The sequence below is a fragment of the Marinobacterium sp. xm-d-579 genome (assembly GCF_013282935.1).
GTDB lineage: Bacteria > Pseudomonadota > Gammaproteobacteria > Pseudomonadales > Balneatricaceae > Marinobacterium_E.
Genome location: NZ_WBYP01000004.1, coordinates 229,829 through 286,863, shown reverse-complemented (window position 1 = coordinate 286,863; position 57,035 = coordinate 229,829). Strand labels below are relative to the sequence as shown.

At 48.0% G+C, this 57,035-nt stretch carries 56 protein-coding genes and 9 tRNA genes (2 of these 65 running past the window's edge); 48 read left to right on the top strand and 17 right to left on the bottom strand.

Annotation, left to right across the window (positions count from 1 at the left end; translation table 11 throughout):
- From lpxB to rpoS, 14 genes are all read left to right on the top strand, one after another.
- Positions 1-390, top strand: partial view of a lipid-A-disaccharide synthase gene (gene lpxB / locus XMD579_RS10515; protein WP_173495316.1) — the end only. 780 nt of this gene lie to the left of the window's left edge; only the last 390 of its 1,170 coding nucleotides appear in the window; its start codon lies off the left edge, out of view; the stop codon is at positions 388-390.
- The gene (gene rnhB / locus XMD579_RS10510) at positions 390-992 is read left to right on the top strand and encodes a ribonuclease HII (protein ID WP_173483414.1); all 603 of its coding nucleotides are present in this window, start codon (positions 390-392) and stop codon (positions 990-992) included. Before lpxB ends, rnhB begins: the two co-directional genes overlap by 1 nt.
- A gap of 1 nt (position 993) precedes the next feature.
- Entirely contained in the window at positions 994-4,485 is a 3,492-nt protein-coding gene (gene dnaE, locus XMD579_RS10505) for a DNA polymerase III subunit alpha (RefSeq protein WP_173506334.1), read from the top strand.
- A gap of 93 nt (positions 4,486-4,578) precedes the next feature.
- Positions 4,579-5,538, top strand: coding sequence for an acetyl-CoA carboxylase carboxyl transferase subunit alpha (gene accA / locus XMD579_RS10500; RefSeq protein ID WP_173488743.1), 960 nt, complete (start codon positions 4,579-4,581; stop codon positions 5,536-5,538).
- Positions 5,538-6,815: a tRNA lysidine(34) synthetase TilS gene (tilS, locus tag XMD579_RS10495; RefSeq protein WP_173488742.1), complete on the top strand. Its 1,278-nt coding sequence runs from the start codon at positions 5,538-5,540 to the stop codon at positions 6,813-6,815. Before accA ends, tilS begins: the two co-directional genes overlap by 1 nt.
- 89 nt (positions 6,816-6,904) lie before the next feature.
- Entirely contained in the window at positions 6,905-8,533 is a 1,629-nt protein-coding gene (locus XMD579_RS10490; protein ID WP_173484534.1) for a CTP synthase, read from the top strand.
- A gap of 15 nt (positions 8,534-8,548) precedes the next feature.
- Positions 8,549-9,844, top strand: a complete 1,296-nt coding sequence (eno, locus tag XMD579_RS10485; protein WP_173481439.1) for a phosphopyruvate hydratase — start codon at positions 8,549-8,551, stop codon at positions 9,842-9,844.
- 38 nt (positions 9,845-9,882) lie between these two features.
- Positions 9,883-10,197: a cell division protein FtsB gene (gene ftsB / locus XMD579_RS10480; protein WP_371815203.1), complete on the top strand. Its 315-nt coding sequence runs from the start codon at positions 9,883-9,885 to the stop codon at positions 10,195-10,197.
- Positions 10,190-11,215, top strand: coding sequence for a tRNA pseudouridine(13) synthase TruD (gene truD / locus XMD579_RS11545; RefSeq protein ID WP_173483411.1), 1,026 nt, complete (start codon positions 10,190-10,192; stop codon positions 11,213-11,215). The genes ftsB and truD overlap by 8 nt, the downstream gene beginning before the upstream one ends.
- Positions 11,216-11,261: 46 nt before the next feature.
- On the top strand, positions 11,262-12,014 hold the full coding sequence (surE, locus tag XMD579_RS10470; protein ID WP_173506332.1) for a 5'/3'-nucleotidase SurE: 753 nt from the start codon (positions 11,262-11,264) through the stop codon (positions 12,012-12,014).
- Between the two features lie 35 nt (positions 12,015-12,049).
- Positions 12,050-12,685 carry a protein-L-isoaspartate(D-aspartate) O-methyltransferase gene (locus XMD579_RS10465; RefSeq protein ID WP_173481480.1) on the top strand — a complete coding sequence of 212 codons (636 nt, stop codon included), beginning with the start codon at positions 12,050-12,052 and terminating at the stop codon, positions 12,683-12,685.
- A 6-nt stretch (positions 12,686-12,691) separates the two neighbouring features.
- Entirely contained in the window at positions 12,692-13,636 is a 945-nt protein-coding gene (locus XMD579_RS10460) for a DUF368 domain-containing protein (protein ID WP_217362077.1), read from the top strand.
- A gap of 4 nt (positions 13,637-13,640) precedes the next feature.
- Positions 13,641-14,366, top strand: a complete 726-nt coding sequence (locus XMD579_RS10455) for a peptidoglycan DD-metalloendopeptidase family protein (RefSeq protein WP_217362076.1) — start codon at positions 13,641-13,643, stop codon at positions 14,364-14,366.
- 52 nt (positions 14,367-14,418) lie between these two features.
- Positions 14,419-15,411, top strand: coding sequence for an RNA polymerase sigma factor RpoS (rpoS, locus tag XMD579_RS10450; RefSeq protein WP_173483410.1), 993 nt, complete (start codon positions 14,419-14,421; stop codon positions 15,409-15,411).
- On the opposite strand, the gene fdxA is transcribed toward rpoS, so the two are convergent.
- Entirely contained in the window at positions 15,412-15,735 is a 324-nt protein-coding gene (gene fdxA, locus XMD579_RS10445) for a ferredoxin FdxA (RefSeq protein ID WP_173481434.1), read from the bottom strand.
- A 44-nt stretch (positions 15,736-15,779) separates the two neighbouring features.
- A complete protein-coding gene (gene mutS, locus XMD579_RS10440; protein WP_173506331.1) occupies positions 15,780-18,386 on the bottom strand; it encodes a DNA mismatch repair protein MutS in 2,607 nt (868 codons plus the stop codon).
- A 110-nt stretch (positions 18,387-18,496) separates the two neighbouring features.
- On the opposite strand from mutS, the gene XMD579_RS10435 reads away from it, so the two are divergent.
- The 14 genes from XMD579_RS10435 to XMD579_RS10370 all read left to right on the top strand — a co-directional run bounded on the left by XMD579_RS10435 (position 18,497) and on the right by XMD579_RS10370 (position 30,100).
- A complete protein-coding gene (locus tag XMD579_RS10435; RefSeq protein WP_173506330.1) occupies positions 18,497-18,967 on the top strand; it encodes a CinA family protein in 471 nt (156 codons plus the stop codon).
- Between the two features lie 98 nt (positions 18,968-19,065).
- Entirely contained in the window at positions 19,066-20,112 is a 1,047-nt protein-coding gene (gene recA / locus XMD579_RS10430) for a recombinase RecA (RefSeq protein WP_173483400.1), read from the top strand.
- Positions 20,113-20,150: 38 nt separating this feature from the next.
- Positions 20,151-20,639 (top strand): regulatory protein RecX, encoded by a 489-nt coding sequence (locus XMD579_RS10425; protein WP_173495280.1) that lies wholly within the window; start codon positions 20,151-20,153, stop codon positions 20,637-20,639.
- A gap of 165 nt (positions 20,640-20,804) precedes the next feature.
- Entirely contained in the window at positions 20,805-23,399 is a 2,595-nt protein-coding gene (gene alaS, locus XMD579_RS10420) for an alanine--tRNA ligase (RefSeq protein WP_173494921.1), read from the top strand.
- Positions 23,400-23,429: 30 nt separating this feature from the next.
- Positions 23,430-24,665 (top strand): aspartate kinase, encoded by a 1,236-nt coding sequence (locus XMD579_RS10415; RefSeq protein WP_173481413.1) that lies wholly within the window; start codon positions 23,430-23,432, stop codon positions 24,663-24,665.
- Positions 24,666-24,740: 75 nt separating this feature from the next.
- Positions 24,741-24,932, top strand: a complete 192-nt coding sequence (gene csrA / locus XMD579_RS10410; RefSeq protein ID WP_173481412.1) for a carbon storage regulator CsrA — start codon at positions 24,741-24,743, stop codon at positions 24,930-24,932.
- A gap of 61 nt (positions 24,933-24,993) precedes the next feature.
- Positions 24,994-25,083, top strand: a tRNA-Ser gene (locus XMD579_RS10405).
- A gap of 10 nt (positions 25,084-25,093) precedes the next feature.
- Positions 25,094-25,170: transfer RNA gene (locus XMD579_RS10400), tRNA-Arg, on the top strand.
- 51 nt (positions 25,171-25,221) lie between these two features.
- A tRNA-Arg gene (locus XMD579_RS10395) sits at positions 25,222-25,298 on the top strand.
- 23 nt (positions 25,299-25,321) lie between these two features.
- Positions 25,322-25,398: transfer RNA gene (locus XMD579_RS10390), tRNA-Arg, on the top strand.
- Positions 25,399-25,955: 557 nt separating this feature from the next.
- On the top strand, positions 25,956-26,189 hold the full coding sequence (locus tag XMD579_RS10385; RefSeq protein WP_173481411.1) for an OadG family protein: 234 nt from the start codon (positions 25,956-25,958) through the stop codon (positions 26,187-26,189).
- A gap of 39 nt (positions 26,190-26,228) precedes the next feature.
- Complete coding sequence (oadA, locus tag XMD579_RS10380) at positions 26,229-28,013, top strand: sodium-extruding oxaloacetate decarboxylase subunit alpha (RefSeq protein WP_173494818.1); 1,785 nt, start codon at positions 26,229-26,231, stop codon at positions 28,011-28,013.
- A 17-nt stretch (positions 28,014-28,030) separates the two neighbouring features.
- Positions 28,031-29,332: a sodium ion-translocating decarboxylase subunit beta gene (locus XMD579_RS10375; protein ID WP_173484597.1), complete on the top strand. Its 1,302-nt coding sequence runs from the start codon at positions 28,031-28,033 to the stop codon at positions 29,330-29,332.
- Between the two features lie 189 nt (positions 29,333-29,521).
- Positions 29,522-30,100 carry a response regulator gene (locus tag XMD579_RS10370; RefSeq protein ID WP_173484598.1) on the top strand — a complete coding sequence of 193 codons (579 nt, stop codon included), beginning with the start codon at positions 29,522-29,524 and terminating at the stop codon, positions 30,098-30,100.
- Between the two features lie 72 nt (positions 30,101-30,172).
- Here the strand turns inward: XMD579_RS10370 and XMD579_RS10365 are convergent, their stop codons facing one another.
- Positions 30,173-31,123 carry a diguanylate cyclase domain-containing protein gene (locus tag XMD579_RS10365; RefSeq protein ID WP_173494819.1) on the bottom strand — a complete coding sequence of 317 codons (951 nt, stop codon included), beginning with the start codon at positions 31,121-31,123 and terminating at the stop codon, positions 30,173-30,175.
- A 123-nt stretch (positions 31,124-31,246) separates the two neighbouring features.
- A tRNA-Arg gene (locus XMD579_RS10360) sits at positions 31,247-31,323 on the bottom strand.
- 192 nt (positions 31,324-31,515) lie between these two features.
- Here XMD579_RS10360 and acs point away from each other — a divergent pair.
- Both acs and XMD579_RS10350 read left to right on the top strand, forming a co-directional pair.
- The gene (gene acs / locus XMD579_RS10355) at positions 31,516-33,468 is read left to right on the top strand and encodes an acetate--CoA ligase (protein WP_173484600.1); all 1,953 of its coding nucleotides are present in this window, start codon (positions 31,516-31,518) and stop codon (positions 33,466-33,468) included.
- A 137-nt stretch (positions 33,469-33,605) separates the two neighbouring features.
- Positions 33,606-34,271, top strand: coding sequence for a response regulator transcription factor (locus XMD579_RS10350; protein WP_173481405.1), 666 nt, complete (start codon positions 33,606-33,608; stop codon positions 34,269-34,271).
- Between the two features lie 67 nt (positions 34,272-34,338).
- Here the strand turns inward: XMD579_RS10350 and XMD579_RS10345 are convergent, their stop codons facing one another.
- From XMD579_RS10345 to XMD579_RS10330, 4 genes are all read right to left on the bottom strand, one after another.
- Entirely contained in the window at positions 34,339-34,761 is a 423-nt protein-coding gene (locus tag XMD579_RS10345) for a DsrE family protein (RefSeq protein ID WP_173481404.1), read from the bottom strand.
- 67 nt (positions 34,762-34,828) lie between these two features.
- Positions 34,829-35,437: an OmpA family protein gene (locus XMD579_RS10340; protein WP_173484601.1), complete on the bottom strand. Its 609-nt coding sequence runs from the start codon at positions 35,435-35,437 to the stop codon at positions 34,829-34,831.
- A 108-nt stretch (positions 35,438-35,545) separates the two neighbouring features.
- Entirely contained in the window at positions 35,546-35,845 is a 300-nt protein-coding gene (locus XMD579_RS10335) for a YciI family protein (protein ID WP_173506329.1), read from the bottom strand.
- An 8-nt stretch (positions 35,846-35,853) separates the two neighbouring features.
- Positions 35,854-36,405, bottom strand: coding sequence for a septation protein A (locus XMD579_RS10330; RefSeq protein WP_173481401.1), 552 nt, complete (start codon positions 36,403-36,405; stop codon positions 35,854-35,856).
- A gap of 54 nt (positions 36,406-36,459) precedes the next feature.
- Here XMD579_RS10330 and XMD579_RS10325 point away from each other — a divergent pair, with 54 nt between their 5' ends.
- Both XMD579_RS10325 and XMD579_RS10320 read left to right on the top strand, forming a co-directional pair.
- Positions 36,460-37,308 (top strand): PHP domain-containing protein, encoded by an 849-nt coding sequence (locus XMD579_RS10325; RefSeq protein WP_173506328.1) that lies wholly within the window; start codon positions 36,460-36,462, stop codon positions 37,306-37,308.
- A 15-nt stretch (positions 37,309-37,323) separates the two neighbouring features.
- Positions 37,324-37,941, top strand: a complete 618-nt coding sequence (locus XMD579_RS10320) for an L-threonylcarbamoyladenylate synthase (RefSeq protein ID WP_173494822.1) — start codon at positions 37,324-37,326, stop codon at positions 37,939-37,941.
- On the opposite strand, the gene XMD579_RS10315 is transcribed toward XMD579_RS10320, so the two are convergent.
- Positions 37,938-38,966, bottom strand: coding sequence for a Gfo/Idh/MocA family oxidoreductase (locus XMD579_RS10315; RefSeq protein ID WP_173494823.1), 1,029 nt, complete (start codon positions 38,964-38,966; stop codon positions 37,938-37,940). The two genes, XMD579_RS10320 and XMD579_RS10315, sit on opposite strands and share 4 nt — an antisense overlap.
- A 105-nt stretch (positions 38,967-39,071) precedes the next feature.
- On the opposite strand from XMD579_RS10315, the gene rmuC reads away from it, so the two are divergent.
- Entirely contained in the window at positions 39,072-40,511 is a 1,440-nt protein-coding gene (rmuC, locus tag XMD579_RS10310; RefSeq protein ID WP_173494824.1) for a DNA recombination protein RmuC, read from the top strand.
- Here the strand turns inward: rmuC and XMD579_RS10305 are convergent.
- Positions 40,493-41,371 carry a LysR family transcriptional regulator gene (locus tag XMD579_RS10305; protein WP_173481396.1) on the bottom strand — a complete coding sequence of 293 codons (879 nt, stop codon included), beginning with the start codon at positions 41,369-41,371 and terminating at the stop codon, positions 40,493-40,495. The genes rmuC and XMD579_RS10305 overlap by 19 nt on opposite strands.
- Positions 41,372-41,484: 113 nt before the next feature.
- Between XMD579_RS10305 and XMD579_RS10300 the strand changes: the two genes are divergently transcribed.
- The 6 genes from XMD579_RS10300 to XMD579_RS10275 all read left to right on the top strand — a co-directional run bounded on the left by XMD579_RS10300 (position 41,485) and on the right by XMD579_RS10275 (position 43,427).
- The gene (locus XMD579_RS10300; protein ID WP_173481395.1) at positions 41,485-42,072 is read left to right on the top strand and encodes an FMN-dependent NADH-azoreductase; all 588 of its coding nucleotides are present in this window, start codon (positions 41,485-41,487) and stop codon (positions 42,070-42,072) included.
- 33 nt (positions 42,073-42,105) lie between these two features.
- Positions 42,106-42,948 (top strand): pirin family protein, encoded by an 843-nt coding sequence (locus XMD579_RS10295; RefSeq protein ID WP_173481394.1) that lies wholly within the window; start codon positions 42,106-42,108, stop codon positions 42,946-42,948.
- A 151-nt stretch (positions 42,949-43,099) separates the two neighbouring features.
- Positions 43,100-43,175 (top strand) — tRNA-Glu (locus XMD579_RS10290).
- 3 nt (positions 43,176-43,178) lie between these two features.
- Positions 43,179-43,254 (top strand) — tRNA-Gly (locus XMD579_RS10285).
- A gap of 16 nt (positions 43,255-43,270) precedes the next feature.
- Positions 43,271-43,346 (top strand) — tRNA-Glu (locus tag XMD579_RS10280).
- A gap of 5 nt (positions 43,347-43,351) precedes the next feature.
- Positions 43,352-43,427 (top strand) — tRNA-Gly (locus XMD579_RS10275).
- Between the two features lie 11 nt (positions 43,428-43,438).
- Here the strand turns inward: XMD579_RS10275 and XMD579_RS10270 are convergent.
- Entirely contained in the window at positions 43,439-43,852 is a 414-nt protein-coding gene (locus tag XMD579_RS10270) for a PA2817 family protein (RefSeq protein ID WP_173481393.1), read from the bottom strand.
- 82 nt (positions 43,853-43,934) lie between these two features.
- Between XMD579_RS10270 and XMD579_RS10265 the strand changes: the two genes are divergently transcribed.
- Genes XMD579_RS10265 through XMD579_RS10240 form a run of 6 tightly spaced genes read left to right on the top strand, consistent with a single transcriptional unit; the run spans position 43,935 to position 49,677 of the window.
- A complete protein-coding gene (locus XMD579_RS10265) occupies positions 43,935-44,858 on the top strand; it encodes an ABC transporter ATP-binding protein (RefSeq protein ID WP_173481392.1) in 924 nt (307 codons plus the stop codon).
- A complete protein-coding gene (locus XMD579_RS10260) occupies positions 44,858-45,631 on the top strand; it encodes an ABC transporter permease (RefSeq protein ID WP_173483389.1) in 774 nt (257 codons plus the stop codon). Before XMD579_RS10265 ends, XMD579_RS10260 begins: the two co-directional genes overlap by 1 nt.
- A complete protein-coding gene (gene queF / locus XMD579_RS10255) occupies positions 45,631-46,455 on the top strand; it encodes an NADPH-dependent 7-cyano-7-deazaguanine reductase QueF (RefSeq protein WP_173481390.1) in 825 nt (274 codons plus the stop codon). Before XMD579_RS10260 ends, queF begins: the two co-directional genes overlap by 1 nt.
- 11 nt (positions 46,456-46,466) lie before the next feature.
- Positions 46,467-47,027 (top strand): nitroreductase family protein, encoded by a 561-nt coding sequence (locus tag XMD579_RS10250; RefSeq protein ID WP_173481389.1) that lies wholly within the window; start codon positions 46,467-46,469, stop codon positions 47,025-47,027.
- Positions 47,020-47,460 (top strand): YiiD C-terminal domain-containing protein, encoded by a 441-nt coding sequence (locus XMD579_RS10245; protein WP_173481388.1) that lies wholly within the window; start codon positions 47,020-47,022, stop codon positions 47,458-47,460. Before XMD579_RS10250 ends, XMD579_RS10245 begins: the two co-directional genes overlap by 8 nt.
- A 9-nt stretch (positions 47,461-47,469) precedes the next feature.
- On the top strand, positions 47,470-49,677 hold the full coding sequence (locus tag XMD579_RS10240; RefSeq protein ID WP_173481387.1) for a heavy metal translocating P-type ATPase: 2,208 nt from the start codon (positions 47,470-47,472) through the stop codon (positions 49,675-49,677).
- Here the strand turns inward: XMD579_RS10240 and XMD579_RS10235 are convergent.
- Positions 49,674-50,228: a peptidylprolyl isomerase gene (locus XMD579_RS10235; protein WP_173481386.1), complete on the bottom strand. Its 555-nt coding sequence runs from the start codon at positions 50,226-50,228 to the stop codon at positions 49,674-49,676. The two genes, XMD579_RS10240 and XMD579_RS10235, sit on opposite strands and share 4 nt — an antisense overlap.
- Positions 50,229-50,328: 100 nt before the next feature.
- Here XMD579_RS10235 and XMD579_RS10230 point away from each other — a divergent pair, with 100 nt between their 5' ends.
- From XMD579_RS10230 to XMD579_RS10220, 3 genes are read left to right on the top strand one after another with little or no spacing between them, the layout of a single operon-like run.
- Positions 50,329-51,042 carry a DUF6134 family protein gene (locus tag XMD579_RS10230; protein WP_173506327.1) on the top strand — a complete coding sequence of 238 codons (714 nt, stop codon included), beginning with the start codon at positions 50,329-50,331 and terminating at the stop codon, positions 51,040-51,042.
- Between the two features lies 1 nt (position 51,043).
- Positions 51,044-51,778: an SDR family NAD(P)-dependent oxidoreductase gene (locus XMD579_RS10225; protein WP_173481384.1), complete on the top strand. Its 735-nt coding sequence runs from the start codon at positions 51,044-51,046 to the stop codon at positions 51,776-51,778.
- Positions 51,775-52,200: a nuclear transport factor 2 family protein gene (locus tag XMD579_RS10220; RefSeq protein WP_173481383.1), complete on the top strand. Its 426-nt coding sequence runs from the start codon at positions 51,775-51,777 to the stop codon at positions 52,198-52,200. The genes XMD579_RS10225 and XMD579_RS10220 overlap by 4 nt, the downstream gene beginning before the upstream one ends.
- Here XMD579_RS10220 and XMD579_RS10215 read toward each other — a convergent pair.
- The 5 genes in view from XMD579_RS10215 to XMD579_RS10195 are tightly spaced (at most 29 nt apart) and all read right to left on the bottom strand, a layout consistent with a single transcriptional unit that may run on beyond the window.
- Positions 52,172-52,690, bottom strand: a complete 519-nt coding sequence (locus XMD579_RS10215; RefSeq protein WP_173481476.1) for a DUF3833 domain-containing protein — start codon at positions 52,688-52,690, stop codon at positions 52,172-52,174. The genes XMD579_RS10220 and XMD579_RS10215 overlap by 29 nt on opposite strands.
- Positions 52,691-52,719: 29 nt before the next feature.
- The gene (locus tag XMD579_RS10210; RefSeq protein WP_173506326.1) at positions 52,720-54,036 is read right to left on the bottom strand and encodes an MFS transporter; all 1,317 of its coding nucleotides are present in this window, start codon (positions 54,034-54,036) and stop codon (positions 52,720-52,722) included.
- Positions 54,008-55,243, bottom strand: coding sequence for a cyclopropane-fatty-acyl-phospholipid synthase family protein (locus XMD579_RS10205; protein ID WP_173481381.1), 1,236 nt, complete (start codon positions 55,241-55,243; stop codon positions 54,008-54,010). The genes XMD579_RS10210 and XMD579_RS10205 overlap by 29 nt, the downstream gene beginning before the upstream one ends.
- A complete protein-coding gene (locus XMD579_RS10200) occupies positions 55,230-56,024 on the bottom strand; it encodes a DUF1365 domain-containing protein (RefSeq protein ID WP_173481380.1) in 795 nt (264 codons plus the stop codon). Before XMD579_RS10200 ends, XMD579_RS10205 begins: the two co-directional genes overlap by 14 nt.
- Positions 56,024-57,035 carry the 3' portion of an NAD(P)/FAD-dependent oxidoreductase gene (locus tag XMD579_RS10195; protein WP_173484610.1) on the bottom strand. 347 nt of this gene lie beyond the right edge of the window, so only the last 1,012 of its 1,359 coding nucleotides appear in the window; its start codon lies off the right edge, out of view; the stop codon is at positions 56,024-56,026. Before XMD579_RS10195 ends, XMD579_RS10200 begins: the two co-directional genes overlap by 1 nt.

Genomic DNA, 57,035 nt, shown 5'->3' with positions numbered 1-57,035 from the left:
GTTCAAGGCTCCTCGCAGGAGTGTTTGATGGCGGCAGACTCAGTTTTGATTTCGTCCGGTACGGCAACACTGGAAGCGATGCTCTGTTCAACGCCTATGGTGGTGGCCTACAAAATGGCCCCGCTGAGTTATGCGATTATTTCTCGAATGCTAAAAACTCCCTATGTATCCCTGCCTAACCTATTGGCAGGCAGAGCATTGGTTCCCGAGATTTTTCAGTCTGATGTGAGGGTCGAGGTATTAGAGCCTCTGGTTTTACAAAGTCTGACGGATAGCCATTACATTCAATCGCTGCAGCAGGAATTTTCTGATCTGTCTGGGCTAATTCGCCAAGATGCCGATGAGCAAGCGGCAGAAGCTGTATCCACACTATTGGAGTTTAGAAGCTGATGCAGCCTCAAGAATTTAACTTTGCTGAGCACTCTCTCTTTGCCGGTGTGGACGAAGTAGGGCGAGGACCGCTTGTTGGCGATGTGGTTGCAGCAGCAGTGATTCTCGATCCTAACAATCCTATTGAGGGGTTGATGGATTCGAAAAAGCTGTCTGAAAAGCGTCGTGAAGCTTTGTCCATTGAAATTAAAGAGCGAGCGTTGTGCTGGTCAATCGCGGTTGCAACGCCGCAAGAGATTGATGAATTGAATATTTTGCACGCGACAATGCTGGCGATGAAGCGAGCGGTGTTGGGTTTATCCCAAGTGCCTGATCATGTCTATGTGGACGGTAATCGATGCCCCGAGATTCCTTACTCTGTTGAAGCGGTAGTGAAAGGTGACTCAAAAGTCGCAGAGATCAGTGCGGCTTCTATCATTGCTAAGGTACATCGTGATCATCAAATGCTAGAATTGGACGCACAATTTCCGCAGTATCAATTTGCCAAACATAAAGGCTACCCGACGCCGGCTCATCTTCAACTGATACAAGAGCACGGGGTATTACCGGAATATCGTCGTTCATTTGCGCCAGTAAGGCGCCTAATAGAGGGGAATCAGTAGAATGACTGACGCATCGTTCGTCCATCTTCGTGCGCACTCTGAGTTCTCACTCTATGATGGTCTGGTTCGTGTTAAAGAGCTAGTTAAGCATGCTGCACAGGCGCAGATGCCCGCTGTTGCGTTAACCGATCAGACCAACTTCTATGCGTTGGTTAAGTTCTTCAAAGCGGCCACTGCGGCGGGGATTAAACCAATCTGCGGGGTCGATTTTTGGGTGGTAGATGATGCCGATCCGGAGTCGCCACCGACCCAGTTGACGCTGCTCGTTAAAAACGGCTTGGGTTATCGTAATCTCACCGAACTGGTCTCTAGAGCCTATGCCGAAGGTCAGTCACTCGACCCTGAGCGTGCGCTTATCTATAAAAGCTGGATTGCTGAAAAATCTGAGGGTGTGATCGCGCTCTCGGGCGGTCGCCGTGGGGAGATAGGTCAGGCGATCCTATCTGGTCAGGCGGATTTAGAGGCTCGTATGCAATATTGGATGGATCTTTTTCCAGATGCCTTCTATCTGGAATTGGTTAGAACAGGGCGCTCTGATGAAGAGACGGTCATCCATAAAAGTATCGAGCTTGCCCAGTCGCTGGGTTGTCCTGTCGTTGCAACCAATGAAGTGATGTTTGTCCGCGAGGATGACTTTGATGCTCATGAAGCGCGAGTCTGTATTAACCAGGGGCGCACTTTGGATGATCCTACGCGCCCAAGAGATTACTCTGATCAGCAATATTTCAAATCCTCTGAGGAGATGATTGAGCTCTTCTCTGATATTCCCTCAGCGATCGAAAACAGCGTTGAAATCGCCAAACGATGCAACATCGAGATTGAACTCGGAACTTACTACCTGCCAAGATTCCCAATACCTGAAGGGGTGTTGATGGATGACTACTTCAGGAGAGTGTCTGAAGTCGGTTTAGAAGAGCGCCTCGATTTTCTCTTTGATCGAAACTCAGAAGAGTTTTCTGAGATTCGTAAGGCCTATGATGAGCGGTTGAAGTTTGAGCTGGATATCATCATCCAGATGGGTTTCCCAGGTTACTTCCTGATCGTCATGGACTTCATCAAATGGGCTAAAGAGAATGGTATTCCTGTAGGGCCAGGGCGTGGTTCCGGTGCCGGCTCATTGGTCGCTTATGTCCTTAAAATTACCGACCTTGACCCACTTGAGTACGATCTTCTGTTCGAACGTTTCCTTAACCCGGAGCGTGTTTCGATGCCGGACTTTGATATCGATTTCTGTATGGATAATCGAGATCAGGTCATTGACTACGTCGCTCAAACCTATGGGCGAGATGCCGTTTCGCAAATCATTACCTTCGGTACCATGGCGGCTAAAGCGGTGGTTCGAGATGTGGCGCGTGTTCAAGGTAAACCCTTCGGTCTGGCTGATCGCCTCTCTAAATTGATCCCATTTGAAGTGGGAATGACACTCAATAAAGCTTGGGGGCAGGAAGAGGCGCTTCGCGAGTTCGTTGAAGGCAGTGAAGAGGCTCAAGAGATTATGGAGATGGCCTACAAACTCGAGGGGGTTACTCGAAATGTAGGTAAGCACGCCGGTGGTGTGGTGATCTCTCCAACCAAACTGACCGATTTCTCGGCAACTTACTGTGATGCTGAAGGTCAGGGCTTGGTGACCCAGTTTGATAAGAATGATGTTGAAGAAGCGGGTCTCGTTAAGTTCGACTTCTTGGGTCTTAGAACCCTGACTATCATTGACTGGGCACTTGAGACCATCAATAAACAGAAAGAGATTGAAGGCGAAGAGCCGCTGCGAATTGAAGCGATCGATTTAGAGGATCCTGAGGTCTACGCTCTACTCAAGCGTGCTGAGACAACGGCGGTTTTCCAGCTTGAATCCAGTGGTATGAAAGATTTGATTCGTCGTCTCTTGCCGTCACGTTTCGAAGATATCGTCGCACTGGTGGCGCTGTTCCGTCCAGGTCCTTTGCAATCGGGCATGGTTGATGACTTTATCAACCGTAAGCATGGCCGCGCTGAGATGGCTTGGCCTCACCCTGATTACCAGCTGGATTCTCTTCAACCGGTTTTGGAGCCGACTTACGGCATCATTCTCTACCAAGAGCAGGTCATGCAGATCGCTCAGGTGATGGCGGGTTATACGCTGGGCGGAGCGGATATGCTGCGTCGAGCGATGGGTAAGAAAAAACCAGAGGAGATGGCGAAGCAGCGACATCTTTTCATTGAGGGCTCAAACGCTCAGGGCATTGATGAAAAACTGGCAGGTAATATCTTTGACCTGGTTGAAAAATTCGCGGGTTACGGATTTAACAAATCCCACTCGGCTGCCTATGCATTGGTCTCTTACCAAACAGCTTGGCTAAAAACCTACTATCCAGCGCCATTCATGGCGGCTGTTATGTCCTCTGATATGCAGAACACCGACAAGGTGGTGATCTTCATTGAAGAGTGTCGTCAGATGAAGCTCAAAGTATTGCTTCCCGACGTTAATTTGAGTGAGTTCAAATTTACGGTGGGTCCAAATCAGGAGGTTGTCTACGGGCTTGGAGCGGTTAAAGGCGTAGGTGAGGGTCCTGTTGAAGCGATCATGGAGGCTCGGAAATCGGGAGCGTTTAAAGATCTGTTCGATTTCTGTAAACGAGTAGGGTCTAAAAAACTCAACAAGCGAGTGCTTGAATCCTTAGTACGCTCTGGTGCTGTTGATGCCTTAGGTCCCAATCGAGCGGTGTTGTGGGCCGCTATACCTGCAGCTTTGCAGTCGGCCGATCAAGATGCGCGCAATCAAGATGCGGGAATGTTCGACCTGTTTGGTGAGTCTGAAGAGGTTGTCGATGCCGATCCTTTCGAGCAGTTCATGAATGCTCGCGAGTGGAGCGACAAAGAGCGTCTGAATGGCGAGAAGGATACCCTCGGTCTTTACGTGACGGGTCACCCTATTGATGAGTATGAGTCTGAATTAAAACACTTTGTTTCTCGCAAACTACAAGAGCTTCAACCGGCTAGAGGGCGAGCTCAAAAAATGGCCGGCTTGGTTGTCGACCTGCGTGTTAAAAAGACCAAGCGAGGCGAAAATCTCTGCTTTGTAACCTTGGATGATCGATCTGCTCGTATCGATGTGAGTCTGTTTGGTGAAACCTATGATGAAGCGCGTCGTCTGATTCAAAAAGATCAGGTGATTGTGGTGGAAGGAGAGGTGGCTCAAGACGACTATAACGGTGGCCTCAAGGTGCGTGGGCAGCAGGTATTAAGTGTCGCGGATGCCCGTATTCGTTATGCGAAGTCGTTAACGATTAAGGCCGACGCAAAGGGATTAACTCAACAAAGCTTGAGAATGTTGCAGGACTCTTTGAAAAAAGCACGCGCTTATCAGCAGGGTATGCCTGTTGTGATTGACTATAGCTGTGCTGAGGCGAAGGGTCGGATTGAGCTTGGCTCAGAGTGGATTGTCTCTCCTGATGACGACCTGATGCAATCACTTCGCGAGCAGTTTGGTAATCAGAGCGTCTCGCTGATCTACTAGTTTTCCTGACAGTATTTAGCCACCTAGGGTGGCTACTTTTTTGCGTGCGCGGTAGAATTCAACAATCAGTTTTATCTTTTAGAAGCGAATTGTATGAACCCCAACTACCTTGATTTTGAACAGCCAATTGCTGATCTGGAAGCAAAGATCAATGAACTTAAACACGTTGGCGAAGATAATGAGAGTATCAATCTCTCTGACGAGGTATCGCGCCTTCGTGAAAAAAGTCACTCTCTGACTCGTTCAATCTTCTCTGACCTGAGTGCTTGGCAGGTTTCGCAATTAGCTCGCCATCCGCAACGCCCATACACTCTGGACTACATCAAATACATCATCGATGAGTTTGAAGAGATTCATGGGGATCGTCATTTTGCTGATGATCAGGCAATTGTGTGTGGTATTGGTCGTTTAGATGGTCAGCCTGTTGCCGTGATTGGTCATCAAAAAGGTCGTGAAGTCAAAGAGAAGGTTCGTCGCAACTTTGGTATGCCTCGTCCAGAAGGTTACCGTAAAGCACTCCGTGTGATGGAGATGGCAGAGCGATTCAATATGCCAATTCTGACCTTTATCGATACTCCAGGGGCTTACCCAGGCATCGATGCTGAAGAGCGTGGTCAATCCGAAGCGATTGCATTTAACCTTGCGAAAATGTCTAAGTTGAAGACGCCTATTATCGCAACGGTGATTGGTGAAGGGGGTTCTGGTGGTGCATTGGCTATCGGTATCTGTGATGAGCTACTAATGCTTCAGTACTCAACTTACTCAGTCATCTCTCCAGAGGGGTGTGCTTCAATTCTATGGAAGAGCGCAGAGCGTGCTTCAGATGCCGCTAAAGCGATGGGTATCACGTCTGAGCGTCTTCACGAACTGGGTCTGGTTGATCAGATTGTTGCTGAGCCGCTAGGTGGTGCGCACCGTGATCCCGCGTTGATGGCCGCTAGTCTTAAGCAGCAGTTGCAAGCCTCACTGCAAAAACTGACTGGCCTAGCTGATCAAGAGTTGCTGGATCAACGTTATCAGCGAATTCTCTCTTACGGCGCAATTGGTCGTTAATGAGCAATAAAACAGCCGCAGATATTCGAGAGAGTCTGCGGCTTTTTTTTCTACAACATCCCCATATTGAGCATTGGGTCGTTGCCTACAGCGGCGGTCTAGACTCAAGCCTGCTTCTTAAGCTCTGCTCTGACATACTCCCTCCTGATCGCTTGTCAGCAATGCATGTTAATCATCAGCTGCAAAGCGGCTCTGATAGCTGGGAGCGATTTTGTGCTGAATCATCATCCGAATGGGGTGTCACTTTTGAATCAGTAAAAGTGACCTGTGACTCCTCGTCTGAAGAGAGCGCAAGGCAGGCGCGTTACTCTGCATTTAACAAGCATTTAAAGCCCAAAGAGGCTTTGCTGCTAGCCCACCACCAAGATGACCAAGCCGAAACGGTCCTCTTTAACCTCTTTAGAGGCTCAGGTGTTAATGGGCTTTCGGGAATTGCTTCAAATAGGACAGTTGGGGGAGGAGAACTTTTCAGACCGCTTCTGAATACGACAAGAGCTGATATCGAGTCAGCGGCTAAAGAGTTGCACATTGCTTGGGTGGATGATCCCAGCAATCTCGATACAAGCTTTACCAGAAACTGGATTCGTAGAGAGTTGTCGGGTGTTTTGAGCGCTCAATGGCCTGACTGGAAATCTAAGCTGGCTAAAACAGCGTCACGCTTGAGCGAAGCGAGTGAATTGCATGAAGCGCTGGCGCAGATGGATCTTGAACGTTGTCAGCTAGAGGAGGGGGTTCTCTCCTTAGCACTCCTGTTGCAGCTCTCACTGGCACGTAAGAAAAATCTTCTCTATCACTGGTTAAGTTCTGCTGGTCAGAAGGTAGGCTCGGAGAAACAGCTGGAATCGATTGCAAAGCTGGATGTTAAGGCAAAGGGTGAGTGGCAATTTTCCACAGTGATTTTGCGCGCCTATGATGAGAAGTTATTTTTATCACCTGATATTGAACGTCAACCCTGTGAGTCCATTGAGTGGGTGGTCTCTGATGAGACAGTGACATTTGGTCCTGGTCAGTTGAGCGCCATTAGATCTGAGGCTGGTCTGCCGGTAGATATGAAACTAACTCTTCGAGCTCGAGAGCCAGGTGAGTCTGTTTACATTGAGTCTCGCGGGGGGCATGTCAGTATTAAAAAGCTGATGAATGAGCATCGAATCCCACCTTGGTTAAGAGAGTGTTGGCCAATTGTCTGTTCGTCGGGTCAGGTGGTGGCGATTCCTGAAATATGGCTGGATGAAAAAGTCTGCGTTAAAGACGGATTTTTACTAAATTGGGTCGTTTGATGTTTGTTACCAAAGCGCTCTTTTGGTAGACTGATTTCCCATCTTGAGTTCGCTAGAACTCCCTACAAACTCTATCTGACAGGTTCTGCATGACGCGCTATATTTTCGTCACCGGTGGTGTTGTTTCCTCATTGGGCAAAGGCATTGCTTCGGCCTCTCTCGCGGCAATTTTGGAAGCGCGTGGTCTTAAAGTCACCATGCTTAAGCTCGATCCATACATTAACGTGGATCCTGGTACTATGAGTCCGTTTCAGCATGGTGAGGTATTTGTCACCGAAGATGGTGCTGAAACCGATTTGGACCTTGGCCACTACGAGCGTTTTATTCGTACGACCATGGGCAAGCGAAACAACTTTACGACAGGCCGTATTTATCAACACGTTCTTCGTAAAGAGCGCCGTGGTGATTACCTAGGCGGAACTGTTCAGGTTATTCCTCACATCACTGATGAGATTAAGCGCCGCGTTATCGAAGGTGCAGGTGATGCTGATATCGCTCTCTGTGAGATTGGCGGTACCGTTGGTGATATTGAGTCCTTGCCGTTCTTGGAGGCTGTTCGTCAGCTGAAAGTGGAGCTGGGCTCAAACCGCGCTATGTTCATGCACCTTACACTTGTGCCTTACATTGCTACGGCCGGTGAGATTAAAACTAAGCCGTCACAGCACTCTGTGAAAGAGCTGCGCTCTATCGGTATTCAGCCTGATATTTTGGTATGCCGCTCTGATTTTGCGCTGCCTGAATCACAAGCTAAAAAACTCTCTATGTTTACCAACGTAGAAGAGCGCGCTGTTATTTCATTGCCTGATGCAAATACCATCTACAAAATCCCTGCGATGTTAGAAGCACAAGGCTTGGATCAGATCGTTGTTGAACGATTCAACTTGGATTGCCCTAAGGCTGATCTAGGTGAGTGGAATGCGGTAGCCGATGCGTTTTTGAATCCAGAGGGTGAAGTGACCATCGCGATGGTCGGTAAATATATGGAACTTCTGGATGCCTACAAGTCTCTTATCGAGGCGATATCACACGCAGGCATCTCACATCGTAAGAAAGTAAAAATCGAATACATCGATTCTGAACGTGTTGAGCGTGAAGGGGTTGAGATCCTTAAGGACTTCAGCGCGATCCTAGTACCTGGTGGATTTGGTGAGCGTGGTGTTGAGGGTAAGATCGAGGCGGTACGTTACGCTCGTGAAAACAAAGTCCCTTATCTAGGTATCTGTCTAGGCATGCAGGTTGCTGTTATTGAGTATGCACGTAACGTTGCGGGCTTGGCGGGTGCAACCTCGTCGGAGTTCAACACAGAAGCTGAACACCCTGTTATCGGTTTGATTACTGAGTGGACGGATCACACCGGTGAAGTTGAACAGCGTACTGACGATTCAGATCTAGGTGGCACTATGCGTCTAGGTGCTCAGCTATGTCATCTTAAAGCGGGCACGCATGTTGCTGAAGCCTATGGCTCAACTGAGGTCGTTGAGCGTCACCGCCATCGTTATGAAGTGAATAATAATTACGTTGCACAGCTAGAAGCTGCCGGGCTTGTTATCTCAGGTCGTTCAACGGATGGAGAATTAGTAGAGGTTGTGGAGGCACCAGATCATCCGTGGTTTGTGGCTTGTCAGTTCCACCCAGAGTTTACCTCTACGCCACGTGATGGACACGGTCTATTTAAAGGATTTATTGGCGCTGCGCTTGAGTACCAAGCGAACAGCTAATTAGGAGTTAGGGAAATGACTACAATTGCAAACATCAAAGCACGTGAAGTATTGGATTCACGTGGTAACCCAACGGTTGAAGCGGACGTTGTTCTTGAGAACGGCATCATGGGATCTGCTTGTGCGCCATCGGGTGCATCAACCGGTTCACGTGAAGCACTAGAGCTACGTGATGGTGATAAATCTCGCTACCTAGGCAAAGGCGTGCTTAAAGCGGTTGCTGCTGTGAACGGCGAAATCAAAAATGCCCTAGTTGGCATGGATGTGACTGATCAACGCGCTCTGGATAACAAGATGCTTGAGCTTGACGGTACAGAGAATAAGAGCAAATTTGGTGCGAACGCCATTCTTGCTGTTTCACTTGCTGCTGCAAAAGCGGCTGCGCAAGCTAAAAACATTCCACTTTATCAACACATCGCAGAGATCAATGGTACTCCAGGTCGCTACTCTATGCCTGTGCCAATGATGAATATCTTGAACGGTGGTGAGCACGCGGATAACAACGTTGATATCCAAGAGTTCATGGTGCAGCCGGTTGGCGTATCAAGTTTTGCCGAAGCGCTTCGTTGCGGTGCTGAAATTTTCCACGCGTTAAAAGCGGTGCTTAAAGCTAAAGGCCTTAATACAGCGGTTGGTGACGAAGGTGGCTTTGCGCCAAACCTTGCGTCTAATGAAGAGGCACTGGTTGTCATTAAAGAGGCGATCGCTAACGCAGGTTACGAGTTGGGTAAAGATGTCACTCTGGCACTAGACTGTGCCTCCTCTGAGTTCTACAAAGAGGGTATGTACGATCTTGCGGGTGAAGGTAAGAAGTTTGATTCAGAAGGATTCGGTGACTACCTTAAAGCATTGACTGAAAACTACCCAATTGTCTCTATTGAAGATGGCATGGATGAGTCTGATTGGGATGGTTGGGCGAGCCTGACAAGCAAGATCGGCGATAAGGTTCAGCTAGTTGGTGACGATCTATTCGTAACCAACACTAAGATTCTATCTCGTGGTATCGAACAGAGCATCGGTAACTCGATCTTGATTAAGTTCAACCAGATCGGTTCACTGTCTGAAACCTTGGATGCGATTAAAATGGCTCAGGATGCTGGCTTCACGGCAGTCATCTCACACCGTTCTGGCGAAACTGAAGATACAACCATTGCTGACCTTGCAGTGGGAACAGCCGCTGGGCAAATTAAGACCGGTTCACTTTGTCGCTCGGACCGTGTTGCTAAGTACAACCGCCTCATTCGTATCGAAGAGGAGTTGGGTGCTGCAGCAGCATACCGAGGCCTAGTTGAGATTAAAGGCCAGGGTTAATAGAAACATGATATAAAAGGGCCTTAGGCCCTTTTTTTGTGGAGAAAAACAGCTTGCGTTGGTTTTGGTTAATTCTGCTCCTAATGGCAGTGGCGCTTCAGTATCGACTCTGGTTCGGAGAGCCAAGCTTGCCTCAAATTTGGCAGGTACAGAGCGATATTGAAGAGCAGCGCAAGATTAACCAGAGGCTGTTGGAGCGAAACTCAGAGCTGGAAGCTGAAGTGCAAGATCTAAAACGCGGCTTGTCAGCACTCGAAGAGAGAGCCCGATCTGAAATGGGAATGATTGGTAAAGAGGAGACTTTTTATCAGGTGGTTAAGCCTTTGACACCATCGGAGATAGATAGTGACTGAATTTGTTGTAGAGCCTTTCAGCTATGTGAACGGCCAACCCGATGTGAAGGCACAGCTTCGTTCTGCACCAGAGGATTTTCGTGTTGTTGAAGATTTGGGGTATGAACCAGAGGGGGAAGGCGAACATCACTACCTATACATTCAGAAACGCGGTGAAAACACCGATTGGGTGGCGCGTCAGCTAGCTAACTTCTGCCAGGTCAGCCCCAGAGATGTGGCCTACGCAGGTAAAAAAGATCGCCATGCCGTAACTGAGCAGTGGTTCAGTGTCCATCTGCCCGGATCTCGACGTGTGCTTAACTGGGCGTTATTCGGTGGTGATACGATCAATGTTCTCAAGTCGAGTAAACATCGTCGCAAGATTAAACTCGGTCATCTTAAGGGTAACCGATTTGAGATTACCCTCAGAGAGGTCTCTGATGTAAATCGACTTCTGCATAAAGCGACTTCTCTTGAATCAGGGGTTCCTAACTACTTTGGTGAGCAGCGATTTGGTCAGTCGTTCGGTAATCTTCACTCAGGATTGGCTATCCTGTCGGGTGAGTTGGTTGAACGTCAGCGCAACAAACGCAGCATGTACATTTCGGCACTGCGTTCCTATCTATTCAATCGAGTGATCTCCACTCGTATAGATCAAGGCACCTGGGATAGCCCTCTCGATGGGGATGTCTTGATCGAAGACTTCACGCAAAAAGTTCATCGTTACGACGCTAATGATCCTGATCAAAAAGCCCGTTTCGATCAGTGCGATCTGCATTTGACTGCGCCGATGTGGGGTAAAGGCGAATTATACTCCCTGGATAAGGCTCAGATGATAGAAAAGTCGGTCGTCGCGGGGTATCCTCAAATATCTGAGGGGTTGGAAACGCTTGGGCTTAGACAAGAGCGTCGCAGTATGCGATTGGTCCCAAGAGATTTGCATGTGGAAGTGCTAGAGGAACAGGTCGTAAAACTCAGTTTCTCTCTTCCATCAGGCTCGTTTGCCACGAGTGTTTTGCGTGAGCTGTGTGTCTGGTAACCCTTTCCACTTAGGATTGAGCCAATAATAGATAAGAGATAACTAGATGCATATTTTGGTTTCCAATGATGATGGTGTTTACGCACCGGGGTTGCGGGTTCTTGCTGAACGTCTAAAAGAGGCAGGTCACCGCTGTACGGTTGTAGCACCTGATCGTAATAGAAGCGGTGCTAGTAACTCGTTAACCTTGGATCGTCCTCTTGATGCAATTGTGCATAGTAGTGGTTATTTTGGAGTCGATGGAACGCCAACCGATTGTGTGCATTTAGGGGTTTCTGGGATTTTCTCAGATGGTGATATCCCTGATATCGTCGTTTCCGGTATCAATGCGGGTGCAAACTTGGGTGACGATATTGTCTATTCAGGTACCGTGGCTGCGGCAACCGAAGGTCGTCATTTGACACTACCACCTATAGCAGTATCGACCTGCAATTTTCACCCTAAACACTATGAAACGGCCGCACAGGTAGTGGCTGATCTGGTCGCGAATATTGAATCCTTGAAGGTTGCACCGAGAACCGTCATTAATGTGAATGTTCCTGATCTCCCTATAGATCAATTAAAGGGTGTGCAAATTACCCGTTTGGGCCACCGCAGTGCTGGCGAACCGCCACTACCTACTCAAGACCCACGAGGTCGAACTCGCTATTGGATTGCCGCCGTCGGTGAAGCCAAAGATCGTGTTGAAGGTACCGATTTCTATGCGGTTGAAAATGGCTATGTTGCGGTCACCCCTCTGCAGCTGGATATGACTCGCTACTCTGATCTTGATCAGGTGGCTGATTGGTTGGAGCAGTAATAGTGTCCCAACAGCTTTTACGTGAAGGGATCGGAATGACTTCACGCCGAACAAGAGAGAGGCTTCTCAATCGCTTGCAGGATCAAGGGATCACCGATAAAGCGGTATTAGAGACGATCGTTGAAACGCCCCGTCATCTCTTCATTGATGAAGCGCTATCGCATAAAGCCTATGAAGACACCGCGCTGCCAATTGGATATAACCAAACCATCTCTCAACCCTACACTGTCGCTAGAATGAGCGAGTTGCTGTTGGAGTTTGGTGCTAAAGATAAGGTGTTAGAAGTTGGCACGGGATCTGGCTATCAGACAGCAGTTCTTGCTCAGCTCTGTCAGCAGGTTTTCAGTGTAGAAAGAATTCTTCCGTTACAAGAGCGAGCTGCATCTGTACTGGGCTACTTGGGATTGAGTAATGTCTCTCTTTTTCACACTGATGGTGGAATGGGGCTCGAGCATGAGGCACCGTTTGATGCCATTATGGTAACGGCAGCCCCCTCAGTTATTCCCGAATCTTTGAAGAAGCAATTGAAGGTGGGTGGCGTTTTAGTGGCCCCTGTTGGAGATGAAGAGCAAAAACTGGTTCGCATTTTGCGACGCAGTGATTCGCATTTTGAGACCAAAGTGATAGAGCCGGTTAAGTTTGTTCCTCTACTCAATGGGTTGGTAAGTTAATAGACAATGGATCATTTAAATAAGCAGCGCACAGCGTTTCAATATTTTAAGTTGTTATTGAAAGGGATGTTGATGGGTGCGGCTGATGCTGTTCCTGGTGTTTCAGGTGGAACTATTGCCTTCATTACCGGTATCTATGAAGAGCTCATTCACTCGATTCGTCGCTTCGATTTGAAAGCACTGAATGTTCTTTTTAAGAAAGGCTTAGTGGCTGCCTGGAAACAGGTTAACGGAACCTTCTTGTTGGTCCTTGTAGCCGGTATCGCGCTCAGTATCATCTTATTGGCGAAGACGGTTCTGTTTCTCCTAGACGAGTACCCGGTTCTGTTGTGGTCGTTCTTCTTTGGTTTGATTCTTGCGTCAACATGGAGTGTGGCTCGTCATGTTGCAGGTTGGTGCGCCAATCGGATGTCCGTCTTTGTTCTTGGCGCGGTGTTGGCCTATTTGTTGACCTCCATGTCGCCCAGTAGTGTGCCTGATTCGGCGCTGATGGTCTTTTTTGCAGGGATGATTGCCATCTGTGCCATGATTCTTCCAGGTATCTCAGGTAGCTTTATTCTGCTTCTATTAGGGATGTATACGACCATTCTGACAGCGATTAAAGAGTTTGATTTTGCTGTTATCGCACTGTTTGCCGCTGGTGCGGCCTCTGGTTTATTGGCGTTTTCTCGAGTATTGAGTTGGGCTTTCAATCATTATCGCTCAATGACTTTAGCGCTGTTGTCAGGTTTTTTGCTGGGTTCACTCAATAAGGTGTGGCCATGGAAGTACACACTCTCTTACACCATCAACTCTAAAGGGCATCAGGTGCCGCTCGTGGAGCAGAATGTTACCCCAACAGCCTTTACAGATCTTACGGGTGAACCATCTCAATTAGTGTTGGCCATTCTATTGATGCTGTTTGGCTTAGCGGTTGTTCTGTTAATCGATAGACTGCCATCGAGAGGCTAACTGTTTGCGGCTCACTGCTTTACTTGCATTTGCGCTACTTCTCTCTGCTTGCAGCACAGGGTATGCCCCAGTTTCAGATCAGTCACTAGGTCTTCAGCGACCCACCATCGGTGCGGGTGAGTATCGTGTTCGATCGGGTGATACTTTGATTGGTATCGCCTTTAAATTAGGGATCGATCACAGAAGATTGGCCGCAATCAATGGCATTAAAGATAAAGATCTAATATACGCCGGCCAGGTTTTAAAAACTCAAGGCAGCCCTGTTGCTACTCCTTCAAAGCCCCCCTCTAGAGCGGTTGCTAAGCAATCAGTCAACAAAACCCCATCACCTAAAAAGAGAGTTGCGCCAGTCGTGACAAATTTTTCTTGGGGTTGGCCACATTCTGGCAAGATTCTTGCTAGGTATTCAGCTAAAGAGGGTGGCAATAAAGGTTTGGATATCTCTGGCAAACTGGGTGATGCAGTTAAAGCAGCAGCACCTGGGCAGGTGGTATATGCCGGCAGCGGTTTGCTAGGATACGGAAATCTTGTCATTATCAGTCATAGCCAAGAGTTTTTGAGTGCCTATGCGCACAACAGTAAAATTCTGGTTAAAGAGAATCAGCAGGTAAAAGCGGGGCAAGTGATTGCTGAGCTTGGAAGCAGCGGAGCAACGGTTCCCATGCTTCACTTTGAGATTCGAAAAGACGGTAAGCCGGTTGATCCGTTGCGCTATCTACCCAAACGATAGCCCGAACGTTTCAACAAGCCCTCACCCAATAGCTTGATGAAGTGAGTGCAGTATGAATTCAGACAGCAAGATTGAGTTCAATGATGAGTTGTCAGATGATTTAGATCTTTTAGATGGCGAACAGAATAATAATCAAAATGAGCATGAGACAGTCGTCGACTCTCGTCGTGGTAAAGACGGTGTCGCTCATGAAGATTTAATCTCAGCAGGTCAGCTGGACTCGACCCAACTCTACCTCAATGAAATTGGTGCTGCCTCGCTGTTGACGCCCGATGAAGAGAAATCTTTGGGTAGAGCGATCCAACAAGAGGGGTGCATGAAATCCCGTGCGCGAATGATCGAGGCTAATCTGAGGTTGGTGGTTAACATTGCGCGTCGTTACCAAAATCGCGGCTTATCACTGATGGATCTCGTTGAAGAGGGTAATCTTGGACTTATTCGTGCAGTAGAAAAGTTTGACCCTGAAAAAGGCTTTCGTTTTTCCACCTATGCCACTTGGTGGATTCGCCAAGCGGTTGAACGTGGGGTCATGAACCAGACGCGAACCATACGTCTACCCATCCATATTCTTAAAGAGTTGAACAACTATCTTCGCGTTGCACGTGAGCTCTCTCTTACACTGGATCGTGAGCCGACCCCAGAAGATGTGGCTCGTCATCTAGATGAGCCTCTGGAGAATGTTGAAAAGATTATGCGGTTGAATCAACGCGTTGGGTCTTTGGATATTGTGGCAACAGAGGATGGTCGATCGCTAACGGAAGCCATTTCGGATGAAAATGTTAAGTCCCCCGATGACCATAACGCCGATGAAGACCTTCACAAGAATCTAGAATATTGGATAGGCACGCTTCCAGAAAAACATTGCGAGGTTATCTCTCGACGCTTCGGCTTGCGTGGTTTTGATGCTCAGACCCTGGAAATGGTGGGTAATGAAATCGGCCTGACTCGCGAAAGGGTACGACAGATTCAGGTGGAAGGACTCAAAAAGCTTAGAGCGATCTGTTTAGAGAATGGTCTTAACGTCGATTCGCTGTTTAGGCTGTAGCTAACGCTCTAGTAACGCTAGCTTGTCGGTTTTTCCATTCCACTCTTCAGCATCAGAGAGTGGTGCCTTCCGGTAACGGATGTTTGGCCACTGCTCACTCAGTTCGGCATTGAGTTTGTAGTAGATATCCTCCTGTGGGAGAAGGTCATCCTCATGTTTAATAGCTTGAGCAGGGCATTCAGGTTCGCACAGTGCGCAATCGATACACTCATCAGGATGTATCACTAAGAAATTGGGGCCTTCGTAAAAACAATCCACGGGGCACACATCGACACAATCCGTATACTTACACTTGATACAGTTTTCGGTCACGATAAACGTCATGTGTTACCTCCCATCAGCTTTCTATTGAGTATAGATTAAGCGGATCAGTATTTCTCAACTAACTGTTTGAGCTCATAGATTAGGTCCAATGCCTCTCTAGGTGTGAGTGAGTCAGGATCCAATGCTTTTAACTTTAAGTCGCTCTCAGATGGAATAGGAGCGATAAAGAGATCGTTTTGTTGTGGTGATGCCGCTCCAGCTGTTTTGAGGCTGGTTGAAGTAAGAGGTTGAGATTGGCTCCCCTCTTCGAGCTGAATCAGTTTTGATCGGGCACTTTGAATCACTGAGCGAGGTACACCTGCCAATTGAGCAACTTGCAGACCGTAACTCTGGCTTGCAGGCCCCTCTTGGACCTCATGCATAAAGACAATATGGTCGTTATGTTCAACAGCCGTTAAGTGCACATTGACGACGCCGTCAATAAGCTCTGATAGTTGTGTTAGTTCAAAATAGTGGGTTGCGAATAGCGTCAGAGCCTTACACTCTTTAGCTAAATACTCTGCTGCGGACCATGCAAGTGATAGGCCATCAAATGTACTTGTGCCTCTTCCTACCTCATCCATTAGAACTAAAGAGCGCTCTGTTGCGTTATGCAGTATGTTAGCCGTTTCGGTCATCTCAACCATGAAGGTAGAGCGTCCGCCCGCCAGGTCATCGGAGCTACCCATTCGAGTGAAGATTTGATCGACGATGCCAATTTCCGCGCTGCTGGCCGGAACAAAGGAGCCAATCTGAGCCATTAAGGTAATGATGGCTATTTGTCGCATATAGGTGGATTTACCACCCATATTTGGACCGGTCACCATCAGCATCTGTCGTTCTGAATTGAGTTCGGCATTGTTGGCGACAAAGGGCGTGTCTAACACCTGTTCAACAACAGGGTGGCGACCTTCAGTAATCCTTAAACTAGCCGAATTAATCAAAGCTGGGCAGCTGTATTCCAAAGTAGAGGCGCGTTCAGCGAGGTTGCGTAGCAAATCTAACTCTGCCAGTGCCTCGGCTGATAAACGAAGAGGAGTAAGCTGTTCGGCAAGTAGATCGAGCAGCTCATCATAGAGGGCTTTTTCGCGGGCCAATGCACGGCTTTTCGCGCTAAGTGCTTTATCCTCAAACTCTTTAAGTTCCGGTGTTATAAAACGCTCTGCGTTCTTAAGAGTCTGACGGCGTTGATACTCTACTGGAGGTTCAAACTGTTGGGCTTTACCGACCTCAATAAAGTAGCCGTGCACGCGATTGTAGCCAACCTTAAGTGTGGCGATGCCTGTGCGAACTCGTTCACGTTCCTCGAGGTCAATTAGATAGCTACCTGCGTTTTCACTCAGGCCCTGAAGCTCATCAAGCTCAGCATCGTAGCCACTGGCAATGACACCGCCTTCACGAATGACAACGGGAGGATTCACTTTAATAGCTCGGCTCAAAAGCGAGGCTAGATCCGGAAAGGAAGAGACAGCCTGTTTGAGGTGGATGAGTCGATTGCCTTCGCAATCTGTCAGTAATTCTTGGATGTCTGGTAGCGCATTCAGTGCCAATTTGAGACGCTCTAGATCCCTTGGTCGAGCTGAGCGCAGAGCAACACGTGACAGAATTCGCTCTATATCGCCAATTGAGCGCATGACATCGTCAAAGGCTTCAAAACGGAACTGATCCAGCATCCATTGGATGGCTTGCTGTCGCTCTTGTAGAGCAGTGATATTACGAAGGGGTCTGTGCAGCCATCGGCGCAGCATTCTGGCAGCCATAGGTGTCTTAGTTCTATCTAAAACAGAGACCAGGGTTTGCTCGCTACCACCATTGAGGTTGACATCGATCTCAAGATTTTTACGTGTAGCGGCGTCGATATGAACCGCCTCGTTACCCTTATCTACGATTAAACTGTTGATGTGGGGTAGAGCGCTTCGCTGAGTATCTTTAGCGTATTGCATTAAACAGCCAGCCGCCGCAACAGCAAGTGACATGCCTTCACAGCCAAACCCCACTAGGTCTCGAGTTTTGAATTGCTCGTTTAGGATTCGATGTGCGGTCTCAATCTCAAACGCCCAAGGTGGCTGGCGCCTCAGGCCAAGACCACGAAGCGACTGGATCCACTCTTGCTCAGCAAGCTCATCTGAGACAAGCAGCTCTGCAGGCTTTAGTCGCTCGATTTCGGAGTGTGCGAATGCTGAAGTGTCGAGTTCAGAGACATGAAAGCGACCTGCGCTAATGTCCAGTACTGCTAGGCCATATCGATTTTTATGTTCATAAATGGCGGCTAAAAGATTATCACGACGCTCCTCTAGAAACGCCTCGTCTGTCAATGTGCCAGGTGTGATGATTCGAGCAACTTGACGCTCAACCGGCCCCTTGCTGGTGGCTGGATCACCTACTTGCTCGCAGATGACAACGGACTCACCCAGTCTAACCAGCCTGGCGACGTAGCCCTCGGCTGAATGAAAAGGGACTCCGGCCATTGGAATGGGCTCACCGCCCGATTTGCCACGTGCAGTTAGCGAAATGTCCAACAGCTCGGCAGCTCGTTTAGCATCGTCGTAAAAAAGCTCATAAAAATCCCCCATGCGATAGAACAGAAATTCATGTGGGTGATCGGTTTTGATGCGTAAATACTGTTGCATCATTGGCGTGTGCTGGGAAAGATCTTGTGGACTATTGGACATAAAATTTACAATTATTAAAGCGAGCTAAAGATCAGATTCTACTTGAATCTGTTTGATTATCGAGTGACGAGAACAATAAATTTTAATGAAAGCTTTGACTGTGAAGAGTGATGAATAAGCAAATTGATCTGTTGGCTAAAAAGCTGATTGATGCACGATTAATGATGGCGACGGCAGAGTCTTGCACCGGCGGTGGTATTGCTCAGGCGCTCACTGATATATCGGGCTCATCACAGTGGTTTGATAGTGGTCTAGTGACCTACTCCAATGAAGCTAAGCAGCGTTTATTGGGTGTTCCAAACGAATTGATTGATCAGTGGGGTGCAGTAAGTGAGCCCGTTGCTAAGTCGATGGCTGAAGGGGCGGCAAATCAAGAGGGCGTGGATTTGGCGGTCGCTGTGACTGGTATAGCTGGTCCCACTGGTGGTAGTAAAGATAAGCCTGTCGGTACTGTATGGATTGCCTGGAAGATGCCCAATAAACAGTCAGAAGCGCGCTGTTTTACGTTCGATGGAGATCGTTCCGCAGTTCGGCAGGCGACCATAAATGCAGCTATTACAGGGCTTTTAGAGCGTTTATGAAATTATTTTCGTATTCCTGTTTGACATATTTTTTACCTGTGCTTTAATACTGGTTATTAATACAGTAGTTAGCCAGTAGACAGCTCAAGGAATTTCTCATGGATCAGAATCGTAAGAAAGCATTAGACGCAGCACTCTCACAAATAGAACGACAGTTCGGTAAAGGCGCAGTCATGCGCATGGGTGAGCAGCCTCGTGAGGCTATCCCTGCAGTTTCAACTGGCTCACTAGGATTGGATATTGCCCTAGGTATAGGCGGTCTTCCTTACGGACGTGTTGTAGAGATCTACGGTCCAGAGTCCTCTGGTAAAACAACACTAACCCTGCAAGTGATAGCTGAAGCTCAAAAGCAGGGTAAAACTTGTGCATTCGTGGATGCTGAACACGCTTTAGATCCGATTTATGCTGAGAAACTTGGTGTTGATGTCGACTCGCTTCTTGTTTCTCAGCCGGACACAGGTGAACAAGCACTTGAAATTACCGACATGCTAACTCGCTCGGGCGCTGTTGATGTGATCATTGTCGATTCGGTTGCTGCATTGACGCCTAAAGCTGAAATCGAAGGTGATATGGGTGATTCGCACGTCGGTTTGCAAGCACGCTTGATGTCTCAAGCACTTCGTAAACTGACGGGTACCGTTAAACAGTCAGGTTGTTTGCTAGTCTTCATCAACCAGATTCGAATGAAAATCGGTGTCATGTTTGGTAACCCTGAGACGACTACGGGTGGTAATGCGCTTAAGTTTTACTCTTCAGTTCGTTTGGATATTCGCCGAACTGGTGCGGTGAAGCAGGGTGATGAGATTATCGGTAACGAGACTCGTGTAAAAGTTGTTAAAAACAAAGTTGCTCCGCCATTCCGCCAAGCAGAATTCCAGATTATGTACGGCAAAGGTATCTATCACATGGGCGAAGTAATCGACCTAGGTGTGCAGCAAAAGCTGATTGATAAGAGTGGTGCTTGGTACGCATACAATGGCGATAAGATCGGGCAGGGTAAAGCGAATGCAGCCAAGTTCCTGGAAGAAAATCCAGAGATCGCTAACGAAATTGAGTCACAAATTCGTAAAGAGTTGCTATCTGTACCAGCCAAGCCTGAAAAAGGTGATGAAGGTTCTGAAACTAATGCAGAGTTAGAATTTTAATCACAGAATAGAGGGGCTTCGGCCCCTTTTTTATTTCTATGCAAAAACGACAAAAGAGACCTATAGAAACAGAATCCGAGCTAAGGTCCTTTGCCTTCAGTTATTTGGCTAGGCAAGAGTATTCGCAGAGTCAATTACGTGAGCGTCTTGCAAAAAGATGTGAAAAACCTGAACTCATAGAGAGGGTGTTAACTTACCTTGTTGAAGAGGGGTATCAATCTGATAGCCGCTTTGCAGAGAGCTACATTCGAGTGAAATCCGATCAGGGGCAAGGTGGTAAGAAAATAGCTTTCGATCTGAGTCGTAAAGGAATTTCTAAGCAATTAATCGAAGAGTTATTAGATAGTCGCAAAGACGATCCCAAGCAGGTCGCGCTTGAGTATCTAAAACGCAAATTTGGTGAAGAGCCTCCTGAAGATATGAAAGTGAAAGCAAAATGGTTTAGACATATGGCTGGACGTGGTTTCAACTATGGTGAAATCGAATACGCATTTCGTTATCAAAATAGTGATCCCGATTACGACTAATCACCGTTAATTTGGTCAATTCCCCCGCACTACCCCCTACGAGTTTCACTCTAGTTTGTATATACTTATTCGCTATTTTGCCAAGGTTGTACCTGTATCAATTTAGGTACGGCTATTTTGGTGTCAATTTAAGATGATAGAGACTCGGCTGATTCTATGAAAAAGATGACCAGTGCTGAAATTCGAAACGCATTTCTGGACTATTTTGCTAGTCAGGGACATGAGGTGGTTTCTTCAAGCCCACTGATCCCTGGCAACGATGCCACACTGCTTTTCACCAACGCAGGTATGGTTCAGTTTAAAGACGTATTCCTGGGTAGCGATAAACGCAACTACTCTCGAGCAACAACCTCGCAACGTTGTGTTCGTGCCGGTGGTAAACACAATGACCTAGAGAACGTAGGCTACACTGCTCGTCACCACACTTTCTTTGAAATGTTGGGTAACTTCAGCTTTGGCGATTACTTTAAAGAAGATGCCATTCGATTTGCTTGGACCTTCTTAACGGAAACCTTGGGTCTTCCAAAAGAGCGTCTATGGGTAACCGTTCACCACAGTGATGATGAGGCAGAACGTATCTGGAAAGAGACCATGGGTATCGACCCAGAGCGTTTCTCTAAGCTTGATGAAGATAACTTCTGGGCGATGGGTGATACAGGTCCTTGTGGTCCATGTACAGAGATTTTCTTCGATCATGGTCCTGATGTTTGGGGTGGCCCACCAGGAAGCCCAGAGGAAGATGGGGATCGATACATCGAGATCTGGAACGTTGTCTTTATGCAGTACAACCGTTCTGCTGATGGTGAAATGACACCGCTAGAGCGCCCTTCAATTGATACCGGTATGGGTCTTGAACGTATTGCTGCCGTTATGCAGGGCGTTCATTCGAACTACGAAATTGATCTGTTCCAAAACCTACTTGCAGCGACAGCTGAAGTAATTGGTACCAAGGATCGCGATAACAAATCACTTCGCGTAATCGCTGACCATATCCGTTCATGTTCATTCTTAATCACTGATGGCGTGACGCCTTCAAACGAAGGGCGTGGCTATGTTCTTCGTCGTATTATGCGCCGCGCCATTCGTCACGGTAATAAACTCGGTGCTCAAGGAACCTTCTTCTACAAATTGGTTGCGCCCCTAGTTAAAGAGATGGGCGAAGCCTATCCTGAGCTTGCAAAAATGCAGGAACAGGTTGAGCGAGTGCTTCTTAAAGAGGAGGAGCAGTTTGCTCGTACCCTAGACAAAGGACTGGCACTTCTTGAAGAGGAGATTGCAAATCTTCAGGGTACGGTCGTTCCTGGCTCAGCAGTATTCAAACTCTATGACACTTATGGTTTCCCGGTTGACTTGACCGCCGACGTTGCGCGCGAGCGTGAACTGACCATTGACATGGAAGGCTTTGAAGCAGCAATGGCTGATCAGCGTGAGCGCGCTCGTGCATCAGGATCTTTCAATGTGGATTACAACGATAAGCTAGAGATCGATGGCGTTACCGAGTTCTCTGGTTATGAGCTTCTGGAAGATCGTGTTGAGATTGAAGCGATCTTCAAAGAGGGCGAATCAGTCACAGAGCTATCTGCTGGAGAGTCCGGTCTTGTGGTTATGACTCGTACACCTTTCTACGCTGAATCGGGTGGTCAGGTCGGTGATACTGGTCAGCTGGTTTGGGATCGCGGTACGTTTGATGTGGCAAACTGTACAAAAGAGGGTAAGAGCCATGTCCATCACGGCTCTGTGACTGAGGGCGTTTTAAAGCTCGGAGACCAAGTTAACGCACTGGTTAACAAAGCTCGTCGTCAAGCTGCGGCTCTTAACCACTCAGCAACGCACCTTTTACACGAAGCGCTTCGTCGCGTGCTCGGAGAGCATGTGCAGCAGAAAGGCTCGCTGTGTAATGATGAACGTCTCCGTTTTGACTTCTCACACTTTGAAGCGGTTACTGACGAAGAGCTCAAAACCGTTGAACAGATGGTCAATGAACAGATTCGTGCAAATACGTCAGTAGAAACCGAAATCATGGCGATTGATGCTGCGAAGGAGCGCGGAGCTCAAGCCCTATTTGGTGAAAAGTACGATGATGAAGTACGTGTTCTATCCATGGGTGGCGACTTCTCAGTAGAGCTTTGTGGTGGTACTCATGCTTCTCGTACGGGTGATATCGGTATGATGAAGATTGTCTCTGAGTCGGGTATTGCATCAGGCGTGCGTCGTATCGAGGCGATTACCGGTCTTGCTGCTCTCAACTGGTTTGAAGAGAGTGAGTCACTACTGGGTGAACTCGGCGCAATGGTTAAAGGTTCTCGAGATTCACTGCTAGAGAAATTCCAAGCATTGAACGAACGTAGCCGTTCCCTTGAGAAAGAGATTGAACGATTGAATGCAAAACTGGCGGCTGCCCAGAGTGGTGAGCTGCTCTCGTCGGCTGTTGAGATCAACGGTATCAAGGTTTTGGCAACAGAAGTTCAAGGTGTTGACCCTAAATCACTTCGCGACATGCTGGATCAGCTTAAGAATAAGTTGGGTAGCGGTGTGGTTGTGCTTGCAGCACACGATGGTGAAAAGGTTAGCCTTGTCGCGGGTGTGACGAAAGATCTTACTGGTCAAGTAAAAGCGGGTGATCTGATTCGTGAGCTTGCCACTCAACTTGGCGGTAAAGGCGGTGGTCGACCCGATATGGCTCAGGGCGGTGGCACCGATATAGCGGCTCTTCCTCAGGCGATTGCTGCGGTACCGGAATTAGTTAGAGCTGCACTTTAATCGTGCAGCGTTAATTGGAAATAGAGATAGATGGCTTTATTTGTACAAAAATATGGCGGTACCTCAGTAGGTTCAGTAGAGCGTATTGAAGCAGTCGCTGACAAAGTAAAACGATTTAAGGATCAGGGTCACGACATTGTCGTGGTTGTCTCTGCAATGAGCGGTGAGACCAATCGTCTTATCGGTCTTGCTAAAGATATCACTGATAATCCAGATCCACGTGAATACGATGTTTTGGTATCAACGGGTGAGCAGGTGACGATTTCACTGCTCTCTATGGCTCTGAAAAAGCGTGGTCTAGGTGCGAAGTCTTACACTGGCGGTCAGGTTCGTATCCATACTGATAGCTCACACACCAAAGCGCGTATCCAAAGCATCGATACCAGCAAAATGCGTTCAGATCTTGATGAAGGTAACGTCATAGTTGTAGCCGGCTTCCAGGGCATGGATGATGACGGCAATATCACGACCCTAGGTCGCGGTGGTTCTGATACAACGGGTGTTGCTCTGGCGGCTGCTTTAAAAGCTGATGAGTGTCAGATCTATACGGATGTCGACGGCGTCTACACGACAGACCCGCGCGTGGTAGAAGGTGCCCGTCGTCTCGATAAAATCACCTTTGAAGAGATGCTAGAGATGGCCAGTCTCGGTTCAAAGGTTTTGCAGATTCGCTCGGTTGAATTTGCAGGTAAATACAATGTTCCATTACGTGTATTGTCTAGCTTCCAAGATGGTGGCGGTACACTTATTACTACAGAGGAAACTGATAGCGTGGAAAATCCAATTATTTCAGGCATCGCGTTTAACCGTGACGAAGCAAAACTGACGGTGTTGGGTGTGCCTGACCTTCCAGGTATTGCATCACGTATCCTAGGTCCTGTCTCGTCTGCCAATATCGAAGTAGATATGATCGTTCAAAACGTAGCAGCCGATCAGACGACCGACTTTACATTCACAGTACACCGTAATGATTACGATAAAGCCTTGGTTATCCTTGAAGAGACGGCTAACGAGCTAGGTGCGCGTGAAGTGAAAGGCGACAATAAGATTGCTAAAGTCTCTATCGTGGGTGTGGGTATGCGTTCTCACGCAGGCGTTGCAAGCAATATGTTCACAACCCTGGCTAAAGAGAATATCAATATTCAGATGATCTCAACTTCCGAGATCAAGGTCTCTGTAGTAATCTCAGAGAAGTATATGGAGCTAGCGGTTCGTGCACTGCACAGTGCGTTTGAACTCGATCAAGCAGACAGCGTCGCTGAATAATCGCTATCTAGCATAATTGGATTCGCACATGGCGATCACTTGGTCGCCTATCTTAAATGGATTTAGGAGAAGCTGATGCTAATACTGACAAGGCGAGTTGGTGAAACTCTAATGATTGGTGACAATATCAGTGTCACTGTTCTTGGTGTCAAAGGTAATCAGGTGCGAATCGGTGTGAATGCACCAAAAGATGTTTCCATTCATCGTGAAGAGATCTACCAAAGGATCTTGGATGAAAAAGAGCAGGAAAATAGCGGAAAGTCGTAAGTTTTTCCCTTTTAGGGTTTAACTTTAGTCACCTCTCTTGTACTATACGCGCCGTTGATCAGGAGCGGTGGCCGAGTGGCTGAAGGCGCACCCCTGCTAAGGGTGTATACGTTTACGCGTATCGAGGGTTCGAATCCCTCTCGCTCCGCCATCAAGATTAAGCGCCCGTAGCTCAGCTGGATAGAGTACCTGGCTACGAACCAGGCGGTCGCACGTTCGAATCGTGCCGGGCGCGCCAATCTTGAGTTTTCACTTCTTTAGTGTTTTCATCGACCAACATCTGAAATAAGCGCCCGTAGCTCAGCTGGATAGAGTACCTGGCTACGAACCAGGCGGTCGCACGTTCGAATCGTGCCGGGCGCGCCATTTCAGAATCACGCAATACTTCAGCGCCCGTAGCTCAGCTGGATAGAGTACCTGGCTACGAACCAGGCGGTCGCACGTTCGAATCGTGCCGGGCGCGCCATATTCAAAAGAAATGCCACCTTTAGGGTGGCATTTTTTTTGAACTTGACGTGTCCAGCCGAGTCAACGTGCTCGTTCGACTAAAACGCAGGAGCGTTTTAGGGCAGGCGAAGCCTGGGGTGAAACCCCGAGGGCAGGACAGCCCGAGCCAATCGTGCCTCCAAAGCTTCATCGCTAGAGTACCTGGGCTTTTATGAGCCGCAGCGCTACCAGTCGGTTCAAATTACAAGGCGCGCCATATTCAAAAGAAATGCCACCTTTACGGTGGCATTTTTTTTTGAACTGAAATTTCTCATTCTTTAGTCGCAATGAAAGTCATTTCGAAACTGATACAGATACGCCGTTACAGAGTGCGTAAATACTGCAGCTTCATTCGTAAGTTGACTGGTAAGTTAAAAAAACGACCTTTTTTGTAAATTCACTACATACAAAGTGGGCTTGATATGGCTGCGGGGCTATGGGATAAATGTTCCCTATGCTGTTGGGTAGGGGTTACTTTGCGCATAGATCCAAGGATCATGCCAAGCCCTTTGAATTATTTTTATTGGAGTAGAGTAGATGAATAGTCTGATATCAGAAGGCCTCAACCTTATGGTCTATGGTATGGGGTTCGTTTTCGTATTCCTTACGCTGCTGGTCATTGTCACTACATTGATGTCTAAGCTGGTAAACAAGTTTTTGCCAGAACCGATTGTAGAGCCAAAAGCCAAAGCGTCTGCGCCTCAAGCTGCAGGCAACAATGATGAGTTGTTGGCTGTATTGTCGGCAGCGGTTCATAAATACCGTAAGTAATTTTAGGCACTGCCTTTTAACAAGAGAGAACTTAAGTTTATGTCTGATGCAAATAAGCCTCTTGGTATCACGGATGTAGTTTTACGTGATGCGCACCAATCATTGTTTGCGACTCGTCTTCGCCTCGATGACATGCTTCCTATTGCTGAGAAGCTAGATAAGATTGGCTACTGGTCGCTAGAGAGTTGGGGTGGTGCCACTTTTGACTCATGTATTCGTTATCTAGGTGAAGATCCTTGGGATCGTATTCGCCAACTTAAAGCAGCAATGCCAAACACTCGCCAGCAGATGCTACTGCGCGGTCAAAACCTATTAGGTTACCGCCACTACGGTGATGATGTGGTCGAGCGTTTTGTTGAGCGTTCAGCAGAGAGCGGTATCGACGTATTCCGTATCTTCGATGCGATGAATGACCCTCGTAACCTTGAGAAAGCGATTGCGGCCGTTAAAGCGACTGGCAAACACGCTCAGGGTACGATCTCTTACACTACTAGCCCAGTTCACACCATCGACATGTGGGTGGATTACGCTAAGACCCTTGAAGACATGGGTGCTGATTCAATCAACATCAAAGATATGTCAGGCATTTTGACCCCTTACGGTGCGTTTGATCTTGTATCTCGTCTGAAAGCTCAGACGGGGCTTGAAGTTCAGCTGCATGCTCACGCAACGGCAGGTCTGTCTGATATGACCATCCTGAAAGCGGTCGAAGCGGGCATTGATCGTGTTGATACAGCGATCTCTTCAATGTCGATGACCTACGGTCATACAGCAACAGAGTCTGTAGTAGCGGCTCTAGCAGGTACGGATCGTGATACCGGTCTAAACCTAGAAGCACTCGAAGAGATTGCAGCCTACTTCCGTGAAGTTCGTAAGAAGTACGCTAAATTTGAAGGCTCACTGCGTGGTACTGACAGCCGCATTCTAGTGGCTCAGGTTCCTGGTGGTATGTTGACCAATATGGAGAGTCAACTTAAAGAGCAGGGCGCAGCGGATAAGTTTGATGAAGTGTTGGCTGAGATCCCACGAGTACGTGAAGATCTTGGTTACATTCCACTGGTGACACCAACATCACAGATCGTTGGTACTCAAGCGGTTATCAATGTACTCGTTGGCGAGCGTTACAAAACTATATCTAAAGAAGTTCAGGGTATCCTTAAAGGTGAGTACGGTGCAGCTCCTGCGCCATACAATGCTGAGCTTCAGGCCAAAGTTCTTGATGGAGCAGAGGCTATCACTTGCCGTCCAGCTGATCTCATCGAGCCAGAGATGGATAAGCTTGTTGCAGAGCTTAAAGAGATCGCAGTTGAAAAGGGTATTGAGCTAGAAACGGGTGAGCGTGAAATTGATGACGTGCTTACTTACGCTCTGTTCCCTCAGATCGGCCTTAAATTCCTTGAAAATCGCGGTAACCCAGACGCGTTTGAACCAGTACCCACTTTAGAGGATGCGCTAGCTATGTCAGCACCTAAGAAATCAGGACCAGAAGTTTACACAATCACAGTCAATGGCCAGAACTACGTTGTTCAAGTGGCTGAAGGTGGTGACATTACAGCCGTTGCTCCTGCTGCTGCAGCACCTGCCGCTCCAGCCGCTGCGCCTGCAGGTTCAGGTGAGCCTGTGCCAGCTCCACTGGCCGGTAACATCTGGAAAGTTCAGGTCTCTGCTGGTCAAGCGGTTCAAGAGGGCGATGTGCTTGTTATCTTGGAAGCGATGAAGATGGAGACAGAAGTTCGTGCAGCGCGTGCTGGTACAGTGACTTCAGTTGACGTTAAAGAGGGCGATGCCGTTCAGGTTGGCGACTCTCTGGTTACTCTTGCCTAATTTGAGGTGACGGTTTAATGGAAAAGATCCTTCAACTGTGGGAAGCCTCGGGCATCTACAACATCTCAGCCGGTCAGGTAACTATGATCGCTGTTGGTTTGTTGTTGCTCTTTTTGGCAATCCGCAAAAACTTTGAGCCACTGCTGCTTGTGCCAATCGGTTTTGGTGGCATCATGGCGAATATTCCCGAGGCTGGACTCGCGTTTTCTGCAGTAGAGAATGCGGTTCACTTTGCAAAACCTGAAGTGCTTCAGGGTTTGGCTGCTTCATTGAATATTACCAGTGTGGATCCTCACGAGATACTGCATGCTTACCACGGCTCTAATCCGTCTACGCATCATGCAGCCACTATGGTTGCTGCTGACGCGGGTTACAGCAATGGTATGCTCTATAACTTCTACTCTGTAGCCATTGCTTCGGGTGTTGCTCCGCTACTGATCTTTATGGGCGTTGGTGCGATGACTGATTTTGGTCCGCTCCTTGCTAATCCAAAGACTCTATTCTTGGGTGCTGCAGCTCAGTTCGGCATCTTTGCAACGGTATTGGGTGCTGTGGGTCTTTCAGCGATGGGTATCATGGACTTCACAGTTCAAGATGCAGCTGCAATCGGTATCATAGGTGGTGCTGACGGTCCAACAGCTATTTACGTTGCCAGCATGCTTGCCCCTCAATTACTGGGTGCGATCGCTGTAGCTGCCTACTCATACATGGCACTAGTGCCAATGATTCAACCGCCAATCATGCGTGCATTGACGACTGAATCGGAGCGTAAGATCGCAATGCACCAGCTTCGTCATGTCTCTAAGACTGAGAAGATCATGTTCCCGATAGCGCTGTTGATTCTTGTCGCACTGTTGCTTCCGGATGCAGCCCCACTATTGGGTATGTTCTGTTTCGGTAACCTGATGCGTGAATGTGGCGTTGTGGACCGTCTGAGTGATACAGCACAGAATGCTCTAATCAACATCGTGACGATCTTCCTAGGTCTATCGGTTGGCTCTAAGTTGAGCGCTGATAAGTTCCTGGACTTGAACACACTGGGCATTTTGCTCCTTGGTATCGTTGCTTTTGGTATCGGTACAGCTGCAGGTGTCTTGATGGCTAAGCTGATGAATAAGCTTGAGGGTGGTAATGCAATCAACCCACTTATTGGTTCAGCGGGAGTCTCTGCTGTTCCTATGGCTGCTCGTGTCTCCAATAAGATCGGTTTAGAGGCTAACCCTCAAAACTTCTTGCTGATGCATGCCATGGGCCCTAACGTAGCGGGTGTGATTGGCTCTGCGGTTGCTGCAGGTGTCATGATTAAGTTTGTTGGTTAATCTTTGATTAACCATTATAAAAAGCGCCCTCGGGCGCTTTTTTGTTACCTGACAATTGTGAACTTTGAATATTCTCTAACTTTTTTTACAAAAGTGACTTCGTTTTATTTTTTATCGTCTATGCTGTGTATAGAGAAAGAAAATAGACCCGCAGTATAAAGGCAGTATCTGCGCTTTAGGAATTGAAGAATGAAGACGCTCAGTACAGGTGAAATCGCTAAGCTTTGTGACGTTAATTTACGAACCGTCATTCGTTGGATCGAGCGAGGGGCTTTAAAGGGTTTTAAACTTCCAGGTCGAGGGAATAACAGAGTTCGCGTAGAGGACTTCTTAGCCTTTCTGGTTGAGCATGAGATCCCGATTCCTGCTGAACTGCAGGAAGATAGTCGAAAGGTTCTTGTTGTAGATGATGAGCCTGCCATCGCACGTGCATTACAACGAGTGTTACGTAAGCATGGTTTGGTCGCAGAGGTGGCCGCTGATGGTTTTCAAGCGGGTACCAAGCTGATGAAAGATCGCCCAATTCTGGTGACCTTGGATCTCAGTATGCCGGGCCTAAGTGGTTACGATGTACTGAGTTTTGTTCGCGAAACTCCAGAAATAGCTTCAACCAAAATATTGGTCATCTCGGCATTGGGCAGTGAAGCCCTCCAAAAGGCGATCGATTTGGGAGCCGATGCGATTTTGAATAAGCCGTTTGATAATCATGAGTTGGTCGAAGTGATCAATAAGTTGGTTGGAACAGCGGCGAAAGCTGAAGATATTTAACAGCTATTCAGACAGCAAGCCATAAAAAAAGCCCGCTAATGTTTGTTAGCGGGCTTTTTTGTTACTAGGCGTTTAGTCAGCGATTTCTGAGCGATTCTTTCCCTCGGATTTTGCGAATTTCAGCGCTTTTTTCGCTGCTTTATAGAGCTCTTCAGGGTCATCACCGATATCGATTGCCTTGGCTGCTAGAGTGATTTGTATGTCGACTTTCTGGTTTCGCACTAGATAGCTACGTGAGGCCAGTTTCATTCTGACCCGTTCCATAATGCCGTTAATACAGTCCTCGGGAGCATACTGATTCAACATGATGCCAAACTCATCGTCCTCGGTACGAGAAATGATATCGCCTGAGCGAAGATTAAAGCTTAATAGTCTGCCGACCAATTTTAAAACGTCCTCACTGGTTTGAGGCCCGACAGACTCAACAATAGAGCTAAAATTATCTACATCTAAGAGAATTAGGTAGGAGGGTGCAACGCCTGGCAAGGCCGTGCCAACAATCGCTTGAGCCTCTACTTGCTCCATCAGAGCCGTTCTATTGAGTAGACCGGTCAGTGGATCAGTCGCAGTTAGGCTTTTCACTAGCTCATCGTAATTACGTTTCTCATCATCACGTTGTTTTTGAACGAGCTCTTCGTTAATGATCGCAAGCAGTTCACTATTGTCCCAGGGCTTGGACATGTAGCGGTGAATTCTACCTTCATTAATGGCACTCACCGTCATATCAAAATCTGAATAACCAGTCAGTAGAATACGAACCGTATTGGGTGTGATCGACATGGTTTTTGCCAGGAATTCATCACCTCTCATCTCGGGCATTCGCATGTCAGAAACAATCAGATCAACCTCATTGGATTCAAGGTACTTCAGGGCTTCCGGTGCCGATGTGAAACCGATAACTTCGTAGTGGCTTGAACGTAACACCCTGCGAAGCGAGTTAACGACAGACTCCTCATCATCCACGCATAAAATCTTAGCGGCTTCGGTCCGATCAAGGTATCGGCTATTGTCTAAAGAGCTCATCAGTACAACTGTCCTTCGGGTCATTTATGTCATATGACTTAAGGTATAGTTTAGGGTCTGGGATCTGTCAAATTGATCAGTAAAAATAATCTGTTTTTCATTGTGAAAAGAGAGATAGGAGACTGGCACCCCAGAGACGATTCGAACGTCCGACCTACCCCTTAGGAGGGGGTTGCTCTATCCAGCTGAGCTACTGGGGCACTGGCAGTGAATTCTAAAGCCTCATTTCGACTATGCAATAGGATTCTGTTGAATTACTTAGACTAAAGAGTCCTTTTGAACAGACCAATGTCTAATTCTGACTTAGGGTAGCTCAGGTTATAAATATTGCACTTTAATAAATAGAGTGTGGCAATGATTGCCGTACCCAATCAATCTAAGGGAAAGAACTAATGAGCGATAAGATCTACCCAGTATCTGCAGAGTTTGCTGCTAACGCCCATGCTGATGAAGCTAAATACAACGAGATGTACCAGCAGTCAGTTGAGAACCCAGATGCGTTCTGGTCTGAGCAAGCTAAGCGTATCGACTGGATCAAGCCTTTCACTAAGGTTAAGCACACATCGTTTGATACTCATAATGTTGATATCCGTTGGTTCGAAGATGGTACGTTGAACGTTGCAGCAAACTGTTTGGATCGCCACTTAGAGACTCGTGGTGATCAGGTTGCGATTATCTGGGAAGGTGATAACCCAGAAGAAGATGAAAAGATCACTTACCGCGATCTTCACGAGCGTGTATGTAAGTTTGCCAACGTGCTTAAAGCGCAGGGTATTAGTAAAGGTGACGTAGTCACTCTTTACCTTCCAATGATCCCTGAAGCCGCTGTCGCTATGCTGGCTTGTGCTCGTGTTGGTGCCGTTCACTCGATTGTATTTGGTGGTTTCTCTCCAGAAGCGCTTGCAGCTCGTATAGAAGGCGCTAACTCTAAACTGGTTGTGACTTCTAACTTCTCACTTCGTGGTGGTAAAGCGGTTCCACTTAAAGCGAACGTTGATGAAGCTCTGACTCACCCTGGTGCAGCTAAGTTCTGTGAAAAAGTGGTTGTTGTAAACCGCGTTGATCAAGATGTTGCTTGGCATGAGAGCCGTGATGTTTGGTATGAAGAGGAGATGGCAAAAGCCTCTGCTGATTGCCCACCTGAAGAGATGAACGCTGAAGATCCACTGTTCATTCTTTACACTTCAGGCTCTACTGGCGCGCCTAAAGGTCTTAAGCACACCACAGGTGGTTACCTAGTCTACGCATCAATGACCCATCAGTACGTCTTTGATTACCAAGAGGGTGATATCTACTGGTGTACAGCCGATGTGGGTTGGGTAACAGGTCACAGCTACATTGTTTATGGTCCACTAGCAAACGGTGCAACGACCCTGATGTTTGAAGGTGTTCCAAGCTACCCAGATATGAGCCGTTTCGGTCGCGTTATCGAAAAACACAAAGTTAACCAATTCTACACCGCGCCCACGGCCATCCGTGCCTTGATGCAGAAAGGTGAAGATGTTCTAGGCGACTCTGATCTATCCTCTCTTAAACTGCTAGGTTCGGTTGGTGAGCCAATCAACCCAGAAGCTTGGGAGTGGTACAACCGTGTCATGGGTGCTGGTAAGTGCCCAATCGTTGATACTTGGTGGCAGACTGAGACAGGCGGCATCATGATCGTACCTCTACCTGGTGCGACAGCGACTAAGCCGGGTTCAGCAACTCGTCCATTCTTCGGTGTTCAGCCAGCGCTACTGGATAACGATGGCAAAGAGATTGAAGGTGCAGGTGAAGGTAACCTTGTCATTAAGGACTCTTGGCCTGGTCAATCTCGCTCAATCTGGGGCGACCACGAACGTTTCGGTCAGACTTACTTCTCTAGTTTCTCTGGCTACTACACAACGGGCGATGGCGCACGTCGTGATGAGGACGGCTACTACTGGATCACTGGTCGTGTAGACGATGTAATCAACGTATCTGGTCACCGTATGGGTACCGCAGAGGTTGAGTCTGCGTTGGTCGCTCACGAAGCGGTTGCTGAAGCTGCGGTGGTAGGTTACCCACACGATCTTAAAGGTCAGGGTATCTACTGTTACGTAACGCTGCAGGAAGGCATGGAAGCTTCTGATGAGCTTAAAGTGACACTGCGTAACTGGGTACGTACAGAGATTGGTCCAATTGCATCACCGGATTTGATTCAGTTCGCACCCGGTCTACCTAAGACACGTTCTGGTAAGATCATGCGTCGTATCCTTCGCAAGATTGCGGAAGACGATTTCGGTGCTCTTGGTGATACCTCTACCTTGGCAGATCCAAGTGTGGTGGATGACCTGATCGAAAACCGCATGAATCGTAAGAGCTAAACACTCTTATTAAAAAACCCACGACTCGTCGTGGGTTTTTTTATTTCCATTTGAACTGGAAACTAATCCATTATTCGATTAACTTATACCCTACAAAAAAGCGCTATACTGCCTTTCTAGGCTTGTCGGAGAATACTATGCAACTGGCTCAAAAAATTATCATTGCGGATGATCACCCACTGTTTCGTGCAGCGCTGAAACAGGCGGTTTCCCAAGCGGTTTCCGGAGTGGAGATTATCGAAGCGGATACTCTTGAGTCTGTTCAGAATGCCGTTGAAGAGCATGGTGATGCTGACTTGGTGCTTTTGGATATCCATATGCCAGGTGCTCAGGGTTTCTCTGGTCTGGTATTCCTTCGTGGTCAACACCCTGGTGTTCCAGTGATTGTCGTCTCAGGCAGTGAAGAGACTCATGTTATGAAGCGTGCGATCGATTACGGCGCGTCAGGCTTTATTCCTAAGTCATCTCCGCTAGAGACCATTTCAGAAGCGATTGTTGCTGTTCTTCAAGGTGATGAGTGGTTGCCAGAGGAGTTAGAAGAGTCAATGGATGACCTTGTTACAGACGAGGATCAGAAGTTTGCTGAAGCGATTGCCTCTTTGACGCCACAACAGTTCCGTGTACTGACGATGCTGACGGAAGGACTATTGAATAAACAGATCGCTTACGATTTAAACGTTTCTGAAGCCACCATCAAAGCTCACGTGACGGCGATTCTTCGTAAGTTGGGTGTCCACAGTCGGACCCAAGCTGTCATCGCTGCACAGCGTCTTGGAGTAGAACCTCCCAAGACAGAGGGTTAACACCTGCTCATAAGAAAGCCGCTCATACTTGAAGCGGCTTTTTTGTATCTAAAGCTTATGTTGGCATCTAGGGTCTAACGTAGATATAACCCTGTTGCTGCAGTCGGACGATTTCAGGGAGTCCGGCTTTGACGACGTCCTCTTCACTGACATCGTAAAGTGCGTCGTAGCCTATTTTGTATCCGGTCAGTGAGTTTCCGCAAATGACAAACTCTGTCCCCATAAACTTCAGCGTATCTATGGCGCCCTGTTTAGCGGTATCGTCAACTGCCGACATAAAGTATTCGATCGCTTCACCATGGATAACCGCTTTGATCTCGACACTGTCCTCACCCAATTCATTAATATGATTTGAGATGTTGCTGAAGGTGTGACCAATGCGTGATTCATCCCCATAGTTGATGTGATACACCACCTTTTGCGGCTCATAGTCGTTGGCCATGACTAGGGGGCTGGATAAAAGAGCAAACAGAGCGAATGTCTTAAACATCTTCAGATACCTTAAATACAAAAAAGCCGGCTACGCGCCGGCTCTTGAAGCGTGTGTAACTCTTAGATTACATCTGCTTCTCAGTTTTTTCACCTGCTACTTCGATGTCGACACGGCGGTCTGGACGAAGACAGGCGATTAGTTGAGCGCCTTTGCCAGTACAGTTCGCTACCGGAGCTGTTTCACCTTTAGCATCCACTCGTAGTTTCCAATCTGTAACGCCAGCGCCTTTAAGCTCTGATGCAACAGCGGTAGCACGATCTAGTGATAGCTTCTGGTTGTAAGCGTCTGAACCGATGCGGTCTGCGTAGCCTACTAGCTTAACGCTCTCAAGGTATGAAAGTGATTTAATAAAATCAATTACGCTGCTAAGCGAGCCCACTTTGGTACTGTTGAAGTCAAAGTAGACAGCAAATTTACGTTTAGCTTCGACTTCGACCATTTTTGGTTCTGCTGGTTTTGCGATCTCCTCTTCTACAGCAGGAGCTGCAGTCATACATTCTGTAGCCGGCTCCATAAGTGTTGAGTTTGGAGTCATGATGCAGTTTCCATTACCGTCACGGACAAACGAACCATCGGTTGCAGAGACTAGGTAGCCAGCATTTTCGCCATGGGCCATTGCTGAACCGCTAGCAATAGCTAGTAACATACTTGTAGCGAGTGCGATCTTTTTCATTATCTAATTCCTATCTTGTTCGACCTGTTGTTAAGTCTTAATGCCTATATTAACTGGGCGAGTCTTAACCCTAATTTAACTGTAGACCAAGATTTGAAAAAATGTGATTTAAGGTAAAACTTTTTTGTACGGCTTTACTTTAACCTCTGCGTAGACATCAGCGGCGACGTAGGGATCCGCATCAGCCCAAGCTTTTGCATCTTCCAGAGAGGCAAATTCAGCGATCACTAGGCTGCCTGTGAACCCTGCTTCACCCGGATCTTCAGAATCGATCGCAGGGTGGGGGCCTGCAACCAGAAGTCGACCTTCAGCAATTAATGCTTTAAGTCTCTCTAAGTGCTCAGGGCGAGCAGCCAATCGGCGATCCAGTGAATTAGGTTTATCTTCAGAGATAATAGCGTAGTACATAAACACCTCTATTTTTCGGTGGGTGCTTCAGGCTCTTTTGCATGTTTTGCAATATAGAGGCCCTGAAGAATGATGAAAAGGATGGTTAAACCGAGCATACCGAAGAGTTTGAAATCGACCCAGATCTCTTCACTGAAGTTGTAGGCAACGTAGAGATTGACAATGCCGACTGCAACAAAGAAAACGACCCAAGCAAGATTCAAACGTGACCATACCGCTTTGGGTAACTCCATGCTTGAGCCCATCAGACGCTCAACGACGGTCTTGTCACCAATGAACTGAGTGGCTAAAAAGCCTACCGCAAATAGCCAGTTAACGATGGTCGGCTTCCACTGGATGAACGCTTTGTCTTGAAAGGCGAGTGTTGCACCACCCAGTAGAACCACTAAGACCAGTGTCACAAGCTGCATTTTCTCGATCTTGCCTTGAACTTTCCAAGAGTAGAGCATCTGCAAAAGCGTTGCCGGTATTAGAACAGCGGTCGCCAACAAAATGTCATTGGTGAACTTATAGACCGCAAAAAAGACGATAACTGGAAGAAAATCGAGTAGTATCTTCATAAAGAACCTCTGAAAAATTTGCCACAGTATAAAAGCTCAAACGCAAAGTTAAAAATGATGATTCCAGCAATTGGTCAATTTGATCTTCATATGCACAGTAATGTTTCCGATGGCACCTTAAGTCCAACGGAGTTAGTGCAGCGCATCTCCAAAACCGATGTGAAGGTCATGGCATTGACGGATCACGATACCTTAGGTGGATTGGCTGAAGCGAAAGTGGAAGCAGATCGCCACGGCATCCAGTTTATAAACGGTGTTGAGTTGACCTGTGACTGGCGTGGTCGTGTTATTCATCTGGTGGGACTTGGCTTTGACTCTAGTTCCGACAAGTTTGAATCCTATATGGATCACTTGATTCAGCTCAGGTACCAGCGTGCAGAGAAGATTGCAGAGCGATTAGAGAAGCGCGGTGTTGCTCGAGGTCTGTTTGACCTCGCTAAACAGTATGCAGGAGAGGGTCAAATTGGTCGCCCCCACTTTGCACAGGCGCTATTAGAGCTGGGTAAAGTCGAGTCGATGCAAGAGGCCTTTGATAAATACTTAGGTCAAGGTTGTGCGGGCGATGTTAAAGCGGAATGGCCTGCCATCGAGCAGAGTATTGCTCTGATTAAAGAGGCCGGTGGTGTGGCGATTCTGGCTCACCCCACCAAGTACAAGATGACCTTCACTAAGCTTCGTGAACTGATGGCAGACATGCTTTCAGCGGGGGCTGATGGGTTAGAGGTGAGCTATCCTGGCGTAACGCCTGGTCATCAGCATGAACTGATTAAGTTGGCTGATCGAGCAAATTGTTGGGTCTCAGCAGGCAGTGACTTCCACTCCCCCGATCAACGTTGGACTGCACTTGGTCGTTATCCCCATTTTGATGCGCAACGAGTCATCGTTGAGCAGTTATGTGCCTAACGGCACGGAGTTATTATGAGCCAGTTCTTTTCGATTCACCCCGACAACCCGCAAGCGCGATTGGTGTCACAGGCTGTTGAAATTCTGAATAAGGGTGGAGTGATTATCTACCCGACGGATTCAGGCTACGCACTAGGCTGTCACCTTGGTGATAAGAACGCCATGGAGCGTATTCAGCGTATTCGCAGGCTCGATGATAAGCATAACTTCACGCTGGTCTGTCGTGACCTCTCAGAGATTGGAACCTACGCAAAGTTAGGTAACAGTATGTTCCGCTTTATTAAGTCACATACTCCTGGTGCTTATACCTTCATTCTCAACGCGACGACGGAAGTTCCTAGACGCTTAATGCACCCTAAGCGCCGTACCATAGGGATTCGCATACCGGATAATAAAATTGCCATGGCCATCGCAGAAACTTTGGGTGAACCTATCATGAGTACGACTCTGATCATGCCTGATGAAGAGATGCCCCTGACCGATCCTTATGACATTCGCGACTTGCTAGAGCATGCTGTTGATCTTGTTATCGATGGCGGCTACTGTGGTATGGATCCAACGACGGTGCTAAACCTGACAAATGACGAAGTTGTTATTGTGCGTGAAGGTGCAGGACCTACCGATACATTCTAAATGAGCTCGATACTCTTCTGTTCCTGTGAGGATAGAAATCCCGCTTCAATAATGGCGATTTGATCGACAACAGATTCCAAAGGTACGGGGTTGTCTGCAACACCCTCTATAAAGCCTTTAACCTGCTCAAAAAACTGGGCGTAATTGCCTAGCTCTGTTGTGACCCTCTCATCGCCTTGTTCGTTATGCAGTCTGCCAAAGTTAGCAAACTCCTCTGCGGCCCAACTTGGCGTAGAGAATGCTTTGCCGTTAATGAGTTGAGCCTCTTGGGGATCCATAGCATATTTCACAAATCGACCTTGGGTTCCCTGAACATCGAATCTTAGAGGGCGGCCAAAGCAGAAGGGTGAGCTGTGCAGTTTAACGACTGTGTTTGAGTAGTGAAGCAGTACATCAAAATAGTCATCAACAGAAGCTCCCTCCCTTAACGTCCTGATATCCGCGGTGACGGCTGAGGGTTTACCAAAGAGTTGCAAGGCTTGGTCAACAAGGTGAGGCCCAAGATCAAACCAGATGCCCGCTCCCTCACCGGGAAGTTCGCGCCAGCGAGTTTTAGGGATTGGCCTGGCACGATCAAAGTGCGACTCAAAACGTCTGATTTCACCCAATCGACCTGACCTAAGTAGCTTTTTAAGGGTGAGAAAGTCACCATCCCAGCGTCTGTTTTGAAAGATGCTGACCGAGCCCGATGATTCCTTCTCTAAACGAATTAACTCGTTCAACTGTGAACTCGATGTGCAGGCGGGCTTGTCGAGGATAACCCGCTTTCCGGCTTTAAGCAGAGCCTGAGTGATCTCAAAATGGGAATCGTTTGGAGTGGTGACAATGTAGAGTTCCGCACTGCTCGATTCGAGCATCTCTTGATAGTGGCGATAGGCGATCATCTCAGGCCAGTACTGTTTGGCCTCGGTTGCATTAGATCCGCTAGCTGCAATCAGTTCATAGCCATCAAGTGTTCTTAAAAAAGGCTCGTGAAAGGTTTTAGCTGCAAATCCATAGCCAATGATGGCGGTTTTTATCGTCATTAAATGCTCTATTTCTTAACTCGGGGGCTTGGGTCCACTTATTGAAACAGGTTAATCTGTGTCCTTAATTTGAACAAGCTGTTTGATCGGTTTTAGGAGTGGGTTTTGGAGTTGTTAGTCGCGTTAGGTTTCAGTGTTGTTGTCATAGTTGTGGGTTATCTATGGCACCGCTCATCCCTTGCCCATAGACTTTCAGAGGTGGCTCAACAGCAAGTGCAGCTTGAATCTAAGTTGGCGGTGGTCGAGTCTCAACTGACCTATAAAGAGTCCCTGATTGCAGAAAAGGAGTCCCGTCTATCTGAGTTAAAAGGCGAGTTGGAGGTTGAGAGGCAGCAGTCGGCTCAGTTACGAAACCAGCTAATGCAGTTGGGTGAAGAGAAAGCGCGTCGTGACACTGAACTTGAGCAGAAAGAGGTGCATTTCGCTCAGCAGATCAAACAGCTGGAAGAGAGTCGTACCCTTTTAAAAAGGGAGTTCGAAGCGCTGGCGCAAGAGATTCTTGAAGCGAAAGGGAAGAGCTTTCAGGAGCAGAGCCAACAGCGTTTGGACGCTCTGTTAAAACCGATGACGTCTGAGATGAAAGGGTTCAAAGAGCGCATCGAGAAGATACACCAGTTTGATAACGAGCAGCGCTCCAAGCTGACGACGGAACTGCAGCAGCTAAAAGATCTCAATGCGAAAATTACTACGGAAGCTGAGCGACTCAGTTCCGCGCTTCAGGGTCAGAAGAAGATGCAGGGTAACTGGGGTGAGCTGATGCTCGAAAATGTCCTCGATTCCAGTGGATTGCGCCGAGGTAAAGACTACAAGCGTGAAGTCAGCATCAATACTGAAGAGGGGAGACAGCGCCCTGATGTTGTGGTCTATCTTCCACAGAACAAGCATTTGATTATTGATGCCAAAACCTCACTGTCTGCTTACACACGCTATGTTAATGCCGAGGATCCCCATGAACGGACTCAGGCGCTGAAAGAGCATGCTGAAGCGATGCAGGCGCGCATTAAAGAGCTATCCGACAAAAGCTATTTCAAGCTCAATGGGCTCAACTCGCCAGAGGTGGTTGTGATGTTTGTGCCGATTGAGTCGGCTTATGTTGAAGCCCTCAAATACAATGAGATGCTATTCCAAGAGGCGATTGAAAAGCAGGTGCTGGTGGCAACGCCAACGACGCTATTAACGGCTTTGAATATCGTTCGTCAGTTATGGCGCTTTGAAGATCAATCCAAACACAGTGCTCAGCTGGCCGACCGTGCAGAAAAAGTCTATAGCAAACTCAGCTCTTTCCTTATGAGTATGCAAGATGTTGGACGTAAGCTCGACAGTGCGCGCACCAGTTATGATAAAGCCTTGGGTCAGCTCTACTCAGGTAAGGGGAACCTCATCAAACAGGCGGCTGAGTTTAAAGAGCTGGGTGTTTCTGTTCAGAAAGAGCTACCGGCGGAGTTGGTTGAAAAAGCCTCGCTTGAATTAGAATCTCCCTATACAGCAGGCGCATCAGACACATCTGACCCAGTAAGAATTGAGCCTCAACAAAACTCTGATTGAACCTCGGTGATCAGGTGCGCTAACGCTTTTACTCCTGGAGTGGATGTTTCTCCATGCGTCAGTATTAGGTAAAGCTCCGCAAAGCGCTCGTTGCCTTCTGCTAAATTGAGGGGTTTTAACGCTCCGCTGGCGAGGTGATTTGCAATCAGCGCTTCGGCGTACCAGGCGAACCCCATACCCTTAATAGCAGCCTCAATAGAGAGATCGGGCGAATCGAGCGTCCAACGCTGATTGGCCCCGAGCCACCCCGCATCAATATTACGAACGCCTGTGTCTCTCACGACGAGTTGTCGGTGCTCTTGAAGCATTTCGAGGGTAATGGGTGTCTCAATTTGATGCAGTGGGTGAGAGGGGGCAGCGGCCGCTACAAATCTAAATCGTCCTAAACTCTGACCGACAAACCCTGGTGGCACGCGACCACCGATGACTATATCGGCATTCCGCTCTAGCAGAGCCTGCTCAGAACCGCTAAGAACAGAGCGTTGATAGTCAATCTTGGTCTGCGGTTGCTGTTTTGAAAAACGTTCTAGCGCCTCGAGAATGATGCTGTTCGGGTAAATTGCCTCAATACGAAGTTTGATACGAGCCTCTGCGCCCAATGCAAACTGACTGGCGAGAGTCTCAATGCGGGTTGCTCGTGCGATCAGCTCGCGGGCATGAACAACTAACTGTTCACCCTCTGTGGTCAAGACCGCACGCCGACCTTGAGTGGTGAAAAGTATTACGCCGGTACTCTGCTCAATCTGTTTGATGGCATAACTTAGTGTTGATTGGCTTTTATTGATTGATTCGGCTGCTTTCGCAAAGGTTTCGCTATCCGCCACAGCAATCAGAGCTTGCCACTGTTCTAAAGATATCATCTCATTCCATCTAATATATCGATCATATAAATCTAAATTTTGCTATTTATCATCGAAATTATAGATGAGATTATCACCTCTTCAAACAGATAATTTTTTAAAAGGATATTGAAATGGCGACTCTACTTCATATTAAAACCTCTCTATTTGGTGACAATGGTCAGTCAGCGCAACTGGCGAAAAGCTTTGTTGATAAATGGCTGGATGAAAACAGTGATGGCGTGGTCATCGAGCGTGATCTAGCTAGTGATCCTGTACCTCATTTGGATGCTTACCGAGTAACAGCATTGAATAGTCCGGCTGAAGAGCGTGACGCTGAACAGAGTGCTATCGTTGAGTTTGCTGACGCACTGCTTGCTGAAGTTAAATCGGCTGATACGATTGTTATCGGTTTGCCAATGTACAATTTCAATATTCCAAGTCAGCTTAAATCCTGGTTTGATCACCTGGCTCGTGCTGGGGTGACGTTCCATTACACAGAACAAGGCCCAGTAGGTCTAATCGAAGATAAACCCGTATACCTAGTTGCAACTCGTGGTGGTCTTTACGCAGAGCAGGGTCAGGATTTCCAGGTTGATTTTGTAAAACAGTTCCTAGGCTTTATTGGGCTTAAAGATACTCGTCTTGTTTTGGCTGAAGGGCTCGCGATGGATACGCATCGAGATCAGTCACTAGAACAGGCTCGAGCAGCGTTTGTGTAAACGGCTGAAACGACAATAAAAAGGAGAATCGTTATGAACCGAGTGATTAAGCGTCGAGTGCCCGGCGTCGACAGTATGGATGGTGCTGGGGTTCGGATTCGTCGCAGTGTAGGCAAAAGCCAATTCGCACGCATCGATCCATTTCTGATGTTGGATTGCTTCTCGTCAGACGATCCTGATGACTACATTGCCGGTTTTCCTGCCCATCCGCACCGTGGTTTTGAGACAGTCACCTACATGCTCGATGGCTTAATGAAACATCGTGACCATATGGGTAATGAGGGGATCCTGCGTCCAGGCAGTGTGCAGTGGATGACAGCGGGGCGCGGTGTGATTCATGAAGAGATGCCTCAGCAAGAGAACGGCTTAATGCGCGGATTCCAGTTATGGGTCAATCTACCTGCAAGCGAGAAGATGAAGCCGGCGGCTTATCAAAATATTGAACCCGAGGAGATCACCGAGATTCAACTACCTAATGCCTTCATTCGATTGGTGGCGGGTTCGTTTGAGTTTGATGGTCAGCACTACACTGGGCCAGTGTCAGGGATCAGTCGTCAGCCCATTTTTATGGAGGTTCGTTTATCACCGAATGCCGAGCTTGAACTGCCTGTCGCTGAGAACCTGTCAGGTTTTGTCTATCTATTCGAAGGGACGGGTTATCTTGCTGATGATAAGCTAGAGATCCATGAGGCAGCCGAGTTGTCCGACGGTGATGCGATTCAACTGACAGCGGGTGCAGAGGGGGCGAGACTGATGTTGATTGCGGGTGAAGCGATCGGTGAGCCAATTGCACAGTATGGTCCGTTTGTCATGAATACAACGGATGAGATAGAGCAGGCGATTGCCGATTATCGTGCCAACCGTTTGACAGGTTAGAGGTTTTAACGGGGAGGGTGCCTAGAATTTAATCAGTTGACTCAAATATTCGAGGAAAATTGTAATTTTTTCGAAATGAGGGGTTGACGGCTAATAGGGTGCTCCGTATTATTTGCGCCTCCTCACAGAGGAACGCAATACATTAAGTGTTGTCCCATTCGTCTAGTGGCCTAGGACACCGCCCTTTCACGGCGGTAACAGGGGTTCGAACCCCCTATGGGACGCCATCCGCGGGAATAGCTCAGTTGGTAGAGCGCAACCTTGCCAAGGTTGAGGTCGCGAGTTCGAGCCTCGTTTCCCGCTCCAATGTATTGTCTACGACGTCCCATTCGTCTAGTGGCCTAGGACACCGCCCTTTCACGGCGGTAACAGGGGTTCGAACCCCCTATGGGACGCCATTTTTGCGGGAATAGCTCAGTTGGTAGAGCGCAACCTTGCCAAGGTTGAGGTCGCGAGTTCGAGCCTCGTTTCCCGCTCCAATCTCCTCTTCTTAATGTCTCTTATCGTCTAACGGCGTAATCATCATATTTCGTAGCTGAAGATAGTCGATTGTTGCATCTTGTGACTCTTGCTCGAATCGTGCTTCGTCGAGTGCTTGGTACTGTGCAATCTCCTCATCGCCCAGATAGTGAATACAATCACCGCCAAATAGCCAGAGTAAATCGCGAGATAGCAGGGGTAGGTGTTGTGGGAATGCTCCCACGATTCGCGTCATTAGGGTCTGGCCCAGTTCAAACGCGTCCGCTGAGTGCTCTTCGTAGGCAGCGATTGTCTGTTCAAACAGCGCAAGCAGCTCATCGGACTCCGTTGTTAAGGTTTCGTCACTGTTGAAAGGTGGCTGCTTTATAAGGTTGTTATAGCCAAGCTTCAGTAGATTTAGATGAAATTGATGAAAATCGGTCAACGGATAGTCCCTGTTTGTCTGTATAATTTGCGTTTAACTATGAATACGTTACTGAGTTAATTTTCTCAAAGGTTAGCACTGAATGGAACTTGCTCTTCAAATTCGTGGGTTGGAAAAAACCTACGGGAATGGCTTTAAAGCGCTTAAAGGGATCGATCTGGATGTAAAGCAGGGCGATTTTTTCGCTCTGCTAGGTCCCAATGGGGCGGGTAAATCGACCACCTTGGGTATCGTCACATCCTTGGTCAATAAAACGGATGGTAGTGTGTCAGTCTTTGGCCACAATATTGATTCTGACCTGACCCAAGCAAAGCTCTGCATGGGCATTGTCCCTCAGGAGTTTAACTTCAACTTCTTTGAGAAAGTTGAAGACATCGTTGTGACTCAAGCGGGTTACTACGGGATCCCCTCTTCTATCGCCAAAGAGCGTGCAGAGCACTACCTAAAAGCCTTGGGTTTATGGGATAAACGTGACAATCGAGCACGCCAACTCTCAGGTGGTATGAAACGTCGTCTGATGATTGCTCGTGCGTTGGTTCATAACCCTAAATTGCTGATTCTGGATGAGCCGACTGCAGGCGTGGATATTGAGCTACGTCGATCGATGTGGGAGTTTCTTACCAAGATCAACGAAGAGGGCACGACGATCATCCTGACGACTCACTACCTTGAAGAGGCTGAGTCACTCTGTCGCAATATCGCGATCATCGATCAGGGTGAAATTATTCAAAATAGTTCAATGAAATCGTTGTTGGCTAAACTGAATAACGAGACCTTTATTCTAGATCTTGATCGAGATCTTAAGAGTCTCCCCGATCTCGATGGCTTGGAAGCGCGTTTAGTCGATGAGCATACCCTGGAAGTCGATCTGCCTAAGGGGCATGGTCTCAACAGCGTATTCGCGCAGTTAACAGCGCAAAACATCGCCGTGCTTAGTATGCGTAATAAAGCCAACCGTCTTGAAGAGTTGTTTGTCGAACTGGTTGAACACAAGGGGGCTAAATAATGAACGGAAATCTTCTTTGGGTTGCCTTCTCAACAATCGTAGTGAAAGAGGTTCGACGCTTTACTCGAATTTGGGTTCAGACACTGATTCCGCCTGCGATCACCATGACGCTCTACTTTATTATCTTCGGGAATCTGGTTGGCTCTCGGATCGGTGAGATGGATGGATTCGACTACATGCAGTTCATCGTGCCGGGTCTGATTATGATGTCGGTGATTACCAACTCTTACGGAAACGTCGTCTCGTCATTTTTCGGTACTAAATTTCAACGTCACATTGAAGAGCTGCTCGTCGCACCGGTGCCTAACTGGGTGATTTTGGCCGGTTACGTCATCGGTGGTGTTGCTCGTGGTTTAGCCGTTGGATTCATCGTCACTCTATTGTCGCTGTTCTTCACTGATCTGACGTTAGCGCACCCCTTTGTAACGCTCAGCATTCTGTTTTTGACTGCTGTCGTCTTCTCATTGGGTGGCTTCATCAATGCGATCTACGCGAATTCGTTCGATGATATTGCGGTGGTGCCAACCTTTATTCTGACGCCTCTAACCTATTTAGGTGGCGTGTTTTACTCAATCTCACTGTTGCCTGAGTTTTGGCAGGGGGTCTCTCAGCTCAACCCCATTCTCTACATGGTGAATACATTCCGTTATGGAATCTTGGGCGTTAGTGATATTGACGTCACCTTTGCGTTTGGCATGATCATTCTGTTTATTGCAGTGTTAGGTGGCTTTGCGCTGCACCTTCTAAACACAGGTAAGGGGATTCGAAGCTAATGAACGAACCAGAAAAGGTCCTCCACTCACCCCTAGGTAAAGAGACGGTCTACGCCAATCAGTACGATCCCTCACTGCTTTACCCCATAGAGCGAGATATCAATTGGCAAGCGCGCGGCGTTGATCGCTCCACCTTGCCCTTTTTTGGGGAAGATATCTGGAACAGTTATGAGATCAGTTGGTTGAACGCTAAGGGCAAACCGATTGTTGCACTGGCTCAGTTTCATATCCCAGCAACGTCGACGCATATCGTCGAGTCTAAGTCATTTAAGCTCTACCTAAACTCCTACAATCTGAGTCGCTTTGACTCTGCTGATGAGGTGGCTGCTCAGATGGCTAAAGATCTATCAGACGCGGCGGGCGGTCAGGTTCGGGTGACGTTGACCTCTCCTCAAGATGCGGTGCAGATTGAATCCTTTGACGGTCGTTGCATTGATGATCTTGATATCACGGTGGCTCACTACGAACCAGCTCCTGAGCTACTATCAAGTCAAGGTGAAAACGTCACCGAGACACTGATTTCTCACCTGCTTAAATCCAACTGTCCAGTGACAGGTCAGCCCGATTGGGCGAGCGTTCAAATCAGTTATAGTGGACCGAAAATAGATGAGGAGGGTCTGCTAGGCTATCTGATCTCCTACCGTGAACACGGCGATTTCCATGAGCAGTGTGTAGAGACGATCTTTATGGATATTTTAGAGCGTTGTCAGCCCGAAGAGTTGACGGTTTATGCGCGTTACGTGCGCCGAGGCGGTCTGGATATCAACCCTTACCGTAGTACGCTCGATACTTTGCCAAAAAATCCACGATTAAGCCGACAATAAGGAGCCCTGTGATGGATGCGATTGAACTGTTAACCCAGCGTACCTCTTGTGGCATGTTGGAAGCGCCTGCGCCTACAGCAAAGCAGCTGGAGCTGATGTTTCAGGCCGCATCGCGAGCGCCCGATCACGGTCTGCTTCGACCTTACCGCTTCCTAACCATTCAAGGATCTGCGCTTGATCGTTTAGGCCAGCTCTACCTTGATGCATCCTTAGTTAAGAATCCTGATATTGAAGAGGCGCAACGAAATCGCCTACTGAATATGCCTCTTCGAGCACCGATGATCGTGGTCGCGATTGCGGTGATACAACAGCACCCTAAAGTGCCTGAGATTGAGCAGGTAATGACAGCCGCCTGTGCCGCGCAAGCTGTGGTTCAGGCAGCTTACGCACAAGGTGTCGGAGCTATGTGGCGTTCGGGTGATCTGATGTTTGATGCGAATGTGCAGAAGGGATTGGGTCTTAATGACAATGAAGAGATCGTCGGCTTCATCTATTTAGGTCAACCAATGCGAGATCGCCAAGCTCCAGAAATGGATCAGTCCCTATATGTTGCGGAGTGGACGGGTGAGTGATCAGGCGTTTCTTAGTTGGCTGCATCAGGCCATTCCATTAACGGCTGCTATGCAGATTGATGAGATCGATTACACTGGCAATCAACTTCAACTTAGTGCACCGCTAGAACCGAATCTGAACGATAAGGGAACGGGCTTTGCGGGTTCCATAGCCTCCATCGCGACACTGAGCGGTTGGTGTCTGCTGACCTTATGGCTCAGAGAGCGTGGCATTGATGCCGATGTTATGATTGCCAAAAGCGAACAGCGCTATTTAGCCCCTGTCACCGATCGCCTGAAAGCGGTTGCGACACTGCCAGATGACGCTGTCGTTGAGCAGTTCTGGCAGCGTTTTCAAGAGAAACAGCGTGCGCGGCTACCAATCAGCGTCGCCGTGGGTAATGAGCAGACAGTGTTTGAACTGCAGGGTGATTACGCCGCTATACAGCGATAGGAGTGTGTCATGACGATCCATCAATATGCTTTGTCAAAAGTCAGTTGTGCCGGCTGTGTTCGATCAATCGAAAAGGCCTTGAATGCTTCTGATGATATCTCTGATTTTGCGATCAACTTCGCCGATCGAACAGCTACTGTTGAGTCGAATCTTCCAACCACTGAGGTTGAACAACTGATCATCAATGCTGGCTACGGTGCCGCTCTTATAGAGAATGAAGAGGATCTTGCGGCTCGTGATCAACAGAATCAACAAGAGCTAAAACAGACCTTCACTCATGCCTGGGTTGCGATTGGCCTGGGTGCATTTTTGATGGTTCAGATGTTGGCAGGCCTCATGCCGCCGGTGGAGAGTTCAGAGGGTCTGGTGAATGGCCTAATCACGGCTACACTCTCCGCGATGGTGATGTTCCACTCAGGTGGCCATATTTTCCGAGGGGCGCTTCAGAGTTTTAAACGTCTCGATTTTAATATGGATACACTGATTGCCTTGGGCACCGGGGTAGCCTGGCTCTATTCAGCACTTCTGCTGATGTTCATTCAATGGATTCCAGAGTCGATCCCCACGCAAGCCAGACACCTCTACTTTGAAGCCTCAGTTATGATTATTGGCTTCATCCTGCTGGGTCAAGCCTTAGAGGCTAAGGGGCGAAATCAGACCGCAGAAGCCTTGCGTCACCTAATGAATTTACAACCGAAAACAGCGCTAAAAGTGATTGAAGGTGAAGCCAAAGAGGTCTCTATTCAACTCCTGCTGCCTGGTGATCTGGTCCGAGTCCTACCAGGACAGACGATACCGGTTGATGCCCTAGTGGTTGAAGGCAGTAGCTATGTTGACGAATCGATGCTGACCGGTGAGTCTGTTCCAGTTCAACGTCAGTTAGATGACCAAGTGACCGGAGGCACGCTCAATGGTGAGGGCGTTTTACTGGTTCGTGTGACCGAAGTAGGGCAGAAGACTCGCCTCGCTCAAATCCTATCGTCTGTCAGAGAGGCACAAAACAGCAAACCTGCACTGGGTAAGTTGGCGGATAAAATAGCCTCTATCTTTGTACCCGTCGTCATTCTTATTGCACTGCTTGTGTTTGCACTCTGGTGGTTTGTTGGTCCAGAACCGACTTGGTCTTATGCCACTCTAGCCAGCATGACCGTATTAATTGTGGCCTGCCCTTGTGCGTTGGGTCTGGCGACCCCAATGGCAGTGATGGTGGGTGTGGGTCGTGCTGCTAAAATGGGTGTGCTTATTCGAGAGGGCGATGCCCTGCAGCGATCACAAGACCTGACCTGTGTCGTCATGGATAAGACCGGCACATTGACTCAAGGCAAACCCTCACTGACTCATCAGCATGCTGCACCTGAGTATGCAGCAATCGCCAAAACGCTTGCTTCACACTCTGAGCATCCACTCTCTAAAGCCTTAAGTCATTCACTCGAGGGAGGCGCTTGCGAGGTTGATCAATTCAGATCGATCTCTGGTTCTGGTGTGGAAGCGGTCATTGACGATGAAACCTATCGTTTGGGTAGCGGGCAATGGATGGAAACCTTTGATATCGATTCATCCGATTTTGTCTGTGATGCAGAAGCGTGGAGTGAAGAGGGCGCCTCATTGGTCTGGTTGTTTAATAGCAGCCGAGTCTTAGCCCTGTTTGCTTTGAATGATGCCCTTCGTGATGATAGTCAATCTGCCGTCGAGCGTTTCAAAGTGATGGGTCTTCGATTAGTACTACTGTCGGGCGATCACTCAGTGGCGGCTGAAGCGATCGCCAAACAAGCAGGCATTAGTGAAGTCATTGCCGGTGTTCAGCCTGAGCAAAAACTGCAGACAATCGCCCAACTTCAGGCCGAGGGTGAGGTGGTTGCTATGGTTGGGGATGGTATTAATGACGCCCCAGCGCTGGCGCAAGCGGATGTTGGTTATGCAATGGGTGGTGGTACTGATGTGGCGTTAGCTTCTGCTGATGTAGCACTGATGCAGAACTCTTTGCATGCGGTAGCGGATGCGATTCAGTTGTCGCGATTAACGGTCAACAATATCAAACAGAATTTGTTCGGCGCATTTTTCTACAATGTCGCGGCGATTCCTGTTGCTGCGGGTATTCTATATCCCGTGTTTGGTCTTTTACTCAATCCGATGATCGCCGGCGCAGCGATGGCACTGTCGTCAGTGACGGTCGTTGCCAATGCGCGCAGGCTGAACCAAGTGAACCTATCGCGCTAATCGATACGTTCTAGGCTCAAAATTGTGATCGGCTCTCTTGGTACATTCCGGTAGTAACTGACATTGCCGGTTTGTACCGCGGAAATCTTATCGACGACCTCCATCCCTTCTATGACTTTGCCGAACACCGCATATCCAGGGCGATTGGTTCGTCCATCAAGACCTAAGTTATCAACTGTGTTGATATAGAACTGCGCTGTGGCGCTATCAGGTGCTTGGGTTCGGGCCATGGCAATGGAACCTCGAACATTGCTCAGCCCATTCATCGACTCATTCTTAATCGGGCTGCCCGTGTTTCTCTCACGCATCTCGGCATCCATACCACCGCCTTGAATCATGAAGCCTGGAATGACTCGGTGAAAAACCAAACCCTCATAATGATCTTTGTCGACATAGTTCAGAAAGTTTTCGGTAGAGATGGGGGCTTTCTCATCGTTGAGTTCAAATTTGATCTCTCCCATGCTGGTCTGCATCACTACCTTAGGACCAGCAAAAGCCAGCGGAGCGGTTAGAACAAGTGAAGCGATGAACAGATTGTTCTTGAAACGCATCGATTATCTCCAAGTCGTTTTATACTAATTCTTTAGTCTAAGACTACCCAATTTCTTGCCGGCTGAGAACCACTTTTCTCTCGGTGTCGTAATCCAGACTATGATGTTAATAATTAGACAGTCTGTTTTTGTGATGGGGCTTTTTTTAGCGCCTATCCTGAATGCCTCTCAATTGGTTGGTCAGGCCAAGCTCTACCCAGAAGTCATCACTTACGATGTCTATCGCAAAGGTGAGCCGGTCGGTCACTACACACTTCGTTTCAGTGATATCACCGACGATCGGGTAGCCGCCGAGATCGAGATGGAGTTAACGGCGAAAGTCTTTGTTTTTTTTAACTATGAGTACCGATACCAGGCTAAAGAGGTTTGGCAAAATGATCGACTCATGCAGCTCAACGTGAAAACGGTTAGCAACAAAAAAGAGTCATCGGTCACGGCCGTCCAAAAATCCGATGTTTTAGAGACAGTGGATAAAAAAGGGCGAGTGCATGCCTACCCAGCGGAGTTAATGACGACCCATCACTGGTATCGGCAGATTCTTGATCAGCGGCAGGTATTAAATAGTATCACCGGTAATATGGATGAGATTTCACCAGAGTCTGTGGGCTCTGCGCTCTTAGATGCCCGAGGTGAAACCGTACAATTGGATGGCTATCGCCTTGGCGGTGATCTGGATAGAACGGTCAGTTGGTACGATCGCGATGGGCGATGGCGAGCACTTGAGTTTAAAGCCAAGGATGGGTCTGATATTCAGGTGATATGGAACGGAGGTCAGCTGATTAAAGAGACCTCTCTGGCTCAGAATAGGGAGTAGCGTGGCTAGTCGAATTTGGATAATTGGAGGCAGTACCGGAATTGGCGCTGCGCTCGCTAAGGCTTACCTGGATGAGGGCTATCAAGTCCTAATCAGTGCTCGAAACGAAGAGCGCTTAATAACCTTTGCCGAGTCTATCGGCTGCCAATATATGCCTCTGGATGTGACAGATCGCGATTCCTGTATTAACGCTTGGGCCGAGATTTGCCAAGAGTGCATGCCCGATAAAGTCATCATCAGCTCGGGTACGCACCAAGAGATGCCCGCCACTGAATTTAATGCAGATAACTGTGAATCGCTAATGCAGGTGAACTATTTCGGGGCGGTCTACCTGCTGGAGGCGATACTTCCTACCTATCTTAAATCAGGTGGGCAAATTGGTGTCATCTCCTCTCTAGCAGGCTACCGAGGACTCCCTTATGCATCATCCTACGGTGCTTCTAAAGCTGCGCTGATCAATTTGTGCGAGTCCCTGAGAGTTGAGCTAGAGGATTCAAAGGTCGATATACGGTTGATCAATCCGGGCTTTGTTAAGACACCTCTCACAGACAAGAATCAATTTCAAATGCCCGCGTTGATATCGCCTGAGCAAGCCGCTGCGGAGATTGTGAAAGGGCTGAAAGGGCGTAGTTTTGAGATCCGCTTTCCTAAACTCTTTGCTGCTACACTTGCCTTGTTGCGGCACTTGCCCTACAAACTCTATTTCCCTCTGGTAAAACGAGTCACTAAACGATGAATCAAACATCGGTAAAACAATACGTTGAGCTTTTTGAGAACTTAACACCGGACAGTGTCACTCAGTTTGAATCACTGGTGACTCCAGATGTTCGATTCGCCGATCCGTTTAATGACGTTCGTGGCTTTTCGAAGATGTGTGAAATTCTGACCGATATGTTTGAGCGCTCAGAGGATCCATCATTTACCGTCTTTGAATGGTGTGAACAGCCAGAGGCGGCTTATGTTCGGTGGGAGTTCCGTGCAAAGTTGCCTGTATTGGGGGTGTTTACAACAGAGGGGGTCAGTCGTCTCTCTATTAATGAGAGCGGATTGATTACTGAACATTTAGACTATTGGGATAGTGCACCCTTGTACATGAAACTACCCCTTCTAGGACGAATTCTGCGCTCGATCAAAGCGAAAATGGCGCTTCCTTCATAGCATCACCGCGCATAAAGCTTAGGGTGACGGTACCAATCGTGAACCCCCACTTTTTGACATAGGCTCTGTTGATCAGTACGCCGCCTTGTTGCAGCAACATCCAATCATCGAAGGTGACACGCCAGCTGCCATCGCCCACTTTTAAATCGATGTCATACTGCCAGTTCAATGCATTGCCCTGGCTGGTTCCGGTTGCTGAACCAATAACGTCATCTGCGCGGCCTTCATAACGACCTGGGTTGGATGATGTGATCTCCCAAATGCGCTGGTCGCGCTCGCCATCATCATAGAGAAACTGTTCATCTAAGGTGAGCGTTTGGCCATCCCAGTTACCATCAATCTCAACTTGAAATTGACGTCTGATGGTGCCAAAACGATCTTCGAAGATACCCCAAGCATAGACCTTGCCATTGAAGTACTCCTCAATCTTCAATGCTGGCTGCGATTGACTGATTTGATCGATCTGCATCTGTGAACACCCACTCAACATAACCATCAGTAAAACTGCTATCGCTTTTTTCAACGGATGGTCTCCTGAGCTAAACGCTGTTTGATTTTTTTGTGTGTGCTGGCGCTTAACCTAAAATCTCTTACGACCAACACGGCTATGATTTTAAGTACGCTGGGGATAAGTGCGTAGATCAATGCCAAAACTAAGGGTGTTTGGCCAAACAGTTCAAGCAGACCAAAGGCGAGGGTGGCTGAAAGTGCCAGTGCCAGTTTTGTGATCATGTTCCACAATGCAAAGAGCAAATTCGTTTGGGATTGTCCAAATCGCCAGTGATGGTAATCAGCGACGTCAGCCTGAATCGCATGAGGTATCGCCAGATCAGCGCCCAGCATCGCACCGGTTAATAGACAGATAGGAATGAATAACCAAGCAGTGTCACTACCCAGCATACTGGCGGGTACAAATACGACGGCACTAATCAACATACCCGTTCGCCAAAGATCGATTCGGTCTAGGGTTCGCGTCAGCTTAATCCATACTGGGATTGAGAGGATGCAAGAGAGAAAGTAGATCGCAATGTAGAGTGTTCGGTCACTCTCTGGTAATAAAAGAACCATTGTGATGTAGAGCGGAAACAGCGTCGCAGGAACGCCATTCGCTAAACCATTAAAAAACCAAGAGATTGCCAGTCTCTTGGCTAAGCGATTTCGTTGAATCGGTCGCCATGTGGAGGCTGAATCTGTTTGAGAGTCCTCTTTTCTATTTAAAGGTTTTAAACGAACCTTAGCCATCAATAGTGTCAGTGTGATGGACCCCAGTAGCAGTGCAATCCAAACAATGGCTCTGAGTGCTTCGGTGCTTGAGTAACCAAGATAGACCATCAGTGCAGGTATGAGCGCGGAGAGCAGAAGGCCTATCAACCCCAAAAACTCCCTAAACGAAGCGATCGTTATGCGCTCTTGTGCATCGCTGCTTAGACGTACTAGCCAGCTTAGGTAGGGGATTTGAATCAGCGTCCAGCCAAAAAAGAGACCGATTAATCCCAGACTCAGCGAGATGGCAGTATAGGATTCAGCTGGGTAAATCAGCAGCAGTGCAGACGGGATACAAATCAACCCACCTGCGATGATGACCGATCTTTGAGTTGTGTCTGATAGTCGGTCGTTCAACCTCCCTATAAAGGGATCTACGAGGAGGTCTGACACTCTTGCAAAAAACAGAATCAGTGCAATCAGACCAAGCGATAAGCCCCACTGTTCGTGGTACCAAGTGGGTAGGTTGATATAGAGCGCTAGAGTTGGAAGTGAGAGCGGAAGAGCCGGAAGGGCATAAAATCCTATCTGGCTCTTCGATAGCTTAGTGCTGTACTTTGTAGAGTCCGACATCAATCGAACCCTCTCTAAACCCACCCTCACAGTAAGCTAGATAGTAAACCCACATGCGTCTAAAGCGCTCATCGAACGCTTCGGTCGCCTTGATGCTTGGCCAAGCGTTTAAGAAGTTTCGGCGCCAAATCTCTAGGGTCTTGGCATAATCCAAACCAAACAACTTCTGTTCACAGAGTTTTAGATCCGCTAACAAGATTTCTCCCTCTAGCGCGGTAGGGCTTGGCAGCATGCCGCCAGGGAAAATGTAGCGCTGAATGAAGTCGGCAGAGCTGCGGTACTGTTCAAAACGATCATCGGCAATGCTAATAATCTGCAGGACCGCGCTTCCCCCTTTTTTAAGACGCTTTTTGAGTGTCTCGAAGTAGGTTGGCCAGTGCTCTTCGCCGACCGCTTCAAACATCTCTATTGAGACAATGTGATCGTATTCACCTTGGATGTCACGGTAATCGATAAGCTGTAGGTCCGCCTGATTGTTTAAACCTAAGCGACTCATTCGATCTTTGGCAAATGCGAGCTGCTCTTTTGATAGAGTGATTCCTGTTACCTTGGCGCCAAACTCTTTGGTCGCTACCTCAGCAAAACCACCCCAGCCACATCCGATCTCAAGCACATGCTCACCGGCCTTAAGATCTAACATCTGGCAAATGGTTCGGTACTTGTTGAGTTGTGCCTCTTCCAGTGTCTCATCACTCTCAAACAGAGCTGAGGAGTAGGTGAAGCTTGGGTCTAACCACTGAGCATAGAAGTCGTTGCCTAGGTCGTAGTGGTAAGCAATATTTTTGCGGCTGCCCTTTTTCGTATTCGCACGGCCTAAGTGGCTTAAACGATTGAATAAACGCAGAAGGGGGTGGCCCTTTAGGATGTCATTCACTAAGTTTTCGTTGGCTAGAGCCCAGCGAATAACGCTGACCTCATCGGGTGTTTGCCACTCGCCATCCATAAAGCTCTCTGCAAAGCCGATAGATCCACCTCGGACAAGACGACGCAAGGATTTAAAGCTATTAATCTTAATGATGGCGTGATGTTCATTATCTGTCTGCTGGCCAAAGTCATGAATCATGCCGTTGGGTAGCTCAAGAGTCAGTCGCCCTTTAATCTGTCCATCGAGTGTTTTGTGCAACAGATTCAATGCGCGACGGTTGAACCAACCGAGAGACGACAGCTGCTGGTTGGAAAGGGTCGTAGTGTATTCAGAAGGACGCATCAGAAACCCTCGTTTTATTATCGATTAAAACCACTTGATGAGTCGTACCTTTGACTCGTTTTTGAAGTGGTACGCGTTTAAGCCAGAGTTGGAGCGCTTCCCAATGAATGCCAGCAATCACTTTGAAGGTCATCAAAGGGTATTTAAACAGGACTTTTAGCAGTGTTCTGTTCGTCAGCTCAGTTCGTTTACCAGTAAAGGTGGCGTGCAGAAGGGACCCTTCTGAGTCGGACTGTCGAATGCAGACAGAGACTCGCTGATGGGGTGCCAGCATGCGAAACTGATAGGGCGCCTTCATAGGCATAAATGGAGAGACGTAAAAGCTCTTTTCACTGCTTTGACGAATCTGATCACTCTTACTGTTGGTTGGGATCAGGTAGCTGTGTCGTTCACCGAAGGTGTTGTTTACTTCGTAAAGAATGACACCAAGGTTGCCGTCACAGTCGTAACAGTAGAAGACACTGAGTGGATTAAAGACGTACCCAAACATTCTGGGGTAGCAGAGTAATTTGATACTGTGACCATACTCAGACAGCTCGTATTGCAGCAGCTGCTCTCTCACCTGTTCAGCGAGGTCTCGGTCGCTCCCTTCGCCATGATCACGGTTTTTAAAGCTAAATAGATTCCAACGCTCTTTTGAGAACAGAGTCAGATTAGCGTCGAGGCTATCTAGCTCATCAAGGTCAATCAACATTGAGGCAACTGAGTAGATGAAACGGTGACGCTTAGGCTTGAAGCGGTGATGCATCACCTTGCCTTCATAGAGCGCGGAGCTAAACATTAGGCTGCGCTCTCGGATGTTTGCGTTGTTCTAACGGGCTCTTGAACATGAATACGTCCATTGGGGTTGTCGACGGTCCAAGGTCGCAAAGCGCCTCCGAGCTGTTCCGCAACTGCGAGGCCTGATTGGATACCATCTTCGTGGAAACCATAGCCCATCCAAGCACCGCAGAACCAACTGCGTTGTTGACCTTGAATGGCCCAAATCTCCTTCTGTGCCTCAATGGAACGTTGATCAAACGCAGGGTGGTCGTATAGGAAACTGCCAAGAATCTTATCGGCTTTAGGTTCTTCGATAGGATTGAGTGTGACAAACACATCTTGTTTGGTTTGCAGAGGCTGCAGTGCGTTCATCCAATAGGTCACTGCAAGCTCACCTTCGCCTTGATCGCTTGAGGCCAGATAGTTCCAAGCTGACCAAGCACCTTTACGGACTGGCATCTGGTTAGTGTCAGTGTGTAACAGCGCACGATTGCGTTGGTAAGGAAAGGCGCTCAGAAGTCGCTGCTCTTCCGGTGTTGCGTCAGACAGCATCTCAAGGGTCTGATCAGCATGACATGCAAATACCACCTGGTCGAAGCGACGCTTCTGTCCGTGGTGATCGATCAGAGTAACTCCGTCAGCATCGCGTTCGACACGGTGTACGCGAGCATTCAAGATGACGCCATCACCCAGTTGCTCAGCGATTTTATTAACGTATTGGCGACTACCACCTATCACTGTACGCCACTGTGGGCGGTCCTTCACTTGAACGAGACCATGGTTCATGCAGAAACGCATAAAGGTCTCTGCAGGGTAGTCCAGCATCTTATCCATGGGCGTTGACCAGATTGCAGCGCTCATGGGCAGAAGGTGCTCATTAATGAAGGTTTGACTGTAACCCTCGCGCTCCAAAAGCTGTCCAAGCGTTAATTCGGCCAGACTAGGGTCGTTATGGAGTCGATCAGAATCTTTGTAAAAAGCTAAGATCTCACGAAGTAGACCCCAATGTTTAAAAGAGAGGAGGTTGCGG

Coding starts and splice junctions, on each gene's coding strand:
- tilS (WP_173488742.1), top strand. CDS start 5,538: ATGAGCAATAAAACAGCCGCAGATATTCGAGAGAGTCTGCGGCTTTTT.
- eno (WP_173481439.1), top strand. CDS start 8,549: ATGACTACAATTGCAAACATCAAAGCACGTGAAGTATTGGATTCACGT.
- XMD579_RS10425 (WP_173495280.1), top strand. CDS start 20,151: ATGCAAAAACGACAAAAGAGACCTATAGAAACAGAATCCGAGCTAAGG.
- XMD579_RS10340 (WP_173484601.1), bottom strand. CDS start 35,437: ATGAAAAAGATCGCACTCGCTACAAGTATGTTACTAGCTATTGCTAGC.
- XMD579_RS10215 (WP_173481476.1), bottom strand. CDS start 52,690: ATGTTGAGTGGGTGTTCACAGATGCAGATCGATCAAATCAGTCAATCG.
- accA (WP_173488743.1), top strand. CDS start 4,579: ATGAACCCCAACTACCTTGATTTTGAACAGCCAATTGCTGATCTGGAA.
- recA (WP_173483400.1), top strand. CDS start 19,066: ATGGATCAGAATCGTAAGAAAGCATTAGACGCAGCACTCTCACAAATA.
- mutS (WP_173506331.1), bottom strand. CDS start 18,386: ATGTCCAATAGTCCACAAGATCTTTCCCAGCACACGCCAATGATGCAA.
- XMD579_RS10210 (WP_173506326.1), bottom strand. CDS start 54,036: ATGTCGGACTCTACAAAGTACAGCACTAAGCTATCGAAGAGCCAGATA.
- XMD579_RS10205 (WP_173481381.1), bottom strand. CDS start 55,243: ATGCGTCCTTCTGAATACACTACGACCCTTTCCAACCAGCAGCTGTCG.
- XMD579_RS10465 (WP_173481480.1), top strand. CDS start 12,050: ATGACTTCACGCCGAACAAGAGAGAGGCTTCTCAATCGCTTGCAGGAT.
- XMD579_RS10460 (WP_217362077.1), top strand. CDS start 12,692: ATGGATCATTTAAATAAGCAGCGCACAGCGTTTCAATATTTTAAGTTG.
- XMD579_RS10345 (WP_173481404.1), bottom strand. CDS start 34,761: ATGTTTAAGACATTCGCTCTGTTTGCTCTTTTATCCAGCCCCCTAGTC.
- rnhB (WP_173483414.1), top strand. CDS start 390: ATGCAGCCTCAAGAATTTAACTTTGCTGAGCACTCTCTCTTTGCCGGT.
- XMD579_RS10365 (WP_173494819.1), bottom strand. CDS start 31,123: ATGAGCTCTTTAGACAATAGCCGATACCTTGATCGGACCGAAGCCGCT.
- dnaE (WP_173506334.1), top strand. CDS start 994: ATGACTGACGCATCGTTCGTCCATCTTCGTGCGCACTCTGAGTTCTCA.
- XMD579_RS10415 (WP_173481413.1), top strand. CDS start 23,430: ATGGCTTTATTTGTACAAAAATATGGCGGTACCTCAGTAGGTTCAGTA.
- XMD579_RS10305 (WP_173481396.1), bottom strand. CDS start 41,371: ATGATATCTTTAGAACAGTGGCAAGCTCTGATTGCTGTGGCGGATAGC.
- XMD579_RS10435 (WP_173506330.1), top strand. CDS start 18,497: ATGAATAAGCAAATTGATCTGTTGGCTAAAAAGCTGATTGATGCACGA.
- XMD579_RS10490 (WP_173484534.1), top strand. CDS start 6,905: ATGACGCGCTATATTTTCGTCACCGGTGGTGTTGTTTCCTCATTGGGC.
- XMD579_RS10230 (WP_173506327.1), top strand. CDS start 50,329: ATGATGTTAATAATTAGACAGTCTGTTTTTGTGATGGGGCTTTTTTTA.
- XMD579_RS10335 (WP_173506329.1), bottom strand. CDS start 35,845: ATGTACTACGCTATTATCTCTGAAGATAAACCTAATTCACTGGATCGC.
- queF (WP_173481390.1), top strand. CDS start 45,631: ATGAACGAACCAGAAAAGGTCCTCCACTCACCCCTAGGTAAAGAGACG.
- XMD579_RS10350 (WP_173481405.1), top strand. CDS start 33,606: ATGCAACTGGCTCAAAAAATTATCATTGCGGATGATCACCCACTGTTT.
- XMD579_RS10300 (WP_173481395.1), top strand. CDS start 41,485: ATGGCGACTCTACTTCATATTAAAACCTCTCTATTTGGTGACAATGGT.
- XMD579_RS10265 (WP_173481392.1), top strand. CDS start 43,935: ATGGAACTTGCTCTTCAAATTCGTGGGTTGGAAAAAACCTACGGGAAT.
- acs (WP_173484600.1), top strand. CDS start 31,516: ATGAGCGATAAGATCTACCCAGTATCTGCAGAGTTTGCTGCTAACGCC.
- XMD579_RS10220 (WP_173481383.1), top strand. CDS start 51,775: ATGAATCAAACATCGGTAAAACAATACGTTGAGCTTTTTGAGAACTTA.
- XMD579_RS10315 (WP_173494823.1), bottom strand. CDS start 38,966: ATGACGATAAAAACCGCCATCATTGGCTATGGATTTGCAGCTAAAACC.
- XMD579_RS10235 (WP_173481386.1), bottom strand. CDS start 50,228: ATGCGTTTCAAGAACAATCTGTTCATCGCTTCACTTGTTCTAACCGCT.
- alaS (WP_173494921.1), top strand. CDS start 20,805: ATGACCAGTGCTGAAATTCGAAACGCATTTCTGGACTATTTTGCTAGT.
- XMD579_RS10240 (WP_173481387.1), top strand. CDS start 47,470: ATGACGATCCATCAATATGCTTTGTCAAAAGTCAGTTGTGCCGGCTGT.
- XMD579_RS10250 (WP_173481389.1), top strand. CDS start 46,467: ATGGATGCGATTGAACTGTTAACCCAGCGTACCTCTTGTGGCATGTTG.
- XMD579_RS10200 (WP_173481380.1), bottom strand. CDS start 56,024: ATGTTTAGCTCCGCGCTCTATGAAGGCAAGGTGATGCATCACCGCTTC.
- fdxA (WP_173481434.1), bottom strand. CDS start 15,735: ATGACGTTTATCGTGACCGAAAACTGTATCAAGTGTAAGTATACGGAT.
- XMD579_RS10375 (WP_173484597.1), top strand. CDS start 28,031: ATGGAAAAGATCCTTCAACTGTGGGAAGCCTCGGGCATCTACAACATC.
- oadA (WP_173494818.1), top strand. CDS start 26,229: ATGTCTGATGCAAATAAGCCTCTTGGTATCACGGATGTAGTTTTACGT.
- XMD579_RS10385 (WP_173481411.1), top strand. CDS start 25,956: ATGAATAGTCTGATATCAGAAGGCCTCAACCTTATGGTCTATGGTATG.
- rpoS (WP_173483410.1), top strand. CDS start 14,419: ATGAATTCAGACAGCAAGATTGAGTTCAATGATGAGTTGTCAGATGAT.
- XMD579_RS10370 (WP_173484598.1), top strand. CDS start 29,522: ATGAAGACGCTCAGTACAGGTGAAATCGCTAAGCTTTGTGACGTTAAT.
- XMD579_RS10295 (WP_173481394.1), top strand. CDS start 42,106: ATGAACCGAGTGATTAAGCGTCGAGTGCCCGGCGTCGACAGTATGGAT.
- surE (WP_173506332.1), top strand. CDS start 11,262: ATGCATATTTTGGTTTCCAATGATGATGGTGTTTACGCACCGGGGTTG.
- csrA (WP_173481412.1), top strand. CDS start 24,741: ATGCTAATACTGACAAGGCGAGTTGGTGAAACTCTAATGATTGGTGAC.
- XMD579_RS10260 (WP_173483389.1), top strand. CDS start 44,858: ATGAACGGAAATCTTCTTTGGGTTGCCTTCTCAACAATCGTAGTGAAA.
- XMD579_RS10330 (WP_173481401.1), bottom strand. CDS start 36,405: ATGAAGATACTACTCGATTTTCTTCCAGTTATCGTCTTTTTTGCGGTC.
- XMD579_RS10325 (WP_173506328.1), top strand. CDS start 36,460: ATGATGATTCCAGCAATTGGTCAATTTGATCTTCATATGCACAGTAAT.
- XMD579_RS10320 (WP_173494822.1), top strand. CDS start 37,324: ATGAGCCAGTTCTTTTCGATTCACCCCGACAACCCGCAAGCGCGATTG.